This window comes from Chitinophaga sp. ARDCPP14 (assembly GCF_051362515.1).
Lineage (GTDB): Bacteria > Bacteroidota > Bacteroidia > Chitinophagales > Chitinophagaceae > Chitinophaga.
In genome coordinates, this window is the sequence record NZ_JBKIXB010000008.1 from 173,015 (window position 1) to 230,685 (window position 57,671).

The 57,671-nt window shown below is 48.7% G+C and carries 38 protein-coding genes (1 of these 38 cut by a window edge); 24 read left to right on the forward strand and 14 right to left on the reverse strand.

Annotated elements, in window-relative coordinates:
- Positions 1-10 precede the first annotated feature (10 nt).
- Entirely contained in the window at positions 11-484 is a 474-nt protein-coding gene (locus tag ACLHR0_RS21995; protein ID WP_436489522.1) for an RDD family protein, read from the reverse strand.
- A 156-nt stretch (positions 485-640) separates the two neighbouring features.
- On the opposite strand from ACLHR0_RS21995, the gene ACLHR0_RS22000 reads away from it, so the two are divergent.
- From ACLHR0_RS22000 to ACLHR0_RS22015, 4 genes are read left to right on the forward strand one after another with little or no spacing between them, the layout of a single operon-like run.
- Positions 641-1,036: a hypothetical protein gene (locus tag ACLHR0_RS22000; protein WP_436489523.1), complete on the forward strand. Its 396-nt coding sequence runs from the start codon at positions 641-643 to the stop codon at positions 1,034-1,036.
- 13 nt (positions 1,037-1,049) lie between these two features.
- On the forward strand, positions 1,050-1,931 hold the full coding sequence (locus ACLHR0_RS22005; RefSeq protein WP_436489525.1) for an MbnP family protein: 882 nt from the start codon (positions 1,050-1,052) through the stop codon (positions 1,929-1,931).
- A gap of 11 nt (positions 1,932-1,942) precedes the next feature.
- Complete coding sequence (locus ACLHR0_RS22010; protein ID WP_436489527.1) at positions 1,943-2,983, forward strand: cytochrome-c peroxidase; 1,041 nt, start codon at positions 1,943-1,945, stop codon at positions 2,981-2,983.
- 13 nt (positions 2,984-2,996) lie between these two features.
- Positions 2,997-3,923: a transporter gene (locus ACLHR0_RS22015; RefSeq protein WP_436489529.1), complete on the forward strand. Its 927-nt coding sequence runs from the start codon at positions 2,997-2,999 to the stop codon at positions 3,921-3,923.
- On the opposite strand, the gene ACLHR0_RS22020 is transcribed toward ACLHR0_RS22015, so the two are convergent.
- Positions 3,915-5,207 (reverse strand): sensor histidine kinase, encoded by a 1,293-nt coding sequence (locus ACLHR0_RS22020; RefSeq protein WP_436489530.1) that lies wholly within the window; start codon positions 5,205-5,207, stop codon positions 3,915-3,917. The genes ACLHR0_RS22015 and ACLHR0_RS22020 overlap by 9 nt on opposite strands.
- A gap of 35 nt (positions 5,208-5,242) precedes the next feature.
- Positions 5,243-5,917, reverse strand: a complete 675-nt coding sequence (locus tag ACLHR0_RS22025; protein WP_436489532.1) for a response regulator transcription factor — start codon at positions 5,915-5,917, stop codon at positions 5,243-5,245.
- 278 nt (positions 5,918-6,195) lie between these two features.
- Here ACLHR0_RS22025 and ACLHR0_RS22030 point away from each other — a divergent pair, with 278 nt between their 5' ends.
- A complete protein-coding gene (locus ACLHR0_RS22030; protein WP_436489534.1) occupies positions 6,196-8,592 on the forward strand; it encodes a TonB-dependent siderophore receptor in 2,397 nt (798 codons plus the stop codon).
- A 296-nt stretch (positions 8,593-8,888) separates the two neighbouring features.
- A complete protein-coding gene (locus ACLHR0_RS22035) occupies positions 8,889-10,316 on the forward strand; it encodes a hypothetical protein (RefSeq protein ID WP_436489536.1) in 1,428 nt (475 codons plus the stop codon).
- Between the two features lie 5 nt (positions 10,317-10,321).
- Here the strand turns inward: ACLHR0_RS22035 and ACLHR0_RS22040 are convergent, their stop codons facing one another.
- Positions 10,322-11,794 (reverse strand): PLP-dependent aminotransferase family protein, encoded by a 1,473-nt coding sequence (locus tag ACLHR0_RS22040; RefSeq protein ID WP_436489537.1) that lies wholly within the window; start codon positions 11,792-11,794, stop codon positions 10,322-10,324.
- A 66-nt stretch (positions 11,795-11,860) separates the two neighbouring features.
- Here ACLHR0_RS22040 and ACLHR0_RS22045 point away from each other — a divergent pair, with 66 nt between their 5' ends.
- The 4 genes from ACLHR0_RS22045 to ACLHR0_RS22060 all read left to right on the forward strand — a co-directional run bounded on the left by ACLHR0_RS22045 (position 11,861) and on the right by ACLHR0_RS22060 (position 14,367).
- On the forward strand, positions 11,861-12,382 hold the full coding sequence (locus ACLHR0_RS22045; RefSeq protein WP_436489539.1) for an N-acetyltransferase family protein: 522 nt from the start codon (positions 11,861-11,863) through the stop codon (positions 12,380-12,382).
- A gap of 5 nt (positions 12,383-12,387) precedes the next feature.
- Positions 12,388-12,939: a GNAT family N-acetyltransferase gene (locus tag ACLHR0_RS22050; RefSeq protein ID WP_436489541.1), complete on the forward strand. Its 552-nt coding sequence runs from the start codon at positions 12,388-12,390 to the stop codon at positions 12,937-12,939.
- Positions 12,940-12,995: 56 nt separating this feature from the next.
- Entirely contained in the window at positions 12,996-13,523 is a 528-nt protein-coding gene (locus ACLHR0_RS22055) for a hypothetical protein (protein WP_429046965.1), read from the forward strand.
- Positions 13,524-13,593: 70 nt separating this feature from the next.
- Positions 13,594-14,367 (forward strand): hypothetical protein, encoded by a 774-nt coding sequence (locus tag ACLHR0_RS22060; protein ID WP_436489544.1) that lies wholly within the window; start codon positions 13,594-13,596, stop codon positions 14,365-14,367.
- A 382-nt stretch (positions 14,368-14,749) separates the two neighbouring features.
- Here ACLHR0_RS22060 and ACLHR0_RS22065 read toward each other — a convergent pair whose 3' ends face one another.
- Together ACLHR0_RS22065 and ACLHR0_RS22070 are read right to left on the reverse strand one after the other, a co-directional pair.
- Positions 14,750-15,121: a response regulator gene (locus ACLHR0_RS22065; protein ID WP_429065240.1), complete on the reverse strand. Its 372-nt coding sequence runs from the start codon at positions 15,119-15,121 to the stop codon at positions 14,750-14,752.
- A 164-nt stretch (positions 15,122-15,285) separates the two neighbouring features.
- The gene (locus ACLHR0_RS22070) at positions 15,286-15,942 is read right to left on the reverse strand and encodes a 4'-phosphopantetheinyl transferase family protein (protein WP_436489545.1); all 657 of its coding nucleotides are present in this window, start codon (positions 15,940-15,942) and stop codon (positions 15,286-15,288) included.
- A 213-nt stretch (positions 15,943-16,155) separates the two neighbouring features.
- On the opposite strand from ACLHR0_RS22070, the gene ACLHR0_RS22075 reads away from it, so the two are divergent.
- Genes ACLHR0_RS22075 through ACLHR0_RS22085 form a run of 3 tightly spaced genes read left to right on the forward strand, consistent with a single transcriptional unit; the run spans position 16,156 to position 19,003 of the window.
- Positions 16,156-17,013: a COG1470 family protein gene (locus ACLHR0_RS22075; protein ID WP_436489547.1), complete on the forward strand. Its 858-nt coding sequence runs from the start codon at positions 16,156-16,158 to the stop codon at positions 17,011-17,013.
- Between the two features lie 6 nt (positions 17,014-17,019).
- Positions 17,020-18,039, forward strand: coding sequence for an ABC transporter ATP-binding protein (locus ACLHR0_RS22080; protein ID WP_436489549.1), 1,020 nt, complete (start codon positions 17,020-17,022; stop codon positions 18,037-18,039).
- The gene (locus ACLHR0_RS22085; protein WP_429065235.1) at positions 17,981-19,003 is read left to right on the forward strand and encodes an ABC transporter permease; all 1,023 of its coding nucleotides are present in this window, start codon (positions 17,981-17,983) and stop codon (positions 19,001-19,003) included. Before ACLHR0_RS22080 ends, ACLHR0_RS22085 begins: the two co-directional genes overlap by 59 nt.
- A gap of 21 nt (positions 19,004-19,024) precedes the next feature.
- On the opposite strand, the gene ACLHR0_RS22090 is transcribed toward ACLHR0_RS22085, so the two are convergent.
- The 5 genes from ACLHR0_RS22090 to ACLHR0_RS22110 form a co-directional block, all read right to left on the reverse strand.
- On the reverse strand, positions 19,025-20,944 hold the full coding sequence (locus ACLHR0_RS22090) for a sialate O-acetylesterase (RefSeq protein WP_436489551.1): 1,920 nt from the start codon (positions 20,942-20,944) through the stop codon (positions 19,025-19,027).
- 32 nt (positions 20,945-20,976) lie between these two features.
- Positions 20,977-23,508 carry a glycosyl hydrolase 115 family protein gene (locus ACLHR0_RS22095; RefSeq protein WP_436489553.1) on the reverse strand — a complete coding sequence of 844 codons (2,532 nt, stop codon included), beginning with the start codon at positions 23,506-23,508 and terminating at the stop codon, positions 20,977-20,979.
- Positions 23,509-23,521: 13 nt separating this feature from the next.
- The gene (locus tag ACLHR0_RS22100; protein WP_436489554.1) at positions 23,522-24,271 is read right to left on the reverse strand and encodes an SDR family NAD(P)-dependent oxidoreductase; all 750 of its coding nucleotides are present in this window, start codon (positions 24,269-24,271) and stop codon (positions 23,522-23,524) included.
- A 27-nt stretch (positions 24,272-24,298) separates the two neighbouring features.
- A complete protein-coding gene (locus tag ACLHR0_RS22105) occupies positions 24,299-26,449 on the reverse strand; it encodes an alpha-glucuronidase family glycosyl hydrolase (protein ID WP_436489556.1) in 2,151 nt (716 codons plus the stop codon).
- Between the two features lie 155 nt (positions 26,450-26,604).
- Positions 26,605-27,645 (reverse strand): LacI family DNA-binding transcriptional regulator, encoded by a 1,041-nt coding sequence (locus tag ACLHR0_RS22110; RefSeq protein WP_370912897.1) that lies wholly within the window; start codon positions 27,643-27,645, stop codon positions 26,605-26,607.
- A 314-nt stretch (positions 27,646-27,959) separates the two neighbouring features.
- Between ACLHR0_RS22110 and ACLHR0_RS22115 the strand changes: the two genes are divergently transcribed.
- Genes ACLHR0_RS22115 through uxuA form a run of 4 tightly spaced genes read left to right on the forward strand, consistent with a single transcriptional unit; the run spans position 27,960 to position 36,739 of the window.
- Positions 27,960-31,031 (forward strand): SusC/RagA family TonB-linked outer membrane protein, encoded by a 3,072-nt coding sequence (locus ACLHR0_RS22115; RefSeq protein WP_436489558.1) that lies wholly within the window; start codon positions 27,960-27,962, stop codon positions 31,029-31,031.
- 23 nt (positions 31,032-31,054) lie between these two features.
- Positions 31,055-32,743: a RagB/SusD family nutrient uptake outer membrane protein gene (locus ACLHR0_RS22120; RefSeq protein ID WP_436489559.1), complete on the forward strand. Its 1,689-nt coding sequence runs from the start codon at positions 31,055-31,057 to the stop codon at positions 32,741-32,743.
- 30 nt (positions 32,744-32,773) lie between these two features.
- Complete coding sequence (gene galB, locus ACLHR0_RS22125; RefSeq protein ID WP_436489561.1) at positions 32,774-35,536, forward strand: beta-galactosidase GalB; 2,763 nt, start codon at positions 32,774-32,776, stop codon at positions 35,534-35,536.
- Positions 35,537-35,569: 33 nt separating this feature from the next.
- Positions 35,570-36,739 carry a mannonate dehydratase gene (gene uxuA, locus ACLHR0_RS22130; RefSeq protein WP_436489563.1) on the forward strand — a complete coding sequence of 390 codons (1,170 nt, stop codon included), beginning with the start codon at positions 35,570-35,572 and terminating at the stop codon, positions 36,737-36,739.
- A gap of 16 nt (positions 36,740-36,755) precedes the next feature.
- On the opposite strand, the gene ACLHR0_RS22135 is transcribed toward uxuA, so the two are convergent.
- From ACLHR0_RS22135 to ACLHR0_RS22145, 3 genes are read right to left on the reverse strand one after another with little or no spacing between them, the layout of a single operon-like run.
- Positions 36,756-37,766 carry a GntR family transcriptional regulator gene (locus ACLHR0_RS22135; protein WP_436489565.1) on the reverse strand — a complete coding sequence of 337 codons (1,011 nt, stop codon included), beginning with the start codon at positions 37,764-37,766 and terminating at the stop codon, positions 36,756-36,758.
- Between the two features lie 12 nt (positions 37,767-37,778).
- Complete coding sequence (locus tag ACLHR0_RS22140) at positions 37,779-40,520, reverse strand: alpha-d-galacturonidase (RefSeq protein WP_436489567.1); 2,742 nt, start codon at positions 40,518-40,520, stop codon at positions 37,779-37,781.
- 6 nt (positions 40,521-40,526) lie between these two features.
- Complete coding sequence (locus ACLHR0_RS22145; protein ID WP_436489569.1) at positions 40,527-43,151, reverse strand: alpha-L-fucosidase; 2,625 nt, start codon at positions 43,149-43,151, stop codon at positions 40,527-40,529.
- A 449-nt stretch (positions 43,152-43,600) separates the two neighbouring features.
- Here ACLHR0_RS22145 and ACLHR0_RS22150 point away from each other — a divergent pair, with 449 nt between their 5' ends.
- The 7 genes in view from ACLHR0_RS22150 to ACLHR0_RS22180 are tightly spaced (at most 42 nt apart) and all read left to right on the forward strand, a layout consistent with a single transcriptional unit that may run on beyond the window.
- Positions 43,601-46,837 carry a SusC/RagA family TonB-linked outer membrane protein gene (locus ACLHR0_RS22150; RefSeq protein ID WP_436489571.1) on the forward strand — a complete coding sequence of 1,079 codons (3,237 nt, stop codon included), beginning with the start codon at positions 43,601-43,603 and terminating at the stop codon, positions 46,835-46,837.
- 42 nt (positions 46,838-46,879) lie between these two features.
- The gene (locus ACLHR0_RS22155) at positions 46,880-48,892 is read left to right on the forward strand and encodes a RagB/SusD family nutrient uptake outer membrane protein (protein ID WP_436489573.1); all 2,013 of its coding nucleotides are present in this window, start codon (positions 46,880-46,882) and stop codon (positions 48,890-48,892) included.
- A gap of 33 nt (positions 48,893-48,925) precedes the next feature.
- A complete protein-coding gene (locus tag ACLHR0_RS22160) occupies positions 48,926-50,542 on the forward strand; it encodes a polysaccharide lyase (protein WP_436489575.1) in 1,617 nt (538 codons plus the stop codon).
- A 16-nt stretch (positions 50,543-50,558) separates the two neighbouring features.
- Positions 50,559-52,013 carry a pectate lyase gene (locus tag ACLHR0_RS22165; RefSeq protein WP_436489577.1) on the forward strand — a complete coding sequence of 485 codons (1,455 nt, stop codon included), beginning with the start codon at positions 50,559-50,561 and terminating at the stop codon, positions 52,011-52,013.
- Positions 52,014-52,045: 32 nt separating this feature from the next.
- Entirely contained in the window at positions 52,046-52,735 is a 690-nt protein-coding gene (locus ACLHR0_RS22170; protein ID WP_436489579.1) for a DUF3826 domain-containing protein, read from the forward strand.
- A 27-nt stretch (positions 52,736-52,762) separates the two neighbouring features.
- Positions 52,763-55,885, forward strand: a complete 3,123-nt coding sequence (locus tag ACLHR0_RS22175) for a DUF6298 domain-containing protein (RefSeq protein WP_436489581.1) — start codon at positions 52,763-52,765, stop codon at positions 55,883-55,885.
- 13 nt (positions 55,886-55,898) lie between these two features.
- Positions 55,899-57,671 carry the 5' end (the start) of an apiosidase-like domain-containing protein gene (locus tag ACLHR0_RS22180; RefSeq protein WP_436489583.1) on the forward strand. 2,262 nt of this gene lie beyond the right edge of the window, so only the first 1,773 of its 4,035 coding nucleotides appear in the window; it begins with the start codon at positions 55,899-55,901; its stop codon lies off the right edge, out of view.

The following is a 57,671-nucleotide window of genomic DNA, read 5'->3' on the forward strand; positions in this document are numbered from 1 at the left end:
CTTCTGTAAGCTATTTCCCCACCGGTATAATTGATTTCTTTACATCAATTACATAAGTGTCGGTCCACCGGTCGTGCCATGGATGACACCAGCCGCCAAACGCACTGAAAGCATCGAATGGAACCGCACGGCTCAACCCCCTCAGAAAAGCGGTTTTAGCCGATATTTCACTCCCATCTTCATTTACTGCACGGGTGCCCGTGATAAGTTTGCCGAGCGATTTTCCCTTAAATACTGCTTCTATCACACCCATATAAATGCCATACGCCACCATGGCCAGCAACCTGTCGAGATAGTCCATTCCGGGCGAATCCGCAAAATCCAGCAGGTCGGGATAGGCAATCGTAATAGGTATTATTACCACTATCAGGACAATATAAAAGCTGACCAGGTCTATGATGTAATTCGCCAGACGCCGGCCATGACCGGCCATTTCAAGCGTGGCCTCATCCGTAAAGATGGATTCTTGTGTTTGTAATTCCATAGGTTAAAAGGATTTTAATAGTAAATTATAAAATAATCAGGTGGTTTTTATTTTTCCCGGAAAAAAAGTCACTTTATCTAAATCATTGTCCCGTTCATTTTCAGGCAAACACTTATCAAAGAAATAACTTTGCAGGAAATTACAACCACGTAAGCAATGCGGAAACAAATGATAACGGTACTATTAATGCTGATCTGGCTTTGCCAGCTATCAGGCCGTTATGTGGTGATGCTCGGGTTTTATGTAAACCAGGAGTACATCGCGAAAAATTTGTGTATTAACCGCGATCAACCACAACTGCATTGTAACGGTAAATGCCACCTGGCAAAACAACTCCGCGAGGAAGACCGGAAAGAACACGAAAGCCCCTGGAGTAAAACAGATAACAGGAGCGAAATATTTTATGCCTGTCTTCCTGATAATAATATTTTAAAACCGGCATTCACTGCTGTAAATACCAGTTACCCGGTATGTGATCATACAGGTACTCCTGTTGACCGGCCCTCGTCCGTTTTCCGCCCGCCCATCGCCCCGGTTTCGCATATGCTTTAAAGGTCTGCAGCCCATGCAGACAGGGCCTTCTATTGCCCGGATCATTCATTCTTATTTCTTTATAACACCATTTAACATGTACCGTATCAGGCAAATTATACTCACCATCCTGGTGATCAGCAGCGGCATCACCGCCTGCAAAAAAGACGACACCACCCCGGCAGCTAATGAAACCACGAAAGCGACACTATCTATTCAGTTTGATAACATCGCAGGCGATAAAAACCTCCAGTTGAATACCGGTACTTATGTGAATGCGGCAGGAGAATCTTTTAAAGTAGACCGCCTGAAATATTTTATCACCAATATCAAAGTAAGGAATGCAGGCGGACAAGAATACACCGTTCCTAAAGACAGCAGCTATTTCCTGGTATCAGAATCAGAACTCGCCTCGCAGTTTGTAAAAGTGCGTGTACCGGAAGGTGAATATACTTCCCTCAGCTTCATCCTCGGTGTGGACAGCCTCAGCAGCGTAATGGATGTAAGTAAACGCACCGGCGTGCTGGATCCTGCCGGTGGCATGGACGATGGTATGTACTGGGGCTGGAATATGGGCTACATCTTCTTTAAAATGGAAGGCACCTCAGACGCCGCTCCAACAGACCCCAGCGGGCAACACAAATTCCGTTATCATATCGGTGGCTTCGGCGGATACAGCGCGCCTACCTTAAACAATAACAGGACCATTACCATCAATCTCACCGCTGGCGGCACGGCAAAAGTCAGGCAGGGGAGGGAAGCCAATATCCACCTGATGGCAGATGTGCTGAAAATGTTCAACGGCGCTACCACCGTCAGCATCTTATCCAATCCCACCGTGATGTTTGGCGACTTCAGCGCAAAAATAGCGGATAACTGCAGCCATATGTTCCACCACGATCATACGGAAAATTAAAACTAACGGTCATGGCTAAACTTAGTTGGCGTATCCTGCTGATACTCCTTTTATCTGCATGCGGTAAAAATGATGAATTAAAAGATCCCGCCGATACATTTACCGGCTTTCAGCAGCCCGCGGGATTCCCCGCGCCGGTGTATAAGCTGATCAGCAATCCCATTACCAAAGAAGGATTTGAACTGGGTCGCAAACTGTTCTATGAGCCGAGGCTTTCCCGCAACAATACCATTTCATGCGGCAGCTGCCACATACAAACCGCCGCCTTCACGCATCACGGGCATGATGTAAGTCATGGTATCGACGACCGGCTCGGCAGCCGCAATTCACCACCCATCATGAACCTCGCATGGAATACCACCTTCATGTGGGACGGCGGCGTTTTCGACCTCGACCTGCAACCGGTAGCCCCCATCACCAACTTCGTGGAAATGGATGAAACAATGGGCAATGTGCTGGATAAACTACGTCAAACAACGCCCTACCCGGCACTGTTTAAAAAAGTATTCGGCACAGAAGAAATAACTACCGCCCGGATGATGAAAGCACTGTCGCAATTCATGGTAATGGTGGTCAGCGATCAATCGAAATACGATAGCGTAGCCCGTAAGCAGGCCACGTTTACACCGGCAGAACAGCAGGGCTACACCGTGTTTCAGCAGAAATGTAACAGCTGCCACCAGGAACCGCTGTTCACGGATCATTCCTTCCGGAACAATGGCATCGGCACGGGTCCAAACAACGATGAAGGCCGGTACCCGATCACACTAAACCCGGCGGACAAGTATAAGTTTAAAGTGCCCAGCCTGCGTAACCTCGCTTACACTGCTCCTTACATGCACGATGGACGCTTTTATACACTTCAGGGCGTATTAAATCATTATGCAGCGGAAGTGGAGGACGGCCCAACGCTCGATCCGCTGCTGAAAATGAACGCGAAACCCGGCATCACACTCAGCGCAGCAGAGCAGCAATTACTGCTGGTATTCCTCAACACGCTGAACGACCGGAATTTTGTTAAAGACAAACGGTTCTCAGAAGAATCGCAATAAAATGATACGACAGATGAAAAAAATACTATTGCTGCTGCTGATGATCACCACCGGTTGCTACGAAGCCAGGGCCTGTGATATCTGCGGCTGCGGGGTAGGAAGCTACTACATCGGCCTGCTGCCGGATTTTAAAAAGAAGTTTATCGGTATCCGCTACCAGTACAAAACGCTGCGTTCCCACCTGGGTCCCGGTGGCGCCACATCCTATCTTACTACCAACGAAACCTACCAGACAGCGGAACTCTGGGGCGGATGGAATATCGGCAAACGTTTCCGGCTGCTGGGGTTTATACCGGTCAACTTCAACAGCCGCGAAAACCAGGGCGTCACCATGCATAAATCCGGTATCGGAGATATAGCGGTGGTTGGCTATTACCAGCTGCTGGATAAACAGCATACTACCCGTGGCGGCAAACTGCTGGTGCAATCGTTATGGATAGGAGGGGGCATTAAAGTTCCTACGGGGAAATATGAGCCAACTGAACATAAGGAAAATGAAGATACGCCCAATAATTTCCAGCTGGGCACGGCCAGCACCGACTTTACCTTAAATGCCATGTACGATGTGCGGCTAATGGATTTCGGGGTAAATACCAACGTGAGCTACAAAATCAATAGCCGCAATAAATACGATTACCAGTATGGTAATAAATTCACGGCAAACATTCTGGCCTATTATAAAATAAGGGCAGCGGAGAAAGTTACACTGGCGCCCAATGCAGGAGTACTGTATGAAACCGCCGAAAAAGATACGGAAGGAAAAAAGTATGCCGTGGATATTTCAGGGGGGCATTCACTGCTGGCTACAATGGGACTGGAAGCCACCATGGGCGTTGTTTCCGTAGGTGGAAATTTCCAACCCGTTATTTCACAGCAGCTAGCTGATACCCGGATTAAAGCAGGCAACCGCGTAATGGTGCATGTTACTTATTTATTTTGATGATGCCCACGCAATAGTGAACAGGTGTAAGCCATTTTCAAAACGGTAGCTTTCCTGCCAGCCGTGCAGGTGGCAGATCTGGCGCACAATCGCCAGCCCCAGACCCGTGCCGGTGGTATTGGGGGAGGAAGTGCCAAAACGCCGGAAAAGCATTTTCTCCTCCAATGGCATGGCGCCGGTATTGGATATCTCCAGCAGGCCCTCTTTCAGGGTGATGATCACGGTATCTTTCAGGCTACTGTGCCGCACTGCATTCATGATCAGGTTGGTGAGCAGTATTTCCACCAGCACTTTATTACCGGATATTATAACGTCCGGCGTAATATGCGTGACTAGCTGCAATTGCTTGTCGTCCACGAAATCCTCCAGCAATGAAATATGGTTTTCCAGCAGCGCAGATAAGTGGATGGTGGCTTTCCCGGAAAACTGGCTGTTCTCTATTTTCGCCAGCAGTAACAGGTTTTTATTGATGCGTGTTACCTTCGACAACGATTGATGCGCTTCATCGATGAGCGCCGATTGCTCGTCTGTAACAGGTTTGCTCTGGTGCAGCAGGTCCAGTTTGAACTTCACAATGGATAAAGGCGTTTGCAATTCATGTGATGCATTTTGCGTAAACTCTTTTTGTTGTTTGTACACTGCAATATTGCCGGCAATTAATTTCTCCAGGTGATGGTTCAGTGTTTCAAATTCTTCAATCCCGGTTTTTTCAAATTGAATAGCATGTTGCTGATGAAGGTCAAATGACTGGATCTTTTGTAAGCTGTTATAAAAAGGCCGCCACAGTTTTTCAGATATTTTCCGGTTAATAAAAATAAGACCGCCCAGCAGGATGAGGAAGAAAATAAACGTTACACCCCCAATAGCAATAATGGTTTCATAGGATTCCTCCATATTGGATTCCTGCGTAAGCCGGAATACTTTACCATTAATGGTGAAGTAGGTCACCAATCCCTGGAACCTGTCCCAGCCCTTTGCAGGTATATATTTATTTTTACGGTAGATGTTATACGTGGAATCCGGCCGTAATGCGGCAACAGGTTGTAACTGTGTTTCCGGCTGCAGTTTATTCCAGAGGGCCACACTTTCAGCGAGTTCTTTATCAGTAAGAGTAAGCGCCTGCAGGTTTTGCCGCGTGGTAGCGCTTACAATGCGGTTATGTTCTTTCAGTTCATGTTCCCAGATGAAATCTATAATGGCATAGTAGGCGGGAATGCTGCATGCGAGCACCATCCCGGCATATAGCACAAATGCCCTCATCGATTTATTAAGCAACTTATTCATAGCCTTGCAGGATGCTTTAAGGCTGCTAAGATAAACTATACTTCCCACCTGTAACCGGTGCCGTAAATAGTTTTAAGATAATGACCGCACCCGGCCTCCGTTAGTTTCTTTTTCAGATTTTTGATGTGGGCGTAAATGAAATTGTGGTCGTCAAGCATACCGGCAATATCGCCTGAAAGATGCTCCGCCAGCGCATTTTTAGAGATAACCTTATTTTTGTTGCTGATAAAATAGAGTAGCAGGTCAAACTCTTTTTTGGTGAGGATCACCGGCACATTATTAATGAGCACTGTTTTAGCCAGCAGGTTAATGGTGAGTTCATTTTGCCGGATAACATTATTGTTATTAAATTTTCTTCTTCTGATGACGGAAAAAATCCGGGCCGATAGCTCCGGTAAATGAAAGGGTTTTGCCAGGTAATCATCTGCCCCGGTTTTTAATCCCTGAATCTTATCTTCGTAAGAGTCTTTCGCAGAAATGATGATAATGCCCTCATCTTTCTCCCGTTTTTTTATTTCTTCCAGCAGCCTGATACCATCGCCGCCGGGTAACATCAGGTCCAGCAGGATACATTCATAGTCAAACATTTCTATTTTTGCCAATGCCTGCTGATAGGTACCTGCATATTCACATACGTAATTTTCACCTGATAAATAAGAGATAATGCTTTGTGCCAGCTGTATCTCGTCTTCTATAATCAGTAATTTCATGGCACTAAATTAAACTTCAATTCTGAATTAATTCTGAATTAATCCGCTGCCAATAAGGGATTAACGCTATAAAGTAATCCTGGGTGTCTTTCTTAATATATTGTATAACAGTTAGTTATGTGTTGGTTGGCACTTTATTTATCTTTTAGGGAGATGGATAACGGTGGTATCACCGCGTTTAGAGGGGTTAATCACGATGTACAAGGGCCATCGAACTTTTCCCGATCCGTCTGAGCTAATCGACAGGATTGATTTTTCTTTGCACAAAATTAATCTCGTTGAAACATTTATACTTTATTCTCGGCCTCATTTTTATCAACCTTACTGTACTGGCACAAACAGGTGTCATTAAAGGAAAGATCAGCTCCGCCGACGGGCAGCCTGCAGCATTTGTAACAATTGGATTAAAAGATACTAAAAAAGGTACCCTGACCGACGAAGCAGGTCTCTTTACATTGAAGAATGTAAAGCCCGGTAATTACACACTGGTCATCTCTTACACCGGCGCTAAAACACTGAATCAATCGGTAACCATTGGCGCAGATGAAGTAACCGCAGTAAATATCGCACTGGAAGCAACCGCCAGCCAGTTGAACGAAGTAGTGGTAGACGGCACTAAAACAAGAACCATTAATAAAAGACCGGTAAGCATCGGCAAATTACCGGTACCGGTAATGGACCTGCCACAAAGCGTAGCCATCATCGGTCATGAAGTACTGGAGAACCAGCAGGCACAACGCCTCAGCGACGTGGTGAAAAACATCAACGGCGTATACATGGCCTCCATGAGAGCCGGTACCCAGGAAACATTCAACGCCCGCGGATACGGATTTTCCAGCACCAATACCTTCAAGAACGGCGCCCGCGTTAACTCCGGCGCCATGCCAGAAATGAGCTCCCTCGAAAGGGTAGAAGTGCTGAAAGGCAGCGCCGCCATCCTGTATGGCAACGTTTCTCCCGGTGCTGTGATGAACATGGTCACCAAACAACCCAAATTCAATTTCGGTGGTGAAGTAAATCTCCGTGCCGGCAGCTACGGATTACTGAAACCCGCCTTCGATGTATACGGTCCCCTGTCGTCAAAGATAGCCTACCGCGTAAACGGTACCTTCGAAACAGCCGACAGCTACCGCGACCAGGTACACTCCAAACGCTATTATGTAAATCCTTCCTTGTTGTTCAAATTGAGCGACCGCACGGAATTAGTAGTACAGGCAGATTACCTGAAACACGACTTTACCCCCGATTTCGGTACGGGTTCTATCGGCGATACCGCATTGATCAAAGTGCCCCGCAATACTTTTTACGGCGCTCCATGGCAATATGCACATACACAACAAACCACCGCATCTGCCAACATCAAACATAAACTGAACGATAACTGGGCAATAACAGGCAATATCGCTTATTCTAAATATTACCGGGACTATTACTCCATCGAAAGGATCCAGGCAAAAGGCGACAGCACCTGGGCCCGCCCGCTGGGAAGAAATGGTACCAATGAAGATTACTACGCTGTACAGGTGGATTTAACCGGTAACGTAAGAACCGGCGCCATAGAACATACCGTCCTCGCCGGCGTGGACGCCGACAGGTACCTCACAGGCACCTATGGATACACCGTACCATCTATCAACAAAACTACCGGTATCTACGATATCATCAATGTATACGAACCCAATAAGTTCCCATACCGTACCGATATGCCGGTGGACACGCTGAAAACCGTTCTCAATGCACCGGTAAACAGGTTAGGCGCTTACGTACAGGACCTGATCAGCATCTCTGAAAAAATCAAAGTACTGGCAGGCGTGCGGTTCTCTTACCTGCAAACAGAAGCCCCGGTTACCTATAACTTTAAAGGTGGCAAAACAGCCGGTAAATCTAAATACGATCACGCATTTTCACCCCGCTTCGGCCTGGTATATAAGCCAATCGCTTCTACCGCGGTATTCGCCAGCTACTCCACTTCATTTACACCCAACAGCGGCCAGGATATCTATGGCGCAAACCTGAAGCCATCCACCATCGAACAATATGAGCTGGGTGTGAAAAATGATATCCTGAAAGGACGTTTGTCCGTTAACGTTACTGCATACCGCATCCGTAATAATAACTACGCACAAATGGCAGCGTTTTTAAGCGATGGCACCACCGTGAATAGCAACACCAACATTAAAACACTGATCGGCGAAACCCTCAGCCAGGGCGTAGAACTGGATATCGCAGGACATCCTGTAGCCGGTTTGGATCTGGTAGCAGGCTACAGCTATAACAACATGACCATCGAAAAAACAACAGGACTTAACGGCAGTTCCATAGAAGGCGAACGCCTCGTAGGTAACCCCAATCATACCGCCAACGCCAGCGCATTCTATACCTTACAGGAAACAAAACTGAAAGGTCTGAAAGTGGGCATTGGATATTACTACCTCGGTCAGCGCTACGCAGGCTGGAACAACACGGTCAATCAAACACAAAAATATAACCGCCTGATTTCTGTTCCCGGTTTCTCTACCCTCGACCTGAGCGCCGGATACGCTTTCAAACGCTTTGCAGTAATGGGTAAAGTTTCTAACGTTACCAACACCTACAGCTACTACGTACACGAAAACTACAGCATCAATCCAATACCGCCTACGCAGTTTACGGGCACAGTGTCTTACAAATTCTAAACGCGCGGATTTTGTCTTGGCTCAGGATTACGCTGATTTTACTGATTACCTGGATTTTTACTTTTTTGATTTTTTTGATTTTATAAAGGAGTAAGGGAGATAGAAGCGGATATTCGCTTTTATCTCCCTTAATTATTATAAAAAAAATCTAAAAATCTTAAAAAAATCCAAAAGTAAAAATCCAGGTAATCAGTAAAATCAGCGTAATCCTGAGCCAAGACAAAATCCGCGCAAACAATTTCGCGGCTTAGTTGTTCAGTAGGGAACCGTTTTATTCACTCCTCAAGTACAGCATGATGAACAGAGCAATTATCACTTGCATCCTTTTTATATGCATAAGCCAGTTATTGTTTGCCCAGGACGCCAATTATTGGTCTGGAAACTATGGCCCTGGTGGCTTTTTTACGCCCGGTGCTGTTATTGCTAATAATAAAGATAGCGGCGTTCTTTTTTATAATCCCGCATTGCAGGCGCTTACCAAAAAGAAAACCGCTTCTATTTCAGGAACCGTGTACCAGGTGGAGTCCATCAAGATAAAAGATGGCGCAGGTACCGGGAAAAGCCTGCATTCACGTATCACTTCCAGCGTGCCCCAGATGTTATCCGGCATCGTGTCCCTGGGCCACAGGAAACCCGTTTATATCGGCTATGCACTTACACATACTGCGGTGCTGAATTACAATGTATCCCAGCAACAGGATACAAAGCTCAATGTGGTTGACGGCAGCGGGAGCCCCGGACTGGAATATTATCTTGGCCAGTACAATTTTCAGAACCTTACCCGGGAAACCTCTGCCCTTATCAGCACAGGATTTAAATTGTCTGACCGCTGGGCAATCGGTTTTATGGCAGAAGGACAATCCCGTTCCCAGCACTACAGTGAAACCGTTTCCGCCCGGGCACTGATTGGCAGCAATACCTCCAGCACCCTGCCACTGGCCAGTAACGAGGGCGCGTACCAGGTGGATTATCATCACATCGGCTTAAAACTAAAGGCCGGTTTAAGCTATGAAGTAACGAAACATCATTTCGGGTTTTTGTTGTCATCGCCCCTTATTCATATACGTGGACGGGGAACTTTACTGAGCAACATGGCTATTGCCAATGTCCGTTTCCTGGACGAAGATCCCATCAACCTGCTGGCGAACACGCGGCAGACTAACCTGAAAACAACTTATAAAGTACCCGCCAGTGCAGCGTTTGGATATGCATATGACTATCGCAAAGGACAGGTGTATCTAGCGGCGGAATACTTCCTGAAAATAAAAGACTATAATATCCTCACCCCGAGGTCTGAAATTTTTCAAAGACCCGACACCGGGAATAGTAATTCATCCGCCATTGCATTGCTGGAAATGAGGGAAGGCAGAAAGGCCATTTTTAATATGTCCGTTGGCGTTAGTTACCAGCTGAAGCCGCAGTTAACAGGCTATTGCTCCCTCAGAACCGATTTCAACTACGCCAGCAGGGAAAATACCGATGGCTTTTCGCCTAATACGTCTACATGGGATAACTATTACTGCCAGCTGGGGGTAAACATCAAAAGAAGACAGTATAATCTCCGCACAGGCATTTTGTTGGGCTACGGCCATACCGGCAGTTACCAGCAACCTATTAACTTCGATGATCCGAAAGAGTCTAATCTCCTAACAGGTACCATTGGCGCGGTGCCGGCTACACGCGTTACGGCCGCTTTGATGATTGCCTTTATTCATAACCTGTAATACCCTTAGATCAGCCCTTTCAATATGGCCACACTCTTCGTCAATTCCTCGTTTGAAGAAGAGGCAAAGCCAAGCCGCACGGCATTGGCATGATAGTTCCGGTATTGATGAGCTTTACCATCCGAAAGGAATAACCCCTTGCCAAGGGCCCTTTGTGCTAATTTTTCCAGGTCGATCGATGGGTCAAATTCCGTCCACACGGTCATGCCGCCCTCGGGAATGGTGAAGCTTACTACATCACCCAATTCACGGTGTAACAGGCCGCAGAAAAGGTTGCGCCTTTTTTCATATACCGGTAAGGCCTTTCTGAGATATCGTTGCAACGTGCCGTCATTTAAAAGGCCGGCCATGGCGTTGTCTAAAATATGGTCGCCCTGCCGGTCCAGCAGGATACGGACTTTCGCCAGGTGTTCAATAACGTTTTCTGCAGCCACCAGGTACCCCATACGGAAAGCAGGCGAAAAACTTTTGCTGAAAGACCCGCAGTAAATAACCATGCCGTTTTCATCGGCGCTTGCAAGCGGTAATAACGGGCGGTGTTTATAGTGAAAGTCAAAATCATAATCATCTTCAAAAATGATGAAACCATATTCATTGGCCAGCCGCAACAGCTCCAGTCTCCGGTCCAGCCGCAGCGATACTGTGGTGGGATAATGATGATGCGGGGTTACATATACCATTCTGACCTTTCTTTTCTTGCAGATCTTTTTAAGTTCGTCTACCACCAGGCCGTTTTCATCCACGGGTATGGTAATATGTTTCGCGCCGGCGTGAGCAAAGTTAAGTTCCGCTCTATTCCATCCTGGTATGCCTGAAACAATAACATCGCCTTCTTCAATCAGCGCGTTACACACCAGGTTGACTCCCATTAACGTACCCCTTACCGAAAGAACATTTTTGGCTGTCGTCTTTAACCCCCTGGTTTCATTCAGGTAATGGGATAAGGCATCCCTGTAAAAATAGGAGCCGTCCGGGTGACTGTAACTACCGAATTTGTGATAAAGACCGCTTCTTGTCAGCTGGTTCCGGTAGGCCCGGTACAGTTCTTTTATCGGCGCCAATGCCGGGTCAGGAAATCCGTCGTCTAAATGAAGCTCCGCACTCACCAGTGAAATTTCTGCATAAAGTTTCGGCGTAACAGAAAATCCTGCCTTTTTTTGAACTGTCGCTGTACCGCCATGCCGCAGGACATGGGGCGCCGGTTCCGGGATACGCGACGACACAAACGTACCACGCCCTACATAGCTTTCCAGCCAACCCTGCATCTGCAGCTCTTCATAAGCCTTGGATACCGTAATCCTATTGAGGCGCAGCAGGGCGGCAACATCCCTTGAACCCGGCAGCTTTTGCCCTGAACGAAGTTTCCCGTTTTTTATCAGCAATAAAAGGGCATCCGCAAACTGAAGGTAAACGGCCCTGCCGGAAGAAGGGTCGAAACGCAGGCCATCAAAAAACTGTGCTAAAATTGGACTACCCATTTTATTCTAATTGGACTACAAATGTAATCCAATTTATGGGTAATTTTGATCCGGAAAATAGTACATATGGAGAATATCATTATCAGAAAAGTAACGCAGACCGATATGGCGCAATTGCAACAAATCGGCCGGCAAACCTTTTACGAAACATTTTCGGCCGGAAATACCGAAGAAAATATGACTAAATATCTGGAAGAGGGTTTTACGACAGAAAAGCTCACCGCCGAATTGACTAATGAAGGCTCGTCATTTTATTTTGCAGTATTGGATGATAAGGTAATCGGGTATCTAAAACTGAATATCGGGCAATCGCAAACCGAGTTGCAGGACGACAAAGCACTTGAAATTGAACGGATCTATGTGATACAGGAATATCATGGCAAAAAAGTGGGGCAAATGCTTTATGAACAAGCGATGCAAATTGCAGCGCAGGTAAATGCCCACTACGTTTGGTTAGGTGTTTGGGAAGAAAACCAGAGAGCCATCAGCTTTTACACGAAAAATGGTTTTGTGGCGTTTGATAAGCATATTTTCAAACTGGGTGATGATGAACAAACAGATATCATGATGAAGAAAATTTTAAAATAAGACAGATGAATTTTAATATACAACCTACGTTAGAAAACGAAAAAGTAATGATCCTGCCGTTGCAGCAGGAAGATTTCGACGCTTTATACGCCGTGGCATCAGATCCGGAAATATGGGAGCAGCATCCCAATAAAGACCGCTGGAGAAAAGAAGTATTCGAGGTATTCTTTGAAGGGGCCATGCAAAGCAAAGGGGCCTTTAAAATAGTGGATAAAGCCACCGGGAATATTATAGGAAGCACGCGGTTTTATGAACATAATGAGCAGGAAAACAGCATATTTATAGGTTATACGTTTTATGCCAAATCATACTGGGGAACGGGCGTTAACCATTTGGTAAAAGCCACCATGCTGGAGTATATTTTCCAATTTGTTTCATCGGTTTACTTCCATATCGGGGTAAATAATCTCCGTTCACAAATTTCCATTGGCCGTATTGGGGCAAAAAAGATTGCCGAACAGGAAGTGATTTATTTTGGAGAAGCGCCCAGGCTGAATTTTGTGTATGAAATCAGCAGGGAGGCCTGGCAGGGACAAATGAAAACCGCCGCCAGATAACGGGTTCTGCAAATTGGCACTCCGTTTGGAACTATAAGGTTATAAATAACAAGATCATGAAAAAGATATTGATTGTCACTTGTTTAGCTATAGCCGGTTTGTTTTATGGGAATACCGGTTCCGCACAGGTCGGGATAAATGTAAATGTGAATATTGGTAATCAGCCGCTTTGGGGTCCTGTTGGATACGATTATGCAGAATACTATTATCTGCCCGATGTGGATGCCTATTATTACGTGCCTGAACGGCGCTTTATATACCTGAACGGCGGAAGATGGATCTTCGCTCCATCATTGCCCGCCAGCTATCATTACGATTTAAACAGGGGTTATAAAGTGGTGGTGAATGAACCAAGGCCATACCTTCATCCGGATGTGTACCGCAGTAAATACAAAAGGTATAAAGGTAATTATGGCAAACAGCAGATCATTCGTTATAGTAACGACGAAAAATATTACGTGGTAAAAGGACATCCAAAGAATGGAAAATATAAAGAAGGGAAAGGTAACAACGGAAAGGGCAACAATGGGAGAGGCAATAACGGAAAAGGTAACAACGGAAAAGGGCACGGTAAACACGACTAATTTTTCAGCATTATTCCGGCATCCATTGTTGTTGTTTATTTTTTAACTTTTAAAACAACAGTTAACGCCTATGGCAAAACAAACAGGGTTGCTCCGCTTTACCGGTAAGCTGGGCAATATCATTGGTTACCGGAGGAACGGAAATTACTTCGTTCGCACCATGCCGGAAGCAGTAAGGCAAACTGCCGCTACCCGGAAGGCTTCCAGGAACTTTGGCGTTGCCAGCAGGAAAGGAAAACTGATCCGGCGGGCCATCATTCCACAGCTGCATATTCATCACGACGGGTCGCTCGTTAACCGGCTAAACAAAGCCTTGATACAAACAAGCAGTGATAGTCTCCGCGGCCTCGAAGGATTCCGGGTAAACCGCTACACCGGAACGGAACAATTCTTCCCTCATCCACCAGTTGTTTCAAAACAAGGCCAGTTAAAAATATCGGCGCAAAGTTTACCGCCGCAGGGTGAGGCTTCCCACCTGGAAGTTACGGTAACGGCCGTACGTATTTGTTTCCCGGAGCGCCGGATTACCGGCCGTAGCAGCACCACCGTCATGCTCGACTTACACGAGCCTTTCAACGGTTTGGAACTGGAAGCCAATACACCAGGAAAAGGAACCCTGCTGATCATCTTGCAGGTAAGAAGCTTTAATGGAACCATTGCAACGGGTAACCGCCGTTTTTTTGCTGCAGATATAATAGCAGTATTGACACCTGCCGCCACCAAACCCAAGCGCCTGAAGGCTAACAGCATCCCTGATGTAAGAAAGCGATGGTCTCTTCAGCCGGAATCCATCAGCATTAGTTCCAGGCTCCTACATCCGGCGTCTCAACTGCAGCGGGAATGAAGCAACGCCGTTCTCTTCTCAAAAATAATTTTTTACGCAACGAAGGGCCGCTCTTCGCCAGCCCTCATGCGCCTATACATCAAATTGCCTGGTTCCCCATCTGCTTAAACATCACATACCTTCAAATACTCACAGAAACCTGTCATTTAAGCCTCCTTTTCCCCCGCTTTATTGAAAGCATCTCATCAAAAGAACACCTCCTGATCAAGTCCACCTCAACGACACGTTAAAAGTAATCCTCCTCCATGTCTCTCCCTATCCCACAGTATCTCCCATCTATCTCACAATAATCCCCCAAAGTAAAAATCAAGCAAATAAGTATAATCAATGTAATCCTGCTCCAAGACAATTTCCGGGCCGCCAAAGGCGACCCGGTCATCAATTATCTACTCGTAATCTTCGTATTAATGGCACTGTGTACCTTTTCCAGTAACTCACCCCCTGAGAAGGGCTTCCTGATAAAATCGTCACCCGGACATTCTTCCATTAAGGAGTCGATATCTTCTGATGCGGAAATGATCAGTATCGGTATCTCCCTCGTGTCAGCATGTGATTTCAGGTGCTTGCATACTTCCAGTATACTATGGTCCGGTAAGTGACTGTTCAAAATAAACAGATCTGGTTTCTCAAATGACCCTTCCAATAATAATTTAGCATCATTCAAGAAAGAAATCTGGTAATGCTTCTTGAGCAATGATGATACAAGCAATTTTATATCAACATCGCTTTCTGTGATTAGGATCTTCCTGGTCATAGCAATACGATTTGATGTGCCCGTATCTTAAACCAATATCGCACCAAAATCGGGGATTAAACTTGTTACTGATTGTTTATCAATTATTTAAGGGTGATGATAATTTTATGTTTTTGGGTATTTTATGAAGATAATTTTCTACACTCCGAGGTGGAAACCGGGCGTTACCGGTACATGGATACCAGTTCCTGCATGCTCACCGCATGCGTATTAATAGCTATCTCCGTTTCACCGGATGCAACATGGCACACGTAGCCGGGCATGATGGGTACCGCGCTAAGCTGCCACGTGTGTTGATGATAAAAAACCGAATCCTTCATAACGTTAAGCAGGTGCAATGCTTCATTCAAACCTGTGCCGGCGGCTTTTAATACCGCTTCCTTCCGGGTCCAGTAGCGGTAAAAGATTTCCGGTGATGCCGGATCGTTACGGATAGCATCCCATTCTTCCGGGGTGAACTGCTGGTGAAAGTCTTCAACAGATAATAACGTGGGCTTTTCAATGTCAATACCCACATCTCCTTTGCCGGCAACCGCACATACCACGATGTTACCTGCATGGGAAATGTTGAAATCGGGTGCCCCTTTAATGAACGGCCGCCTGTGTACCGTGTATGCGATATCAGCCAGTGAATAACCGGGAAGGGCATATTGCAGCAGATGCTTGCCCAGCAAACCGGCATGGGCATCTTCCCAACGTTTGAACCGGTGTATGCCTGCCCTCATACCTTCCGGCAGGGCGGCCATCAGCCGGTTGAAAGTATCCGCGGGCAGGGGTGTATCATAACAACTGTAATAAACAGAGATAAGGGTCTTCGGCATTTTTTTATCAGGTTAAGAAAAACGCTCGCAGGTGCTGCACCCGCAATCTACTCCGCAATTTTCACATTTTTTTTGCAATTGCATTTAATATTTCTTGTTAAATTGGCCGCCGTTTAGGAAACATCGGATCACTATTCTCCACCGCTGTATGGAGAAGTAAATAGCTATTATTTCATCAGAATATAATTATTATTTATTAATCTTATGTTAGCAATGTCAGCAAGGAACAACCACTATCGCCGGCGGATTACGCTGAATCCGCATTCTCTTTTTTGTTTTCTTCTTGTATCCGTTTTATTCGCTAAACAGGGAATTGCCCAGGGAAACAATCATTCATCACCACCTTTTACGGCAAGACTCATCAACATTGAAGCCGCCACCAACACCACGTTTACCTACAACACCCGGCTTCATAACGGATCTGCCGCATCCCGTGTCTATCAACTTTCTGCAAGCCTGCCCGCCGGGTGGAACTCCTCCTTCAAAGTTGAAGGCGTACAGGTAACATCGCTGAACATCGATTCAGAAAAGACCCAGGACATCACCCTGGAAATTAATCCGGCCATTGAAACAAAACCCGGCAAGTATAATATCCCCGTGCTGGCCATTACCGGAACAGATACCGCGAAGCTGGATCTCGAGGCGGTAGTAAAGGGAAGCTATGCGGTTACACTCACTACGCCATCAGGCAGGTTAAGCGATGAGGTCACCGAAGGAAACCGGAAAGAAATTCACCTGGTGGTGAAGAATACGGGCACTATTACACTCGACAACCTCGACCTCTCCGCACAGGCGCCCCCGCAATGGGAAGCGGCATTTGTTCCCTCCACCATTACCCGCCTGGAACCGGGAAAAGATGCGGAAGTTACCGCTACACTGAGCGTGCCGGATAAAACACTCGCAGGTGATTATGTCACCAACTTCTCTGTTAAAAATACCAATGCCAACGCCAGTGCAGCTTTCCGTATGATGGTGAAAACATCTGCACTTACAGGATGGCTGGGCGTATTGGTGATAGTGGCAGCACTTGGCGCCGTTTATTACCTTATCCGTAAATATGGCAGGAGATAGCAGCTTATGGAACAACCAATTATTGAAATAAATGGGCTGACCAAATACTACGGCTCCCTGAAGGCCGTGGACAACCTCCATCTCACCATTGGGAAGGGCGAAATATTCGGACTGCTCGGACCTAATGGCGCGGGCAAGTCCACCACTATATTAATGCTCCTCGGCCTCACAGAACCCTCCGCAGGCGAGGCGCGCATCTGCGGACTAAACGCCTCCCGGAACCCGATCCCGGTAAAACGGAAAGTAGGGTATATGCCCGATAGTGTTGGGTTCTATAATGAACTCAGCGCATTGGAAAACCTCACCTACATAGGACGGCTCAATGGTATCCCCGAAACGGAAGTAACAGGCGTTGCCCGGAATATGCTGGAGGAGGTAGGTCTCGGTGCAGCCATACACAAGAAAACAGGCGCCTTTTCCCGCGGTATGAAACAGCGGCTTGGCCTGGCGGAAGTACTGATTAAACAACCGGAAGTGATCATCCTCGACGAACCCACGCTGGGTATTGATCCCACAGGTGTGAGGGATTTCCTGGAATTGATCAGGCAATTAAACCAACGCCAGGGCCTCACCATTTTGTTATCGTCACACCACCTGCACCAGGTGCAACAGGTGTGTAACCGTGTAGGCATATTCGTTGGCGGGCACTTACTGGCAGAAGGTAATATTGAAACGCTGGCAGCCAACTTATTTAACACCGCACCCTATATGGTGCAGGTAACTATAAAAACGCCCGTCAACGATGCAGGCGCACTGGAGAAGGAACTCCTGCAAATGCCCGCCGTCGGTAAAGTAACAGCCGATGGAACCCTGGTAGAGATCTCCGGCCAGGAGAATATTACCCCCGACATTGTACGTTTCTTTGTGGGCAAAGGGATTGACGTTACCGGCGTACAGCAGAAAAGCTATGGCCTCGATGAAATCTATCAACAATATTTTGAAAATAATTTAAAGGAAAATACATCCAATGAAAAGTCAGGTGGCTTATTTCAACGGTCTTTTTTCGGCAGGTTCAAAAAGCGTTGAGAAGAAAAACAGCGCAACGAATCCGTTTTTTGTGATGGTGCGCAAGGAAGTGGCCGATCAGATACACAGCTGGCGGTTTATCATTTTAGCCGGACTGATACTGCTTACTTTCCTTGGCTCCATGTATGTGTCCATGACCAATATCAGCAAAGCAGTTTCCAATGCCGGCGACCCCGACAGGTTGTTTTTATACCTGAAGCTGCTCACCACCACGGATGGTACGCTGCCTCCCTTCCACGTATTCGTGGGTTTCCTGGGGCCGTTGCTGGGTATTAGCCTGGGCTTTGATGCTATTAACTCTGAGCAATCCAACGGCACCCTGATCCGCCTGATGGCGCAACCGGTATACCGCGACTCCGTGATCAATGCAAAATTTGTAGCGTCACTGATAGTTGTCAGCACACTTTTCCTGTCATTGAACCTACTGATGATCGGCGGGGGCCTCATTATTACCGGCGTAGGAATTGAGCCCTCAGAGTTTGTGCGTATCCTGTGTTTTGTGGTGTTAAGTGTGATCTATGTATCGTTCTGGCTTAACCTTTCCATCCTGTTGTCGGTAAAGTTCCGTCAAACGGCTACCTCCGCATTAACGGCCATCGCTATCTGGTTGTTCTTTACCGTCTTCTACCAGGTGTTGCTGAATATTATTGTGAAAGCATTCCTGCCGGACCCGGATGTATTAAGCCAGGACCAGTTGCTGGCCTATAACAGGATTATTTTAACCTTCCTGCGCTTTATACCAAGCCAGCTGTATACCGATGCTACTACCACGCTGCTGATGCCTTCTGTACGCAGCCTGGGGCCACTCACCATGGAGCAGATGGCCGGGGCCATTCCTTCGCCGCTGTCCGTGCGGGAAAGCCTGCTGGTGGTATGGCCACAGGTAAGCGGTTTGATTGCCGCCACCGTAGTATGCTTCGCGCTTTCCTATTATCTTTTTATGCGAAGGGAAATACGTACCTGAGCATCTGCTGTATTCCCCGCGTCACTCGTCCGTTCTGAAGGGTGATGCGGGCAACAGCTCCCGGTTATATAAATTAGGGTTCACCGGGTTATCAGACCATGCATAACGGACGTATTTGGGTGCACTGATCTCGTCGCTCCATACTGTCACTTTATTCCCTTCTATTTTCGCATTGGCCGGAACGAATTTCTTATCAGCGCCGGCAATCTCAAAGGTGGATGGCGCCTCGCCGTCATTGGTGATCAGCCCACTGCCGGTATCAGTGAAGCTGATAACGATGCTGTTCTCCCTGGTAACAGCCAATTGGTAAAGCGGACCGCTGAAGGTAATATTTTCTTTGTAAGCCACTTTCATAGCGCCAAAAGCCAGGCGTTCACCTACGGCTTTTTTATTATCAGGATGAACGTCGTTCCACTCGCCCAGGTCAATCGCCACTGCCATCGCGGTATTGGGAACCGACAAGGCCTTAGCTTGTGACTCCCTCATCATCGCCCAACTGCTTTCTGTTGGAAGGTAAGTGTAGTCCATAAATCCCGGGAGCTGCACATAAAGAAAGGGGAGAGGCCCCTGGTTCCATTTAGCTCTCCAGTCGCTGATCAGCGCCGGTAGCAGCTTTGCATACTGCCTGGGCTCACCGGCATTCGTCTCGCCCTGGTACCAGCAAAAACCTTTTATGGTATAATTGATTTCCGGGAACACCATCGCGTTATACAATGCAGCGGGTTGATTTTGCAGGTTGATATTCGGGGTAGCGCTTTCACGTGGTAAGGGCCTGAAAACGGCGCCCACTTTATACTGCCAGTCGCCTTTTAAATCAACAGTATCGGTACCGGAGAAAATGAAGTAAGGCTTATCCGGTACAAACCCTCCTTTGCCGGCGGTATTGGTAACACGCACTACGAACAGGTTTTTGCCTGCTTTCAATACACCGGCCGGTACCTGGTACCGGCGTTGGGGATACAGGTAAGTGGTGCGTCCCACCTGTTTGCCGTTGATGTAAAGTTCATCCGCATCCACAATCCGTCCCAGGAAAACTTTGGCAGGCTTGCCGGCCATCGCAGCAGGGAGCTCTATTTCCCTGCGATACCATACCACGCCATTTAAATCCTTAATGCCCTGGTCTTCCCAGTAGCCGGGAATATTAATCCTGCGCCATCCTTTCGGGATATACGCTTCGTCGTACCATTTACCGGTTCCTGCCAGTCCTGCGTCTGCCGGCGGTTTCACCGTATTTCCCGGTGGCCGTTTGAAGCTGTTGAGATAAGCGGTGTCTTTATTTTTATTCATTGTTGCTGTGGCTGCAGGAAATTCTTTCAGGCCTTCTTCACTCATCCATGCTTCAATCGGCGTTCCACCCACGCTGGCATTAATGATGCCTACAGGTACTTTGTATTTTTCGTAGATCTTTTTTGCGAAGAAATAGGCGACTGCAGAGAATGGCCTGGTATCTTCGCCTATGGCCGGTTTCCAGTAACCGGTGGGCAGGTCGGGGATGGGGCCGGATAAGCCGGTGCCACCCGGTACCAGGAACTGCCTGATCTGGGGGTAGTTCGCTTCGGCAATTTCACGGGCATATATTACGTCATGAACATTGAGCTGATGCGCCATGTTCGACTGGCCACTGCAAAACCATACATCTCCAAACAGGATATCATGCAGGGTAATTTTATTACCCGCAGTAATCTCCATGTTGTAAGGCCCACCGGCTTTAGTGGGCGGCAAATGCACTTCCCAGTTACCATTGGCATCCGCCTTCGCCTGGTATGTTCTGCCATTGAAACGGACCTGCACTTTTCCATGATTAGCAGCCCATCCCCACAACTTTATTTTTTCATCCCTTTGAAGGATCATACTGTCGCGGATAAGCCGGGGCAATTTCAACTGTGCGAACCCGCTGAATACAGCGAGCAGGAATAACTGGAGGAGGATTATCTTTTTCATATCAGGAACTTTAAAACGGGAAAGGGATATCGTTATTTATTAAAAATTGTTTCCGGCGGACCAAGATAGCTTTCTTTCAGATCTCCGAAATCGAGCACCAGTTGCTGCAGTACCACACCGCTGTTGACCATCCAGTATTTCAATGTATGTTTACCGGTGGTGGAGAGGGTATGTTTGCTGGATTGGATGATGATATTGTCAGCTACCCACTTATTCCAGATGCTGGTGTAAGTAATGGCATCTTCCTTATTGATACTGATGATTTGCGGCGCTTCGTCATCAATGGATACCGCATATTGCAAACCATTTTTGTTGCTGTGAAAATTCAATGTGGGAGAGCAATAGGTGTTGATGGTAACTTCCCCTTTGCTGTAAGTATAAAAATCATATTCCACATGCGGCGCATTGCCAACAGGTTGCTGTTCTTTTGCGGTAACCGGAAAAGGCGTGATAGCGGAACCGGTTCTCCCATGATCAGGCAAAATCGTCCACGTAATACCATTTGAATGAATGGCCCTGGTAAAATGATCCGCTGCTATGGAAACGCCTTTTTCTTCTTCCTGGTAAAAAACGTTACCGGTAACACCGCCGGGAATGCTCGCACGCATCAGCTTGTGCATGCCCGGTACTTTTCTTTCCTCCGCTGAATCTGCCGGAAGATATTTCACGGCGGGCATTTTTTGTACCGGTGGTTGCTGCCAGTTGGTATAACCGATATGCGTTTGGTCCATCATATGGTTCCATTTCCGGTTGTTTAATTGATGATAAGCAACGGTGATCAGCGAGTCTTCCAGGTAGCATGCTTTTACCCGGTCGGCATAGGTATTGGCCATTAGCTGTTTATTCTTAATAGCTTCTTTGTTGAGCGCTGTATAGTAATACATCTCATTCAAATTGGCGCATGCCTTCACCGGATGCAGCACTAACTGGAAGTAGGCGTCTTTATATGCAGTGGGTAACAAGCTATCTATGGCGCTGGCTTTTTTCAGCAGTTCGTTGTAATCTTTTACCACCGTTCTCCACTCATCATAGTTAAGACGGTAAGTATTGGCATCCAGCAACTCGGGTTTCCTTCTGGCATTAAATTTTGTATAGGCAGCTATGATAGCTGCGATATCTTTTGCATAGGGTGTTCCAAACTGGGCTGCAGCCCATTGTCCGGTATATTGCTGAAGGTCGCCGGGGCCGGTCTTTTCCGGGTTCCAGGCATAATCCAGGAAGAAGGAGATGGGGAATTCCATTGGTTTGATATCTCCCACATTTACAATCCAGATCTGACGGGCATTAAATTCCCAGGCAAGGTGCATTTGCTCCCATACCCTGGTAATTGAATTGGTGTTAAGCCATTTGTAATTCCTGGGCGCCCCTACATAATCAAAATGATAATAGATGCCATAGCCGCCCTTGCGGCTTCTCTCTCCGGGTTTGGGCAATTTCCGGATGTTGCCCCAGTTGTCGTCGCAAAGCAGCAGCGTTACATCATCCGGTACGTTCATTCCTTTGTCGTAGTAGTCCTGCACTTCTTTGTATAAGGCCCAGAGCTGCGGTGTTTCACTGGCAGGTTTGCCGGTTACATCGCTGATGATTTTTCTTTGATCAGCAACAATCCGTTCCAGCAAAGCCGTCGCTGTTTCTCTCGACATGGGTTCGTCGCCGTCGCCGCGCATGCCCACTGTTACTATCTTTTCATTGGTAGCCCGCTGCAAGCCGGTGCGCCAGAAGGCTTTCAGTTTTACGGCATTGCTGTCGTAATTCCATGGCCCTGTTCCATATCTTCTCCATTCATCGTGCGCCCTCATCAATGGTTCATGGTGGGAGGTGCCCATCACGATGCCATACTTTTCCGCCATCCGGATGTTTAACGAGTCATCATCATAAAACGCATTGCCCCACATGGCCGGCCAGAGGTAATTGCCTTTCAGCCGGAGGATCAGTTCAAATACTTTTTCATAGAAGCGGTGATTAAAGCCGCCAAACTTTTCTTTGCTCCAGTTAGCCAGTGCGGGCGCTTCATCGTTTATAAAGATGCCGCGGTACTTCACTTTGGGTGCATCGCTGATCGTGATATGCTGCTTAACAAACAGCTGCGTTCTTTTTTTTACCGGCACATCTGCCCACCAGTACCAGGGCGATACGCCCAATTGCCGGGATATTTCAAATACGCCGTAAGCGGTTCCCCTGTTGTCGCTTCCCGCAATAATCAAACGGTTGGCAGTACTTTGTATAAGGTACCCTTCCCACTGGTTTTTCAGGGAGATGGGATGGATGTCTCCCGCTGCTGCAAGCGCACGCACCAGCGCGGATCTTTCATTGGAGCCGATAATGATCGCGGGGCCGGCGGGAATGGTCGCTGATATCGGAAGCTTTATGCCGGTGACCATCTCAATATCCTGCTGCAGGCAGCTGGCCGATTGCAACACCGGCTGGCCGTCGTTCGGGTCCACGCAAATCACCGCGCGGGTCAGGGCAAATGCTGCTTTCGATGCATTATCAACAATGATCGATTGCGCATCACAGCAAATAGCCAGCAGGCTTGTTATTAAGAAAGATATTGTCCGTTTCATCGGCTAAGCGTTGTTAAAAACCAATACTGTTTCCGCCATCTACCGGCAATATCACGCCTGTAATAAATTTTGCCGCATCGCTGGCAAGGAACCAGGCCGCCTCGCCGATGTCGGCTGGCTGTCCCATCGTCCCCATCGGTGTTCTGCCAAATACCTTTGCTTTTCTTTCCGGATCGCTGTCCAACGCTTTTGCCGTCATGTCGGAATAAATAAACCCGGGTGCGATGGCATTTACCCGTATGCCTTTGGGCGACAGCTCAACAGCCATTGCCCTGGTCATGCCGTCGATAGCCGTTTTACTGGCAGAATAGGCAATCACTTTTGGGATGCCATACTGGGCAGCCATGGAGCTGATGTTGATGATGCAGCCAGCCTGCTGCTGCAACATGTTTTTGACAACCTCACGGCTCATCGTGAAAACGGCTGTAAGATTGGTAAGGACGACCTGTTGAAACTCTTCATCTGTTACTTCCGTGAAATCCTTTTTCATGTTGGTGCCCGCGTTGTTCACCAGTATATCTATGGGGCCGTACTTGTCAATCACTGTTTGTACAAAACCGGGAACGGCCGAAAGGTCGGTTACGTCACAGTTGATAGCATGACAGTGCGCGCCGAGTTTTTGTTGGGCGGCATCCAGTCTTTCCTGGTTTCTTCCTGCAATCACCACTTCGATTCCCTGTTCCACGAACTTTTCTGCGATGGCCAGGCCAATCCCTGAACCGCCGCCTGTTACAATCGCTAATTTTCTTTTTGTTGATGTCATCTTCTTCGTTGATTTAATATGCTGTGGTTAAATACCCGGTGCAAACGGGAACCGCAGGCTTTTATAGTACTCCAGTGTTTTGCCTGGTTGTTCGTACGACGCCGGTATGGGCATTTTGCTGAAGGTCTGAAAATACAATATACATGCATTTCTCCACCAGATCGCCTCTTCCTGTTGAATTTTCAGCAACATGGTTACCTGTTCAAATCTTTGTGGATCTACAAATGGCTGTAAACTTTTCCAGGTATCCTGCATTTTCCTGGCGCGTTCAGCCCCTTTATAATATTGATAACATAGTTCTTCCCATAGGCTGTTGCCGCTTTTCATCCGGAAATTCCAGGGCACATGATGAAACCACAACAGGTATTTTTCATCGCAGGTTTGCCTGTTTTCCCATTGCGCCCGCGCTGCCGGCTGGTATTGCGCAAGGGCATTGCTGCCGGTAGCAGTACGGTCAAAACCGATGCCCGCGCTATCCGCCTTGTGATAATAAACGGGATTCCATTCCGGGCGCTGCTGGTTATTTACCCAGGGCGCAGGTCCGTAGTGGTGACTGGTACCCATAATATGATGCAGGCCAAGAGGATTGGAATATTGTACAATGATGTCGCGGCTTTCCAGCATCAGGCGGGAGGCGGCTTTCAGGAATGAAGGATTATTGTAGTAGGTCATCCGCAGCCATTCGTCTGCAACCTGTTCGCTGGACAAAGTATGATCCCACGCGAGGCGGCCAAGTGCATACCAGTTGGCCTGCGCAAACGGATGACCGCACCAGTTAATGTCATTGCCAATATTCGCCACACCGGCCATGCCTGTTAAGGAATGATGATCCAGGCTGCCGTCGATTACCTTAGCAACGGTACTGCCTTTGCCCTTAGCGTAGGTGTCGCTCTCCAGCGTTTCCTTAAACAACGGCGCCAGGAATACCAGGCTGGTAGCCTGACCCAGGTATTCCTGCGTTACCTGGAACTCCATCATCAAGGGTGTTTTAGGCATGGCGCCAAACAAAGGATGAAAAGGTTCCCGCGGCATGAAATCAATCGCCCCGTTTTTCACCTGTACCAATACGTTTGACCGGAAGGTACCATCCAGTGGAACAAAATCATCATAGGCCTGCTTATGGCGGTCTAACGGGTTCTCGTGACTGTAAACAAATGCGCGCCAGATAATCACGCCTTTAAAAGGAGCGATGGCATCTGCGAGCATATTGGCGCCGTCGGCATGGGTGCGTTTGTAATCCTGCGGACCGGGTTGTCCTTCGCTGTTGGCCTTCACCAGGAAGCCGCCGAAGTCCGGCACATAGGTATATATTTCTTTTATTTTTTCCTGCCACCAGCGCTTAACTGACGTATCCAGCGGGTCGGCGGTTTTTAGTCCGCCGGTTTCCATAGGCGCGCTGAACCTGGCGGTGAGATATACTTTGATGCCATAAGGCCGGAGCACATCCGCCAATGCTTTTACTTTTTCCAGGTAAGGTTTGGTGAGCACAAGGGCATTCGCATTTACGTTGGTTACTACGGTACCATTAATGCCTATGGATGCATTGGCTCTTGCATAATCGATGTAACGCTGATCAATATAACCAGGCAGCGTATGCCAGTTCCATATAGAAGAACCCGCGTAGCCCCTTTCTACAGTCCGGTCCAGGTTATCCCAATGATTCAGCATCCGGAGCCGGATCTTCGGTGCGGAAATAATATTTAACTGCTGAATGGGTTGCTCCGTTTGCAGCAGGCGCAGGAAATGAAACGTGCCATACAGCACTCCTTTTTCCGAGTTGCCGCTGATGAGGATGCAACGTTTACCGTTCAGTATTTTAGAGATAATAACAAATCCTTCTTCACCGGCCTGTTGCAGCGGTATGGAAATCCCGGCGTTGCTGATCAGGGAAGAGGAGCGGGGAGTGCCAGCAATGATAGCGCCGTTGCGGTTAATGGCAGCGCCGTGAGGGATGGTGGTGTGCAGCAAACCCGACAAGCCTGCCGACAGTTCATTGCTTACAATATCCATTGTAGCGGATGATCTGCCGGTGATGATGGTGGTAATATTTTCGCGGTAGGATTGCAGCAATGTTTTATTTGCAACAGGTGTATATCTCAGCCAGAGATCATATCCGTTTTCTCCTTTTGTGATGAGAAAACAGCAGAGGCATCCTATCAATAACGTGAGTTTTTTCATACCGGCAATAACTATTTTATGTTGCTGATAAAGCTACCGGAATAGCTCATCATCATCGTGGAATAATTCTTTCATAACGGTTCCAAAATAACGCAAATAGCCGCTTTTTACGCACCATTTTCGCAATCGGTTGCGTAAATATCATAAAAAAAAACCTATTCCCGTAATTTTTTCAGGGAGGAAGCCCGGATCACCATTTCCGCGCGGAGTGTAATGGCATCGGTGGTATACAGGTTGCTGATCCCTTTAAGGTGGTTAATTAAATAGGTAGCGGCGGTATCCCCGATGCTGTTGCCGGAATAGTCCATGGTAGTGAGGTTGGGCTCAATCACCCGGCTGATGGGGTCATTATTAAAGCCGGCGAAGGCAATATCCTCCGGGATACGCAGGCCGGCGGCTTTAAGGGCCAGCATGCAATATACGGCGGCCGTGTCGTTGGCGGAAAATACCGCATCCGGGCGCTCGCCGGCGGGCAGGTCCAGGATATACCTGGCGGCGTCTGTCCCCGCCTGTTCTGAAAGCGTGCTGGTTAAGTAAAGCTTTTTGCTGAAGGCGAGGTGGTGATCGTGAAGCGCCTGCTTGTAGCCGTTCAGCCTTTCCTGGTAAACGTTCCGCAATAAATTTCCTCCCAGGTGCATGATCCGTTTGCAGCCTTGTCCGATCAGGTGTTTGGTAATATTATAGGCCGCTTCCTGGTTATTGATGCCAACGGAGGTGCTTTCCTCATGAGGGAACACGCGGTCGAAGAACACGACCGGTATTTTTCGTTTGAAGAAGGGCTCCAGGTGGTTAATGTCCTGTGTATTGGAGGAAAGTGAGATGAGGAGTCCATCCACTCTTTTATTAAACATGGTAGCCGCATTGCGTTTTTCCTTCTCCACATCTTCCAGCGATTGCGCAATAATGAGGTTGTAACCATGCCGGTTGGCGGCATTTTCCATACCGGCCAATGCCGACGACATGAAGTGACTGTTCAGTCGCGGTACCAGTACGCCCAGCGTATGCGTATGCCTGCTTCTTAAACTACTCGCAAATGTATTGGATTGATAACCAAGCGATTTTGCAGCCTCCACGATCTTTTTCCGGGTGTTTTTGCTGATCATGGGATTGTTTTTCAACCCCCTGCTGACCGTGGCGGCAGAAACATTCAGGTATTTGGCTATGTCGTATATCGTTACTTCCCGGTCCTCTGACATTTTAGTACAGCTTGTTTCTCAAAGGAAATGAACTTTTTCTGAATAAAAAAATGCAATCGGTTACGTAAATCTGATTTTTTCTTATATTCGTTTCACAGAACAAACCCTGACCATCAGCCAGCGATCAATTTTTTTACGCAAAACGCCCGTTATGAAACAACTGAATGATCAACCAAAATCAAGAACTGTAGCGCTCATCTTTTTACGGGCGTCCCTGATCACTTTATAGCTTAATAAAAAGGAACAACCACGATAGACAGATTCCATCTCTTCCTTTTCCATTTTTTATAATTGTCTAAACGACATTAATCGTTATGAAAAAAACTGAAAAATTAAAGCACAAACCGGGCATAGTCAGGCTGTCGATCAGCCGCATATTGACAATCGCTCTTTTTACCGCCTGCCTTTTAGCCAGGCCGCCCCTTTCATTGGCACAGGACAAAGCGATCCACGGACGAGTTACCGGCGATGGCGGCGACCCCGTTCTCGGCGCCTCCGTAGCCATAAAAGGCACGAACAAAGGACAAACCACCAATGCCAACGGTGAATTTTCTTTGGTAGCCGCCAAAGGCGCTGTCCTTATTATTTCCAGCATCGGGTACGCCAGCCAGGAAATCCGGGTGGAAGACAACACCACCATAAAAGTGCAACTCACCGCCGCTACAAAAGATATCGGGGAAGTAGTAGTAGTAGGATATGGAACGCAAAGAAAAAAGGACTTAACCGGCGCCGTTGCCAGCGTAAACCTGGAAACACTGCGTGAAGCGCCCAACACCAATATCGGTCAGTACCTGCAGGGAACCGTGCCAGGGTTAAACGTAGGTATCGCTACCGTTGCCGGCGGCACCCCACCCATTTCCATCAGGGGACGGGTAACACTCAACGGTAACCAGAATGTGCTGATCATTCTCGATGGCATTCAATACACCGGCTCCCTTTCTTACATCAACCCAGATGATATCGCTACCATTGATGTATTGAAAGATGCCAGCTCCACCGCGGTTTACGGCGCACAGGCATCTAACGGGGTGATACTGATTACTTCGCGGAAAGGAAAGATCAACCAGAAACCACGCATCGCATTTTCTACTTCCTATACCAACCAGTACCCAACCGTAGGCAACCTGAAACCATACGACCGCGAAGGATATCTTAACTATCTGAAAGAAGCATTTTACGATAAAGCTTACCTGGGTCCGGACTATACAACACCTAACCCCAACTTCAAAATTGAAGATGTAGCAGATAACAGTATCCGCAGCCCGCAAGGCGGACTGCTGCCCAATAACTACGATTGGTTTGGAGAAGGCACCAACACCGGCACCATCGGGGAAACTAACCTCAGCATTTCCGGCGGCGGCGACCGCGTTACCTATTTACTGTCCGGCAGCCTGGTAGAGCAGAAAGGTTTTATCATCAACGATAAGTTTAAAAGAAAATCTATCCGCGCCAACATCGAAACACGGCCTTTATCCTGGTGGAAAGTAGGCCTGCTGTCCTCCGCAGCATTTATCAACCAGGATGGCGCAGAGCCGTCTTTCGGCAGCCTGCAACGTATGACGCCCCTCATCGTTCCATATGATACCTCCGGTAAACTGATACCGTTTCCTATGAATACGCTGGAGCCAAATCCATTCACTACCTATAACGTAGACGACTACGACAGAACAAACTATTACTTCGCCAATATCTACACAGATATAGATTTTCCGTTTTTGAAAGGGCTCAACTACCGGATGAACTTTGGTAATAACTACCGCTTATCAAAACACTTTTTTTCCAGTATATATGACGCCGGACAAACAGGAAGAGCCTACAAAGAATTCCAGGATTATTATGACTATACCTTTGATAATATTCTTACTTATTCCAAAACTTTTGGCAGTCATGATATCACCGCTACGTTATTATATGGCGCCGTAGGAAGAAAGTTCAACAGCACCCTTTCTGAAGCAAGAGGATTTCCGCGGCTGACACTTAGCTACAACAACCTTTCCCAGGGCAATATCCAGCTGGCACAGTCGGATGCATGGGAAGAGAACCTGGCTTACCAGATGGCGCGCGTCAACTATAAATTCCGGGATAAATACCTGCTGACCGCCATCCTGCGCCGCGATGGCTTTTCGGGATTTGCAAAGAATAATAAATATGGCACCTTCCCCGTACTGGCACTCGGCTGGATAGCATCAGAAGAAAATTTCATGAAGGGCGTAACGCCGTTCAACTACCTTAAACTACGCGCTGGTTACGGCGTAACCGGCAACCAAACATCGCGCTATACTTCTATCGCACGGGTAACCACCAGCGCGGCTTATGTGTATGGCGATGGCGGTACCACCGCTTTTGGTCAGCAGGTAGCCTCCTTAGGAAACGATAACCTGAAGTGGGAACGCACAAAGGGAATGAATGTGGGCGTTGACTTCGCCGCCTTCAACAGCAGGCTGAGTGGCAGTTTGGACTATTACCGGAATAATACCTACGATTTGTTGTATAGCGTGGCTATCCCCGGCGTAACCGGCTTTAGCAATATTTACACGAATCTCGGCCAGATCCGTAACGCCGGCTTTGAAGCCGCTTTAAACTACAACGTCATAGACAAAAAGGATTTCAAATGGTCGGCCACCTTTAATTTCTCCGCTAACAATAACAAGATTGTTACCCTTACAGGCGTGGATGCCAACGGAGATGGCAAAGAAGACGACCTGGTATCCAGTTCATTATTTGTGGGTAAATCCATCAGGGCCATATACGACTACAAATTAGATGGGATCTATCAGCTCAATGATACGAGGATTCCAGGCTTCCCGGTAGGCTCAGTCAGGATCGTAGATCAAAACAAAGACAATGATATTACCCAACAGGCCGACAGGGTATTTCTAGGCCGGCAGGAGCCTGCCTATCGTATGAGCTTATTGCAGACTTTTTCCTACAAAGCTTTTACCCTCACCTTATTCCTGAATTCAGTGCAGGGTGGTAAAGATGGATACCTTGGCAATAACAACCCGTCGTTTTTCCGGGAAGACAACAGCATCAGAGTGAATAACCTGCAGGGCATCGACTTCTGGTCGCCCTCCAATCCAACGGGTAAATATCCAAGGAATATCTCCGGCTCCCGTGCGAAAATTGAACCTAACATGTACCAGGACAGAAGCTTTGTAAGACTGCAGGATGTGTCGCTGTCCTATAACCTCGCCACTTCGCTGCTGAAGAAATTCAAGGCACAATCAATCAATCTGTATGTGAGCGGCAAAAACCTTTATACGTGGACCAACTGGGAAGGCTGGGACCCTGAAGCCAACGACAACGACGGTAATCCGATGGGATTGATCATCGGCGGAAGGCCCGTTCTCAGAGGTTTCACCGTAGGTCTGAGTATTGTTTATTAATCCACGTTGTAAAAATATTTTTTATGAAGACATTATATCGGATATCACTCATATTAATGCTTTGTTCACCCGCGACTTCCTGTAAGCATGATTTCCTGGATGAAAAAGCGCTGTCGTTCCTCAGTACTTCCAATGCCTTTAAAACAACGGAAGATTTTGATGCATCAGTAAATAACCTATACGGGTTGGTTAGAAGCGAGTTTTATACCTCCAGCGACTGGCAGCCTATGCATTATCTCTACAGAACGGATCTGGCGGTGGAAGTGGCAGTAGGTAGTAATCCTAATCTTTCTGCAGAATTTGGATCAAACGGGGTACTCACCAATAACCACTGGAGCCAGCTATATAAAATTGTAGCAGAAGCCAACACCATTATCAGCCGCATTCCCGCTTCGCAGCTGTCGGATGCCAACAAAGTAATGTTTGAGGCGAAGGCAAAGTTCTTTCGTGCATTGGGTTACAGAACGCTGGTATATTTATATGGCGGTGTGCCACTGGTACTGAATGAAATAATAGGAGAGAAAACAGATTTTGTAAGGGCCACAAAGCAGGAAGTTTTAACGCAGATAACAGCAGACCTGAAATTTGCGGCTGCCAACCTGCCAGGGATTACGGCGGTGAAAGATGGTGAAGCATCCAACCTCGCTGCGCAGCACCTGCTGGCGGAAGTATGCCTCGCCAACGGTAAGTTCCAGGATGCGGTAACTGCGGCATCTGTAGTGATTGACGATCCCGCCACCGATCTGATGAAAACGCGGTTTGGCTCACGGTCAACCGTTACGCCCGGCGATGTATACTGGGATCTGTTCCAGGCAAAAAATCAGAACAGGAAAACTGCCAATAACACAGAAGCGATCTGGGTAGTGCAGCTTGAAACAGATGTGCAGGGCGGATCTGCGGTGTCTACCGCCATGGCGGGCAATTACCAGCTGGAGCGCGTACACGTGCCGTTGTACCGCGATATGCGGGTGAACGGGGTGGCATTGTTTCAATGGCCTATCGGCGATTATACCGGTGGCAGGGGTGTTGGTTTTTTACAGCCCTCAAAACATTTTGCGGATGAAGTATGGCAAAGTGATTTTAATAACGATATCCGGAATGCCAATCACAATTTCGTAAGAGAAGTGGTGGCTACCAACCCGGCAAGCCCGTTTTTCGGACAAAAAATTTCTACACAAAATCCTCCTCCGGGTGCTAACATCACTTTTCCTTCAAGGGTGTTTTATCCGTATCAGTCGAAGGCAACCACGCCGTTTAATCACCCCGCATCACTCTACGTGAATCCGGGTTCATCTGATCCTATCAAGAAGTATGAGTTGAAAGCCACGGCAGGCGGCACGTTTGCCGACCAGTATATTTTCCGGCTGGCTGAAACCTATTTGCTGAGAGCAGAAGCCTACCTTGGCCTGGGTAATGCCGGCGCCGCCGCAGCAGATATAAATGTAGTGCGCTCACGCGCCAATGCTTCACCTGTACTCGCAGGAGATGTGACGATTGATTATATTCTCGATGAAAGATTAAGAGAGTTAGGAGTAGAAGAAAAAAGAATGCTGACGCTGATGCGCCTGGGTAAACTGTATGACCGGGTGAAAAGGTATAATCCTTTTTACGGAGCGAATATGGAACCACGCTTTAACCTCTGGGCGATTCCACAGGGAGAAATTGAAAGAAACAGAAGTGCTGTACTGGAGCAAAATCCGGGTTACAATTAGTCGTATTTTTAAGAAGATAAACCTGGATACATGCATGTTAATTTATGGCCGGGGATATTCCGGTATGTGTTTCGTAGCACTGTTTATATGCTGTTATTCAGCTCATGGACCGGGAGCAGCTGTAAAAGCGCCCGGTTAGTGCAGGATGCAAACAGCGTACGCCAGGAATCAACGTCGCTCAGAGAGCACATTAGCATCAACAACGACTGGAAATTTTTCCGGTATACCGGGGAGCCGGATAAACTGATCTATGATGTGCGCCCCGGGGTGACCGACCGGAACGATAATGTGGTAGCAGATTCCAGGCCAACTGAATCAGTGGCGGTAAACGCCTCCTCGCAGGTATTAAAGAATTGGATACTGCCTTCCGGCAATGACTTTATTGCCGATCCTGCCAAACAACATCAGCGCCCGCAAGGCAAACCCGGCGCTGATTTTCCGTTTGTGCAAAACAATTTCGATGATCATAACTGGGAGTCTGTACAACTGCCGCACGACTGGGCCATCAAAGGACCGTTTTACAGCGAGCCCGATGCCATCGTCGGCGGTGGAATGGGGAGGCTGCCTGTTCACGGAGTGGCCTGGTATCGCAGGAAACTGGATATCCCTGCTACAGATAAAGGAAAAGTTATTTACCTGGACATCGATGGCGCCATGTCGTATACCATGGTTTGGCTGAATGGCAACCTGGTGGGCGGATGGCCCTACGGCTACAACTCCTTCCGCCTGGATCTCACACCCTATATCAATCCCGGCGGGGATAATCAACTGGCCATACGGCTGGACAATCCCACTAATTCAGCCCGTTGGTACCCCGGCGGAGGCATCTACCGCAATGTGTGGCTCACGAAAGTAAACCCGGTGCAGGTGGCACAATGGGGAACATTTGTTACCACTAAAAATGTTTCTGCCTCATCTGCTACGGTCGATGTGGTGGTTCAGGTCAGCAATAAATCGGACCATGAGCAGCAGATCGAAGTAATCACGGACATCTTCACTGCCGGGGAAAAAATAGCGACCATACCTGCGTCAGCGGTTACCCTGAAAGCCGGCGCCACGCACAAGTCAGCAGGTTCCGTGATACTGCAACATCCACAGCTGTGGGGACCGCCGCCAACGCAAAAGCCCCATCTTTATACAGCGGTTACACATATCATCTCCAATGGCAAGCCGGTCGATGAATATCGCACCGGTTTTGGTATCCGCGCACTTACATTCGATGCGGTAAAAGGCCTCCTGGTAAATGGTGCGCGGGTTCGCATACAGGGCGTTAACCAGCACCACGATCTGGGTGCATTAGGCGCGGCATTTAATGTACGGGCAGCAGAAAGACAGCTGGAAATACTCCGGGAACTTGGCTGCAATGCCATCCGGCTGGCGCATAATCCACCGGCGCAGGAGCTGCTGGATTTAACAGACCGGATGGGATTTTTGGTAATTGATGAGATATTTGATAACTGGGAAAGGAAAAAAACACCGCTGGCTTTCCACCTGATTTTTCCCGACTGGTATGAACCCGATACCAGGGCTTTTATCAGGAGAGACAGGAATCATCCTTCGGTGATTGCCTGGAGCTTTGGGAATGAAGTAGGGGAGCAGTATACAGCGGAACAGGGAGCCGCGATTGCAAAAAAGCTGTATGATATTGTAAAGGAAGAAGATAGTACCAGGCCGGCCACCGCATCTATGAACTATGCAAAGCCGGGTATGCCTTTTCCCGCTGTAATGGATATATTGAGTTTGAATTACCAGGGAGAAGGAATACGCGATGCGCCTGCCTATCAGCAATTGCAGGGCATCCGTACATCACCGCTGTATCCCGCCTTTCAACAGCAATTTCCCGGTAAAATGATCTTCAGCAGTGAAACCGCCTCCGCATTGAGTACCCGGGGCACGTATTTATTTCCGGTTTTCGAGGGGATCAGTGCGCCTGTTGGGGAAGGAACGGGCGGCAGCGGTAAGCTGCAACAGGTAAGCGCCTATGAGCTTTATACGGCTGCATTTGGTGCATCGCCCGATAAAGTATTTGCATCGCAGGATAAGCATCCTTATGTAGCCGGCGAATTTGTATGGTCGGGTTTTGATTACCTTGGAGAACCCACGCCCTATTATTCCGCACGCAGTTCTTATTCCGGCATTGTAGACCTGGCCGGGTTTAAAAAGGACCGCTTTTACCTGTATCAATCCCGGTGGCGACCAGACTATAAAATGGCGCATATCCTGCCGCACTGGACATGGCCGGAGCGCGTGGGCGCCATCACCCCGGTACATGTGTTTACATCGGGAGACGAAGCGGAGCTGTTCCTGGATGGAGTATCCCTGGGCAGAAAGAAGAAAGGTCCTTATACCTATCGCCTCCGCTGGGACAGTGTTGTTTATAAACCCGGCGTACTAAGCGTGGTGGCCTACAAAAACGGCGTCGTATGGGCTGCCGACACGGTAAGAACAGCCGGTGAGGCAGCACAGTTGCAGCTGATCGCCGACCGGGATAATATCCGTACCGACGGAAAAGATCTTTCATTTATCACCCTCCGTGTACTCGACGGCGCAGGTGTACTGGTACCGCGGGCCGGCAACCGGATCCGCTTTGAAGTATCCGGACCAGGCGAAATTGTCGCCACCGATAACGGTGATCCGGCCGACCTGCAATCTTTTTCTTCTACAGAAAGAAAAGCATTTAGCGGGCTGGCCATGGTCATTGTCCGCGCAAAGCCGGGAACAACGGGACCAATAAAAGTAACGGCGCAATCACCCGGCTTAACGCCGGCACAGGTGATATTAAACGCGCCATAGTAGGCAACATTTCTTGAGTAAAATAGCATCGCTATGTTAATGCATGAAACCATGCGCTGGTTTGGACCGCATGATATCGTTAGTTTAAAAGACATCCGGCAATCTGGTTGTGCCGGTGTTGTTACCGCATTGCATCACATCCCGGTGGGAGATGTGTGGCCGGTGGCAGAAATTCAACAGCGGAAATCCCTCATTGAAGCCGAAGGCATGAGCTGGACGGTGGTGGAGAGCCTGCCCGTAAGTGAAGACATAAAACGGCGCAGTGGGCATTACCAGGTTCATATAGAAAATTATAAGAGGAGTTTGCAACACCTTGCCGCCTGCGGTATTCAGGTGATCACCTACAACTTCATGCCGGTGCTGGACTGGGTCCGCACGGATATCAGCTACACGATGCCCGATGGAAGTAAAGCGCTCTACTATGAACGTGCCGCTTTTGTAGCCTTTGATCTTTTTATGCTGAAAAGAAATCAGGCAGAAAAGGATTACAGCGCAGCTGAAATTGAAGCAGCGGAAAGATGGATGCATGCGCATACCGAAGCACAACAAAACGAAGTATTCCGGAATGCGTTGCTGGGGCTGCCGGGCAGCACCGGCCGCTTTTCGCCGGAAGAAATTCTGGCAGCGCTGGAAACATATAAAGATATCGACGCCGCCACATTAAGGGAGCACTTAATGTATTTTTTGAAAGAAGTGGTGCCGGTAGCGGAACAACTGGGGCTGAAGATGGCCATACACCCGGATGATCCGCCTTATGCGGTGTTGGGATTACCCCGCGTGGTCAGTTCAGAAGCTGATTTACTTGACATTGTGAACGCGGTTCCGTCACCCGCAAACGGACTGTGTTACTGTACCGGCTCACTGGGCGTACGGCCCGGTAACGATCTTACCGGGATCATTCAGCGATTGGGCGCGCACATCCACTTTCTTCACCTGCGGAATACCCGGCGAGATGAATCCGGGAACTTTTTTGAGGCAGCTCATTTAGATGGCGATGCTGATATGGTGACTATAGTGCGTGAATTATTACTGCTGATGCAACAGCGGAATATTTCCCTGCCGGTACGGCCTGATCATGGCCACCAGATGCTGGACGATTTGAACAAGACTACCTATCCGGGTTATTCCTGCATAGGGCGATTGAAGGGGCTTGCTGAACTCCGGGGGCTGCAAACCGGTCTAGCCCGTGTGCTCCAGCTGTAATGCGCTGCTTCGTATCTTAAAACGAGGGGCGCTCTATCAGTTTGCAGGGGTTTTTTAAATGCTGTTTCTTTTTATTAAGCACCATGTTAATGATGTTGGTCCCCATCTTTGTAAAATCAGTGGAAATGGTGGCAATACCATTGGCAGCAATTTCTTTAATGGGGATCTCATTATAGGAAATGATGCCAATATCTTTTCCAAGCTTAAAGGATAATGCGGTGATCCGTTTTACAAGATGCACAAGATCCCCGTCGTGTACCAGTATATATAGTTCCCCGGTTGCCAGTGGCTTATTGCCAACATGTGTAACCACCGCTGAGCGGAGACCGGATTCCCGGCAGAACCGCCGGAAGCCATTCTCAATTTGCTTGAGGTTATAGAAGGCAGGTCCCATTACCAGGACCAGCTTGTTGTACTTGCGACGGATCTTTGTTAAGTGCTGCTGCAACACCTGGTAAATATCTTCATGAAAATACTGGCAAACAGAAGGATACCTGGCGCCCCAGTCGCGGTAGCCAAGATCAAGAATATAAACCTTCTGCTGCGGCAGTTGCTTTAATGAAGCGGCAATGTCTTTATCTTTAATAGGCATAATAATGTACGCCGTGTATTTGCCGTTACTTTGCGCCAGCAGTGTATTAAACAATGCCACGTTGTTATGGTGGAAGTAAATATTCACTGTGCCTTTGCCGGCTATCGTGTTTTTAATGCTTTCATATATTTCTTCTTTATAGGCCGTCAGGCTGTTGAACAATACAAAGATGTTGTGCCTCGATTGTGTATTTGTGCTGGCTACAAAGAATCCTTTATACTGCACTGCTGATACCAGTCCTGCCTGTTTCAGGCTGCGGAAGGCCTGCATAACGGTTTTAGGGGCAATGCCGGTGTTGTCGCTCACCTGGTTTACAGAAGGGAGCCTGTCACCGATCTTTAACTGGTTGTTGTCGATAGCATTGATAATAGATTGTATGATCTGTTGATATTTGGGGGCCTCGGAAGTGTGATCGAGTGAAATAATTGACTTCATATGTTGCGATGTTTATTCTTCAAATAACCAATCCAGGCGCTGAACGCTGTCTGCCGCGGCACCGGCGCTGATCTCCTGTTTGCCATCCATAAAGCCCAACACCAGGCAGGCGCCTTTCCCCAATATAAGGGTATGCTTCCCTGCATCAAAATAATACGTGTGCAGGTTCACCGGTGGAAGGGAAGGGATGGTTAAGGCATGCGCCATCCTGATGGCGGCTTGCCCGTGATCGTCGGCGCTGGCATCTGTTTCCAGGTCAGGTGGCCTCAGGTAGTTTTTTTCTTTCGTATCAAAATATCCTATTACTGCTTTTACCGGTTGTGTATTACTGAATTGAAGCGTGGTGCCTTTTTCCTGTTGCTGCTGCATGGAAAACGGTAATGCCTGTAAGCCGGTTAATGCCTCGTCGGCGGTTTGTATGCGAGCGTCTTTGTCTGTAAACGGCCGTTGTTGCGCCACCGGCTGATAGTACCCGTTAACAGGTTGTAAGAAGTTGACCTGCACCGGGTGCAACCGGGTAATTATCGTGTGCCCGTTAGCGTTATCACCATGTTGTGATATATTTTTGAGTGAATCAAGATGTTGTTTGAAGTTGCGTAATTCTGCTTCGTAATATGGCAGGAGCTCTACCCATGTTTTATTTTTTCCGTTATCACCGCCAACAGGCACTTTTCTTTGCTGGGTTTGCATGCTGTTGGCATAGAGATAAGTATCTTTTGTAAGATCTGCCAGCTCTTTATAGTGTACCACGCTTTGTTGCAGAAAGGGCAGGGCTTTCTGCAGGTCGTTGTTATCATGCGAGTACCGGTACCGCAATACATATAAGGCCGCCTGTACTTTCGCATTAAAGTAACGGGCCAGCGCCTGGTAGCAGTACATATCATTTTTTATGCGCGCAAATTCCGCGGAGTTTTGCTGCACCGTGGCTGCTGCTTTATCAATAGCCGCCACGGCACGGTCGCCGTGTTGGATAATTTCCGTAATAACCTGCACAGGTGTTTCTCCGGTATGGGACTGATGTTGCCATTCTTTTTCCGCATAGGTAGTCAGCGTTTCTCCTGCAGGACCGTCGGAGTCATACAGGTCGGCCCATACACGCCACCTCGAAGGATTCACGAGCTGGCTCATCAGCATACCCAGTGTAAGCGTTTGCCGGTTACCGTTAGTAATGCCAAAACGCCGCAGGAGCTTGGGGGCTATTTCCCCCGCTTGTTCATAGGCTTCCAGTATATTCTTACCGGATTCCCGGCCGCCGAATTGCGCATCCAGTAAGCCGCTCCAGTAGCGATTTTCCTCCTCCCGGTTGCGGTGGCAGTTCCAGGCATACCGCGCCCATGCCTGGTACCAGAGCCAGTCGCGATCTACCTGCAATAAACGCGGCGTTGCCTTATCCGCGGTATATGGCCAGTCCCAGTAAGACGCCTGCGGATACAGGTGCAGGCCGTTGGCCCCGTGGATGCTATGCATGGCCTGCACGCATTTTTGAATGAACGCGGTGGCGCCATACCGGAAAGGTTCCAGGTTGGCGAGGATATGTACATTGTCGATGTCAACAGTCAACCGGCTAAGATCCCGGTGCATGGCGGCCCATGGTCCCCGCGGGGTATAGGTGGTTAATGCTTCGCCGTTGTATTTATTTTCGGTATAGAGGTTAGGATATAACGGAAGGGCTGCCTGCATTACCTGTTGCGGATTGGTGTCATGTCCGCGCAGCACAATCGGCGGGAGGGTGGTTTTACCTAATGCGCGTAACCCATCCTTTACACCGGGGATAATGGTTTCCGTAAACCATTTCACGTCATCTTCATCACTCATGGCTTCTCCCAATGTTACCAGCAACCCTACGTTGGGATACTCCGCTACAAAGGCGGCAATGGACTTACGGGTGTAATCTGAAATAAGCGGTGTTACCGGCCGTTTGCGGTCCTGTGTAACAAGACCATGCTTTTCTGCAAAAGGTTTGGACAGGATAATATTGTAAAACATCTGGATCACCCATATGCCGCGTTTATCGGCTTCCGTTGTCAGGAAATGATACATGTCCCTGTTCTTCCGGAAGGTGGCGCTGTCTACTTCCACCGCATAGGGATAATCTTTCAGGCGCACCAATGATGCAAACGGATGACCGTTCCACAGGTAGAGGGAATTCATGCGGTTGGCGGCGAGCATGTCCAGGTATTGAATCCACAATGCCTTATCATAAAACCACGGAAATTCCTGTGGCGTATAGGGATATTCATATACATTCCTGCCAGGCAGGTAGGTGGCTTTTTGTATACCTATGCAGGTGCCGCGCAATACCATTTCCGGTTGGTCGGTGATGTTTAGCGCGGTGGGTAACGCCCCCGCAGCGCGGATCCTGCCGGCCATTTCGAGGCAGCCATATAAGGTGCCGCTGTTGTCGGCGCCTGCAATCAGCGTATGTTGCTTACCGGTAGTGATCACAAAACCTTCTTTACCGGGTGTGTTGTTAAGGGAGAATTTAAACTGGCGTATAGCCGTTTGGGTAAGTGTATCAACAAGTGCGCCTATTACTATCGTGGATGCACCCGTAGGCAGGTTGCGCTGCGTGCTGGTTTGTACATGGTACCCGGCTGCCTGAAGGGCTTTGCTTAATTGTTCCATGCCGTATTGCACCCTGGCGGCAGGGTGGGGGCCGGTTACCAGCCATATGGATTTGTCACGGCCTGCCTGGCCGGAGGCATATAACGGTAACAGGCCCACGAAAAAGAGAATGCTGAGAAGTCGCTTCATACCTGTTTAGTTCGTAGTGCTGATATTATTTCCTATTTCTTCCAGTGCCTGGCGGTTCAGTTTTACGCGAACCATACCGATGGGATGAAAACGTTTATCATTATTAATGGCGGCGTATAGTATGGTATAGTCGTCGTTTCCTTCCGGTATCAGGCAAAGCGGTGTTCTCATGATATCCCACCACTTTTTTACTTTGGCCTGGATCGGTAAGTAACGTGCAGCGGTCCAGTGAAGGCCGTCTTTGGAAAGCGTATAGCCCATCATGTTAGGAAGGTGTAATCCGAACCCTTCCGGGCCGCCGTCAAAAATAGCGATGTATAGTCCGTTGGGCAGTTTGCTTACAAGCGGGTTTTCAACAAACCAGGGATGAATGGAAGTCACAGGATTTATGCTGCTGTCCATGCGGGTCCACGGCCCTTCCAGGGTAGAAGACCGGGCGAGGCCGATGAACCAGCCTTTGCCTGATTTTGCGGGATAGTCTTCCTGCCTGGCGTAAGGATAAGCGCCTGCATAAAACGAGAACCATTCCTTCCCAACAGGATATGGAAAAAAGGAAGCTACGCCCTGGCGGCCTTCCCAGAGTTGTGTATCCAGGCCGGGTTCCATCACGATGCCTTTATCCGTATAAGGTCCGCCAATGCCCTCAATGCCTTTTTTTACCGATTCTGCACGCCAGATCCTTCCAAAGGAATGATTCGGCTCAATATCTTTATGCACAGTATAGGCAAGGTAATATCCATACCAGCGTTGATGTGTTTCGCTGTATACAGGGATAAACGACCACAGTGCAGCGCGGCGGTCATTTATAGGATTATCGTCTGCTGTCAGCGCATATTGCCCGCTGGCCTGGTAAAGTGTTTTTTGCCGTTTCCAGTGTACGGCGTCCGTGCTGGTCCAGTGCCCGATGCGTGTTTTCACCCGGTCGTAGTACGGCGGCATACCTGCCTGTCCTGCTCTTTCGGTAGGAAACAAATGATAGGTGCCGTTCACCTTCACACAGGCGCCTCCTTCAAAACCGCCCTGGATGCCGGTTGTACCGGGCATGCCTTCATTGATCACCGGGGTATCGGGACCGTCTATAATATCAAACAGTGGTGTTTCAGTTTTAAAAAAAGGGGAACCTGCCTGTGCATGGTTCCCCTGCGATTGGGACATTTGTTGCCCGTTCTCGTTCACGTTATGATTAGAGTCTTTAAGTACAATCCTGAAAACATAGGCGATGTCGGAAGGTATCCTGGTTTTCGCAGGAATCGTGAGTGCCAGTCCCTGTTCCTCGATGCGGAAAGGACAATTCTCCAGCGATTTTAATCCCAGCAGTTGAAGGGATTGTATGCCGCCGCCCATACTGGCGTTGTTCAGCGCCTTCAGGTGCACCGTCTTGTTATCGCCCGGCCAGTCCAGGAAAACAGCATACAGCGTATCTCCTTTACGCGTGTAGTGTACCCGTTGACCCTCTCCGGTGGTTTCTCCGTACACACTGAAAGGACGGGTGCCATAAATTGCTTCGCCATTGGCCCACATCCATTTGCCTACCCGGAACATTACTTCCTGCTGGTTTTGCGGAATGCGGCCGTCGGATGTTGGAGATAAGTTCAGCAGCAGTTGCCCGTTCTTGCTCACCACTTCAATGATCTTATGCACTATTTCTTTTGGGGAGCGGATCTCCATTCCTGCTGTATATCCCCACGACAGGGCAAAGCCGGTGCCAATGGAATAATCGCACAGCCAGGGTTGGGCGATGATGTGGTCTGGATTGCTGTTTTCATGGTCCACCATCCCGATGCCTTCCGGTATATCATTTCCTTTGTAGGTCATTGTCACCTCCTGTCCGCGTTGCCCGGCATCATTAAAGTAATGCGCCAGGTATCCTTTGATGAATTGCTCCGGGATATTTTCCAGCCAGGAGTCAAAATACATGATGTCGGGATGATATTTATCCACTACTTCATTACACTTTCCCTGCCACATCTTCAGCCATGCCTCATGCGGCATGGGCGTGCCATATAGTTTGGCATATTTTGGATCTGCCGCAGCCCATCCGGGTTTGGGCTTTACATAACCATAGTTCAGTTCATGATGCAATGACACGAAAAACTTCATGCCTCTTTTACGGATGGCTTTTTCCAGTTCACCTACCACATCGCGGTGGGGGCCCATTTGTTTGGCGTTAAAAGGTGTCAGTTGGCTGTCCCACATGGCAAACCCGTCGTGATGCTCACCTACAGGCCCGGCAAACCGCGCCCCGCTTTTTACAAACAGGTCGGCCCATTCATCTGCATTGAAATATTCCCCTTTGAACATCGGGATAAAATCATGATAACCAAATTTTGACAGTGGTCCATATAATGCGATATGCCGCTGATACGTGCCCAGTTTGGAATAACCCGAATCGGCATGCATATGCGAATAGTAATGTTCATTATTATATGCAGGAACGGTGTACACTCCCCAATGGCAGTAAATACCAAATTTCGCATCACGGATCCATTCCGGCACTTCTTTATGTTGCTGAAGTGAATTCCACTCAGGTTGATAAACAATATTTTTTTGAGCAGATGATAACTGGTAAAATAAGATGATCAATAGCAGTAATAACCCCTGCCGGTATTTAAACAGCATTGTATTCTTCATAACCTGGATTTAATGAAACAGCAGTCAGGATTGTAAGAGGAAGACCAGGTTGATAATAAAAATATAAATAGTGAATGTGACGGGTAAACTTTTTTTAATCACCTCAACTTTTACCAAGATAGTGTTTTTTATGAACTATGGTATACTATGGTATACTTTTTTCCAAAATAGATTCCCGGCAACGATGCCGGCAACGATTGCGTAAAAAAAAACGGGTGATATACCTTTTTTAAGTAAATATTTTTCTAGCTTGATCCCAGGATATACTCCTCAAGAATTCCGGGAGTAATTATCAGAGGGGAACAGCGTCTCTGATTGTAAAGGAAAGACCATAAAAATTCCTTTGTTATGAAAAATAAAAATTCCATTCCTGTCTGCAATGTTATTATTGTCTGATAGACACTAATCTATTCTGTCAACTCTTATTGTCCATCTAAATCATTCAATCAATGATTAATCAGCTACTTCCTGGTAAGCCATTTACCACAGGGGCGATCCTATTACTGCTATTCTTTTATATATGTGCCTGTATCCCTGCTGTATCTGCGCAAGCGCCAGCCCCTATCACCGTAAGAGGAAAAGTATTATCAGATAAAGGAGAAGAAATTCCCGGCGTCACCGTCCGCGTTAAAGGCGTTTCAAAAGGCTCCATCACCAATGCTGATGGCAATTACACCATCCAGGTGCCCAACGGCAAATCGGTGCTGGTGTTTTCTTTTATCAGCCACGCCCCGGTAGAAGTAGCGGTGAACGACCGCCAGGTGGTGAACGTCACCATGAAAAACGGCACCACAGATCTCTCCGAAACAGTAGTAGTAGGTTACGGCACACAAACAAAAGGACACTTAACCGGCGCCATCACTACTATCAAAGCCAAAGAGGTGGAAGACCTACCGGTAGGCAATCTTGGCGCCGCACTGCGAAGCCGCGTGCTCGGCCTATCCGTCAGTGGAGGTACCGCACGGCCGGGCTCACAGGCCACATTAACGATCAGGAATCCTGCCACTTTCGCGAAAGATGGTGGCTCCACAGACCCGCTGTATGTAATCGACGGCGTGATCCAGGTGACCGGCGACGGTAAAAATGATGCGGAACAATTCAATAACCTCGACCCCTCCGAAGTGGAAAGCATCAGTGTCCTGAAAGATGGCTCCGCAGCGATTTATGGCTCCAGGGCGGCAAACGGCGTAGTGCTGGTAACTACCAAACGCGGCCGCGCAGGCGCGCCCCGGATCAGCTACAGCGGCTCCTATGGTATCAACGATGAAAGCTACCGCACCAAAATGCTCAGCGCCTACGGCTATGCACAGTATATCAATATCATGAACGGACCCTATGGTGAAAATAAAGACACCACAGATCAGAACGCGTTTTTCTCCGCCGATGAACTGGAACATTTTAAAACAATTAACCACGACTGGCTCGATCCCGTGTGGCAAAGTTCTTCCAACACGCGCCATACACTGAACATCAGCGGCGGCACGGAGAAATCCACTTTTTTTGCCAGCGGATCCTATTATTCACAGAATGGAAATTTAAGCAGTCTCGATTATAAAAAATGGACCTTCCGCGCAGGCGGGGATATCACGGTTGCATCTGGACTGAAGGTAGGATTGCAGGTATCCGGCAACTGGTCGGACCAGGTAAGGACCTATAACAAAATAGGCAACGAAAACGAGGAAAACGACTACCGCAACCTGCTCCTCGCGCCCCGCTATATCCCGTCTTACGTAGATGGCTACCCGGTAAAAATACCAGGCAGTGATAAACTCTCCGGCTATCATTTTTACGAAATTGAAAGATTGAAGAATCTCTCAGAAACAAAAGATAAAACACTCGCGGTAAATGCATACGCGGAATATGAACTCCCTTTTCTGCAAGGATTAAAGGCCAGGGTGAACTATGCGCGCTACTTTACCGGGACAAACGCTTCACAGATAGGCACCACCTATAAGCTCTATGACTTCAACCGTACCGGTACAAACGCACATATCTATGATGACGGGGCCACGGTGAAATTACCCGGCGCAACATACGAAAATGGTAACCGGCTTTATTACTCCAATTCAAACGGAGAATCAGAACAGGTGAACTTCACGCTCAACTATGCCCGCGCATTCGGCAAACATAATATCAGCGGCCTGTTCTCTGTTGAAAAAGGAGAAGCCTATGTAAAACAGGAAGATGTATGGAAAGAAAAGCCCATAGCCGGTACCAATGGCCAGTTTGGCAGCGCTTTCGGCGCCATCGATGGCAGAACATCAGGAGCAGAATCCGGTACACTGGGTTATATAGGCCGCGTTAATTACAGCTATGCAGACAAGTACCTGGCAGAATTCCTGTTCCGCACAGATGCTTCCACCCATTTCGCACCCGAAAATTACTGGGGGTCATTTTATTCTTTGTCAGCCGGCTGGGTAATCTCCAATGAATCTTTCTTTAAATCTTCTATAGTTAATTATCTCAAATTAAGATACTCCGCCGGCCTGTTGGGTAAAGATGATACAAAGGCATGGCAATGGCGGCAGCGCTACAGCTTCCAGGGCGGGAAAGGAGCCGTGTTTGGCGGTAATGCAGATGTAACAACAGGTATGAAGATGGAAGCCTCGCCTAACAGGAATGCTACCTGGAGTAATGAGTTCAAAAATAATCTTGGTATAGACGCGCGTTTCCTGCAAAACCGCCTCTCCCTTACCATGGAAGGATTCTATAACAAGGGAACGGATTTATTGATGGAAAGAACCGCTACGGCGCCTCTCACCGTAGGCGGAAGTGTGGCGGCAGAAAACTGGGGCAAGATGGACTTCTTCGGCTATGAAGTAAGCCTGGGCTGGAACGACAGGATCAGTAAAGATTTTAGTTATGGTGTGGATGCGCGTTTTTCCTGGTATGATAACAAATGGAAACAGGGAAATTTCGCCGCCACAGATGCTTACTATCCCTGGAATAAACAACAGGGACAATCGGATGATAACGGCATGTGGGGATACGATTACCAGGGCATGTTCAAAACCCAGGGAGATATTGATGCTTATGTAAAACAATATAACATTACTTCCGTGTTTGGCACAGAAGCAAAAGATCTGAAGCCTGGTATGTTATACTACCGCGATGTAAGAGGAGCGCTGAAAACAGATGGCACCTTTGGAGGACCGGATGGTGTCATTGATGAAAATGACCAGATCCGGCTGGCGAAAAAAGCCAATAACCACTACGGCTTTGGCTTCACTTTTAAAGCCAATTATAAAGGCATCGGCTTCGATTGCGTAATCGGTGGCTCTTTCGGTGGCTGGGCAGAAATTGACGGTGATTCCAGGGAGAAGATGGATAATGCCATCGACCGGAACTTCCAGAGCAGACCGGCTTACTGGGAAGATATCTACGATCCGGAAATAAATCCCAATGGAAAATATCCAAATCCAAACTGGGAAAGTATTAGTCTCGACCGCGCTTCCACCTTCTGGAAAGTAAGCGCTTTCAGGATGGGAATGAGAAGCGTGAACCTGAATTACAGCCTGCCTCCGCGCGTTATTAAGGCATTGCGCATCAATAACGCCCGTTTTATCTTGTCGATGCTGAACCCGGTACAGTTCTTCAATCCGTTCGACTATAAAGCAGCGGAAGGCGCTTATGATGTTTTTCCAAACCTGAGAACTTATTCTTTAGGTGTTAATCTGACACTCTGATTCGTTTACGAATTGATCTATAACGTTATGATAAATAAAATCATGAAATATAGTAAAACATTAATCGCCACCGCCTTCGTGTTGTCGGCGCTGGCAGCCTGTAAAAAAGACTTCCTCGAAGAGAAGCGTGATCTGGGTGGTGTAAATGAACAGGTATTCCAGGATTCTACACTGGCCCAGGCTTATGTGGACTACATATACGGTATGTTCCTGCCTGCGGGGAATGCGCAGTCGCTCGCCTGGAACCTCGCTACCAACAACAACCAGTTTACGCAAACAACAGAGGAATTGCCAGGTGAAACCAACTGGAACAAATTATGGCCGGCTGTTTCTTACCTGAATGCGCACGCACTGCCTTATTTCGGCGTGCCGCTTGCGTCAGGCGTTAACAACAACACCTGGACCAGGATGAAGCAGATCAACCTGTTCCTCGACCAGGTAGATCAATACGGCCTGCCATTGTATACCCGGAACAAACTAAAGGGACAATTATATTTCTGGCGCGCCTGGCAGTACTTCGACCTTGTAAGACTTTATGGCGGCGTTCCGCTGGTGTTGCACGCGCAGGACCCCATTGTAGGTGCAGGAGAAAACCTCCAGATCCCCCGCAGCGCCACCTCGGCATGTATTGACCAGATCTCTGCAGATTTAGATTCTGCCATGGCCATGCTGCCGGGCAAATGGCCCTCCGGCGCCGATTGGGGAAGAATTACCAGTGGCGCAGCAGCAGCCATGAAGGGCCGTGTACTGCTTACCTGGGCAAGCCCGCAGTTTAACCGTAACAACGACAAGGCCCGTTGGAAAAAATCGTATGATGCCAATCTCGCTGCGAAGTTGTTACTGGAAGCCAACGGATTTGGCTTATACAAAACAGGCAACCTGCCCGATGGCACTGCCTGGGAAAACATGTTCCTGGCAGAAGCCAACAACCCCGAAGCCGTACTCGTGTTTGGATTTAATAACGTGATCTCCGACCAGGTGCAGAAATGGAACGGATGGGAAAATGCAGCCAGGCCCAAAGAGATATTTGGCGATGGTTCCCTGAGTCCTACCAAACAAATGCTGGACGCTTTCCCAATGAAAGATGGTAAAATGCCGGGACAATCCTCCTACACTTACGAGGCTAAAAAGTTTTATAAAAACAGGGATCCCCGTTTTTATAAAACATTCGCTTATAACGGAAGCATGTGGCCATTCAAGGAAAATTCAAAGTACAGGCTGTGGACTTACCGCTGGTTTGCCAATGCCTCGGCTGCAACACCGGCTTCCACCACGGAGCAGCGCGGCACTAACAGCAGCGGCGTGTATATCCGTAAAGCAACTACGGGTAACGCCAGCAATGCAGTGGGCAACTTTAAAACCAGCGGCACCGATTTTATAGAACTGCGCTTCGCAGAAGTAATCCTTAACCTGGCGGAAAGCGCCATCGGCATGGATAACATCGGCGAAGGACTGGATTATGTTAAAACGATCAGGGAAAGAGCAGGCGTGGAAAACCTCGATGGCGCCTATGGCTTAAGCGGTATCGCTGGCGCTGATCCGGCTTTTGCGGCTGTACTGAACGAAAGGAAAATTGAACTGGCCTACGAAGGAAAACGTTTCTGGGACCTGCGGCGCTGGTTGCTGTTTAATAATGATAATGGCACCTGTGCCCGTTTGGGCGTTCCGCCTTTAAATGGCACCCGCAGAACAGGCATTTTTATCTATGTAAAAAATACCGATGGTACAAAATATACCGGCGCCAACAACCAGGACCCGCTTTATACACCGCAACACGGCGGCAGCGGCAAAGTGCTGGCAGATCGTGAACCGGCCGCTTTCCCGCCGGGCATCAACAACCAGGATGAGTATGTAGATTACCTGTATGATAATTATTTTGAGGTGATAGAGAAAGATGACCTGGACCCGACTAAGAACGACTGGAAGTTTACCTGGTATAATCAATATTATTTCTTCGGATTAAATCAAACGATTCTTAACAATGCACCATACCTGGAACAAACCAAGGACTGGGATGGCTTTACAGGTCCGGGTTCTTTCGACCCGCTTAAATAAAGGAAATCAGCTTTAACAACAACCATAACAACAATGAAGAACAGAAAAGTATTTTTGCTGGCAGTAGCAGCAATTTGTGTATCGGTACAGGCGGCACAAGCCCAGTACCCCACCATACCAAAGCGCATACAGGACTCCAGCGAGGCAGCACTGAAAGAAGCGCAACGGCTCTCGGACGAAGCCTGGGCAAAAGCATTACCCATTATTCAAAAAGATGCGGTAAACGGTAAACCTTACATTCCCTGGGCTACCCGCCCTTATGATCTGCCGCAGGCAGATATTCCAGCCTTTCCCGGCGCTATGGGCGGTGGCGCTTATTCCTTTGGCGGCAGGGGAGGAAAAGTATACGTGGTAACCAGCCTGGAAGACCGTGGCCCCGGCACTTTACGGGATGCCTGTGAACAGGGAGGCGCACGTATCGTAGTGTTCAACGTAGCGGGTATTATCCGTCTGAAAAGTCCCCTTATTATACGGGCGCCTTACATCACCATCGCGGGGCAAACTGCGCCTGGCGACGGTGTATGTGTGGCCGGTGAATCTGTTTGGATCAACACGCATGATGTAGTGCTGCGCTACATGCGTTTCCGCCGCGGGGAAACCTACGTTGGCCGCAGAGACGACGCACTGGGCGGTAATCCTGTCGGCAATATCATCATCGACCATTGCTCTACCAGCTGGGGACTCGATGAAAATATTTCTATCTACCGTCACATGTACAATGCAGGAGACGGATCACAGGATCAGAAACTGGCGACCGTGAATGTAACCATCCAGAATACGATCTCCGCTGAAGCGCTGGATACCTATAACCATTCTTTTGGCAGCACATTGGGCGGGGAAAACGCCACCTTCATGCGCAACCTGTGGGCCTGCAATACCGGGCGCAATCCCTCCATCGGATGGAATGGCGTGTTTAACTTCGTGAATAACGTTGTCTTCAACTGGCGTCACCGTTCTGCAGATGGATCCGACTACCGCGGCATGTTCAACATGATCAATAACTATTATAAACCTGGCCCTATCACACCAAAAGATGAACCGGTAGGTCACCGTATCCTGAAACCTGAATCCGGCCGCAGTAAGCTCGGCTATCATGTATACGGCAGGGCTTATGTGCATGGCAATATCATGGAAGGCTACGATAAAGTAACAAAAGACAATTGGGACGGCGGCGTACAGGTGGAAGATGAAGCAAATGCAGGACCCTACCGCGACAGCATGCGGGTGAACAAACCTTTCCCGATGCCATCGTTCCCGATGATGTCTGCAAAGGAAGCATTTGACTATGTATTGAAAAATGCAGGCGCCACCCTTCCTAAACGCGATGCCGTGGATACCCGCATTGTAGAACAGGTGCGTACGGGCAAGATCCAGTATAAAACTAATTCCGCTACCGACGTGGGCAGCGAGTTCCTGAAACGCCGGCTCGATAAAGAATCCTATAAAGAAGGAATCATTTCGGATATCAGCCAGGTAGGCGGATACCCTGTGTATAAAGGCACACCGTATAAAGACAGTGATCAGGATGGTATGCCGGATGAGTGGGAGAAGAAGCACGGATTAAATCCCAATGACGCATCAGACGCATCCAGGCTGGCTAACAACGGCAACGGGTACACGAATATTGAACAGTTCCTGAATCACTCATAATTATAAAACCTCCTGAATGGGCCTTAAAGCACTTTCTTCCAGAACATACGTCTCTGCATTCTCCCTGCTGATGTTCATCACCTGTGCTAAAATACAGCACGGGTTTGATGAACACGGCGGAACAGAAAACACGGAAGCATTACCCGCTTTTCCGGGTGCGGAAGGCTATGGTAAATACGCCACCGGTGGGAGAGGCGGTAAAGTAGTGGAAGTTACCAATCTGAATGATGCAGGACCCGGCAGCTTCCGCCAGGCATTCCTGGAATATCCCGATGATCCCATCACCATTGTGTTTCGCGTGGGTGGCATCATTGAGCTGCATTCCGCCATTAAAGTACAGCGTTCCAACATTACCGTAGCGGGGCAAACAGCACCTGGAAACGGCATCTGCCTGAAAGGTCATTCGCTCATCATGAATGGTGCACGGGCTTTGAGCAAAGGAGGTAACCACGGCAATATTATTATCCGTTACCTGCGCTCCAGACCCGGTGCAACGCTGTCCACCGGCGTTTACGGCTTTGATATGGAAAACTGCCACAACGTGATCATTGACCATTGCTCTTTCAGTTGGGCCAATGAAGAATGCGCCGCGTTATACGATACAAAATATACCACGGTGCAATGGTGCATCGTGAGCGAAGGACTTTACAATGCCGGCCATGCAAAAGGCGTGCGCTCCTATGGCGGCGTATGGGGAGGGCAGTATGCGTCTTATCACCATAACCTTATCGCGCATCAGAACAGCCGCACCGTAAGGTTTAACGGCGCCCGTGCGCACGATACAACCGCACTGGTGGACTATCGCAATAATGTGATCTACAATTGGGGCAGTGCAGGCGCCTGTTATGGCGGGGAAGTGGAAATACCCGGAGGAAAGTCCACCGTAAACATCATCAATAATTATTACAAACCAGGTCCCGCTACTGCGGCCACCCGCAAATTTGTGGAGGCCAGTTATACCGCGGCTAAAGCGCTGGGCATCGGAAAATGGTATGTAGCCGGTAATATCATGGAAGGCAGTACCGGTATGACCGCGGATAACTGGCTGGGAACAGACCTCGCAAAGATCCCTGAAGCAAACAGGGGGGAAGCCCGGTCAGCGGCGCCTTTCCCGGTTACAGCCGTGTTGCCGCTGCAAAGTGCAAAGGACGCCTATAACGCGGTGCTCGCGAAGGCAGGCGCCACACGTCCCCAACGGGATGCAGTGGATGCGCGCATCGTAAAGGAAACACGCACTGCTACTGCCAGTGGCGCAGGTTCATCAGGGAAGCCCGGCATTATTGACCTGCCGGCTGCCGTGGGCGGCTGGCCTGCCTACACAGGTGCAGAGGCGCCGGCAGATACTGATCATGATGGCATGCCGGATGAATGGGAAAAGAAGAACGGCTCAGATCCGGGTAACCCGGACGACAGGAATGTCGTAAATAAAAAAGGATACACCAGGTTGGAAATGTATCTGAACAGCTTGTAAATAATACACGTGATATTTTAACTTGTGGAACCATGATCAATACTTTGGAGAATTTTATTAAGAAGAGATACCTGCTGTTGTTTGGAGTCCTTCTTTTTTGCCAGGTAGCTGTATTTGCGAGGCAGGCTAACACGCCCGACGACACAGCTTATATCCGCACCACCAATCAGCGGGCGGATAAAATTGTAGCCACCCTGGGCGTTGCTAATGCAGATAGCGCCCTGCTCGTACGGGACGTGATCGCGCAGCAATACCGTTATTTAAATGAAGTCCAGGCAAAGCACGACCAGGAAGTAAAGTTGGCTAAAGAACAATTTGCCAATGACAAACCGGCTTTAACGACACAACTGAAAGGAATAGAAGATGCCACTAACCAGCAACTGAATAAAGGGCATACGGGGTATTTGGAAAAGCTGTCGGCTTACCTGACCCCGCAACAGGTAAACCAGGTAAAGGACGGCATGACCTATGGCGTGCTGCCGCTTACCTACCGCGTGTATAATGATATGCTGCCCAATCTCACCACTGAGCAAAAAGCGCAGATCATGGCGTGGCTGGTGGAAGCGCGTGAGCATGCGATGGATGCGGGATCATCAGAGAAGAAACATCAATGGTTTGGTAAATACAAAGGAAGGATCAACAATTATCTTTCTGCTGCCGGCATCAATATGAAGCAGGCGGAAGAGGAATGGAAAAAAAGAAGTGCAGCTAAAGCTAAATAGTTGCGGCTGGCAGATCAAAACGACCGAATGAATAAGCGCCCGATAATTAGTTTTTGTTTAATAGCAATAAGCGCCGTTACTACCGTTTACGCGCAAAAGAAATCCAAACCGGTACCGCCGGTGGCACTGAATGCCACTGGCAAACTGGTATATAGCCCCGATGCACAGGGCAACCGGATACCGGATTTTTCTTATTGCGGTTATATGGCAGGAGAGCAGCCCATTCCCGATGTTCCGGTTCGTATAGTAGTGCCTGTTATAACTGGAGATGCCACTGCGGCTATACAAAATGCGTTGGATGAAGTGGCCGTGTTGCCGCCGGATAACCGCGGCATACGCGGCGCTGTGCAACTGCAGAAGGGCAACTACCACCTTTCGGGTGGCCTTGTAATTCGTGCATCCGGCGTAGTGCTGCGTGGCAGCGGTATGGGTAATGATGGCACCGTGTTAACAGGAGAGGGCCGCGACCGGCAAACGCTGATCCGTATTGCGGGACAGCCCGGCCGGGTAACGGAAGCGCCGGTTAAAATTACGGATGCCTATGTGCCGGTAAATGCCCGTACTGTACAGGTAGCATCGGTACAAGGCTTCAAAGCCGGCGATAAGGTGCTGGTACAACGGCCGTCCACACGGGAATGGATAAACGAACTTGGCATGGAACACCAGGGCGGCGGCATTACTACGCTGGGCTGGAAACTGGGGCAGCGTGATATTGCCTGGGACCGGACGATTGTTGGTATAAACGGCAAGGCTATTACCCTGGATGCGCCGCTCACTACTGCATTGGATACCGCCTATGGAGGCGGTACCGTGGCAGCATATCAGTGGCCCGGCCGCATCAGCCAGACCGGTGTGGAACACCTGCGTTGCCGCTCCGCATACGACACCCTTTACCCCAAAGATGAAGCCCACCGGTGGATGGCGATCACGCTGGAGAATGTCTGTGATGCATGGGTGCGGCAGGTAACCTTTGAGCATTTCGCCGGTTCGGCAGTGGCCGTGCTGGAAACAGGCAAACGCATTACCGTGGAAGATTGTAAATCACTGGCGCCGGTATCTGAAATAGGCGGGCAACGCCGCTATACTTTTTTTACTTCCGGTCAGCAAACGCTTTTCCAGCGCAACTACGCGGAGTATGGTTACCATGATTTCGCGGTTGGCTTTTGCGCGCCAGGGCCTAATGCCTTCGTGCAATGCGAAGCGCACCTGCCTTTCAGTTTCAGCGGCACGATCGATAGCTGGGCTTCCGGTGTGCTCTTCGATATCGTGAACATCGACGGGCAGGCCATCCGCTTTGGCAACCTCGGACAGGATGCACAGGGCGCCGGCTGGAGCGCTGCCAACAGCGTATTATGGCAATGCAGCGCCGCCCGGATAGATTGTTACCGCCCGCCAACAGCCAGTAATTGGGCCTTTGGCTCCTGGGCACAGTTTGCTGGCGACGGCTATTGGGAGTCATCCAATGAACATATCACCCCACGAAGTTTATACTATGCACAACTGGCAGAACGGATAGGCGCCGATGTGTTAAAACGGGCGCAGCTGCTGCCAGTGGAATCCGAAGCCTCCAGCAGCCCGGCAGCAGAACAGGCGGCGGAACTCACTGCACGCGCTGTACAACCCGCGGTGGTACTATCAGACTGGATAGATCAATCTGCCGTACGGAATCCTATTCCTGTAAAAATCACCGGCGTTAAAACAGCCAACGGTACCGGTTATACGAAACCGGCTTCTCCTGCACCACCCATGCACATCGCAAACGGCTGGCTGGTGCGCGGCAACAGGCTATTGACCGGCAGGCACTACGAAGTACCCTGGTGGCGTGGCAACACACGGCCCGATGGTATCCGGGAAGCCATGCCGGCGATCACCCGGTTTGTTCCCGGCCGCACCGGTAAAGGATTAACTGACGACCTGCAGGAAGTAGCCGCATGGATGACAAACGAACACTTTGTATCGCTGGAGCATAACTATGGTCTCTGGTACGATCGCCGCCGCGACGATCATGAACGCATCCGCCGTATGGATGGCGAAGTATGGGCTCCTTTCTATGAACTTCCTTTCGCGCGCAGCGGACAGGGAAGCGCATGGGATGGACTAAGCCGCTATGATCTCACCAGGTATAACGACTGGTATTGGAGCCGCCTTAAACAATTTGCAGACCTGGCAGATGAAAAAGGACTGGTACTCGTTCACCAGCAGTATTTTCAGCACAACATCATTGAAGCCGGTGCACACTGGGCGGATTTTCCCTGGCGCACCGCTAACAATATCAATCATACCGGCTTCCCGGAACCACCGCCCTATGCGGGCGACAAGCGCATTTTTATGGCGGCGCAATTCTATGATATTACAGATCCTGTACGCCGCAAACTGCACACCGCTTATATCCGCAAGTGCCTCGACAACTTCGCGGATAACAATGGTGTGATCCATTTGATAGGAGCGGAGTTTACCGGTCCGGTTACCTTTGTAGAGTTCTGGATAGATACCATCCTGGAGTGGGAAAAAGAAACAGGTAAAAAAGTACTTATTGGCCTGAGCACCACCAAAGATGTACAGGACGCTATATTAGCCGATCCGGTGCGCTCAGCTGCTATAACGGTGATAGATATACGCCAGTGGCATTATCAGCCGGATGGCAGTTTGTACGCACCCAAGGGCGGACAGAACCTGGCGCCCCGTCAACATGCCCGCCTGCTGAAACCAAAGAAAAGCAGCTTCGAACAGGTTTACAGGGCGGTGCATGAATGCCGCGAACGCTATGCCGGCAAAGCTGTGGTGTATGCAGGCAGCGCATATGAGGAGCAGTCGTGGGCCGCTTTCATGGCTGGCGGCTCCCTCGCGGGCATTCCCGCCATAGCCGCTGGTGGCTTTCTGGAAGCCGCAGCCACTATGCAACCCATAGTACTCCCCGGTTCCCCGCAGGGACAATGGGCGCTGGGTAATAACGGCAATGCCTATATTATTTATACCAATAACAATGCTCCGGTACAGCTTGATCTGAGCAAAGCCGGTGCGTGCAGTGTTTATTGGATTAGTCCAACAGACGGACATCTGCTTAAAAAAGAAAAACAGAAAGGTGGTAAACAGGTCAGCCTCGCCAGCCCGCAACCGGGACCGGTTGTAATCTGGATCGATCGTAAATAAATAAACAAACTGGATGCATAAGATCGCTATTATATTTTTTATTACGTTGCTCTCGGTTACCAATGCCATACATGCACAAACAGGTCGCATTACCAAACTGGGCATCTCTTCCAACGGCAGGTATTTTACCACCGGTGGGAATGCGCCCTTCTTCTGGCTGGGCGATACCGGTTGGTTATTGTTTAATAAATTAACCAGGGAAGAGGCGGAAAAATACCTGGAAGACCGCCGTAAGAAAGGATTCAATGTCATACAGGTAATGGTGGTACATAATCTTGAGCAGGTAAATGCTTATGGTGATTCCGCTTTGATCAATAAAAATATAGCCACCCCGCATACCACAACAGGCAACGCTTTCACAGATACTGCACAGTATGATTACTGGGATCATGTGGACTATATCGTTGGTAAAGCAGCGGAGAAGGGCTTGTATATGGCGCTGGTGCCGGTTTGGGGCTCCAATGTAAAAGCCGGACAGGTAAGCGACCAACAGGCACGCATATACGCTGCGTGGCTGGCAGCCAGGTACAAAAACAAACCCAACATCATCTGGTTGAATGGCGGAGATATTAAAGGCAGCGATGGCATGGAGGTATGGAATGCTATCGGCGCCACGCTCCACGCACAGGATCCCGGTCATCTGCTCACCTTTCATCCGCGTGGCCGCACACAATCATCCCGCTGGTTTCACCAGGCTTCCTGGCTGCAGTTCAATATGTTCCAGTCGGGGCATCGCCGTTATGATCAGGACACCAGCGCAGGCGACCTCCACTACGGGGAAGATAACTGGAAATACATTGAAGCCGACTACCGCCAAACACCCGCCAAACCTACGCTTGATGGCGAGCCATCATATGAAGGGATTCCACAGGGATTACATGATTCCCTCGAAGCAAGATGGAACGACAAGGATGTACGGCGCTATGGATACTGGTCGGTGTTTGCCGGCGCAGCAGGTTATACCTACGGTGATAATGCCGTGATGCAGATGCATGCTTCCAAGGATAAAAAAGGAAGCTACGGCGTAACAGATGTTTGGTCCGATGCGATCAATGCACCCGGCGCACAGCAAATGGTACATCTGAAAAATTTATTGTTGTCAAGGCCTTACTTTGAACGGGTGCCCGATCCATCACTCATAGCAGGCGACGCCGGTGATAAGTATAACCGCGTGATGGCTACCCGCGGAAAACAATATGCTTTCATTTATACTTATAACGGCCGCAACTTCCGGGTGAACATGGGCAAAATTGCCGGCGACACCGTGAAGGCGTCCTGGTATGATCCCCGCAACGGCCAGGTAACACTTATTGGCAAATTCCCCAACAAAGGCATCGCCAGCTTTGATCCGCCAGGCACACAACAGGATGGTAACGACTGGGTATTAATACTGGACACGTATGTTCCCGGAAAAAAAGTATACCTGTTCACTTCTTTCCGGGAACCGGCTACCGATGGATTACGTTTGCTATACAGCTATGATGGCTATCACTGGATGAGCCTGGGCCGCTCTTTCCTGCAACCGCAAGTGGGAGAAAAAAAGCTGATGCGCGATCCTTCTATAGTGCAGGGGCCGGATGGTACTTTTCATCTCGTATGGACCAGCGGCTGGAAAAATGAAAAAGGTTTTGGTTACGCCAGTTCGAAAGACCTGGTACACTGGTCGGAGCAACGCGCTATTGATGTGATGACACACGAACCCACTACCGTGAATGTTTGGGCGCCCGAACTGTTTTATGACAAAGAGCAGCAACAATTCGTTATTATCTGGGCATCTACGATCCCG

Bases quoted from the DNA above. Each gene is read 5' to 3' on its own strand.
- ACLHR0_RS21995 (WP_436489522.1), bottom strand. From the start codon at position 484: ATGGAATTACAAACACAAGAATCCATCTTTACGGATGAGGCCACGCTT.
- ACLHR0_RS22000 (WP_436489523.1), top strand. From the start codon at position 641: ATGCGGAAACAAATGATAACGGTACTATTAATGCTGATCTGGCTTTGC.
- ACLHR0_RS22005 (WP_436489525.1), top strand. From the start codon at position 1,050: ATGCAGACAGGGCCTTCTATTGCCCGGATCATTCATTCTTATTTCTTT.
- ACLHR0_RS22010 (WP_436489527.1), top strand. From the start codon at position 1,943: ATGGCTAAACTTAGTTGGCGTATCCTGCTGATACTCCTTTTATCTGCA.
- ACLHR0_RS22015 (WP_436489529.1), top strand. From the start codon at position 2,997: ATGAAAAAAATACTATTGCTGCTGCTGATGATCACCACCGGTTGCTAC.
- ACLHR0_RS22020 (WP_436489530.1), bottom strand. From the start codon at position 5,207: ATGAATAAGTTGCTTAATAAATCGATGAGGGCATTTGTGCTATATGCC.
- ACLHR0_RS22025 (WP_436489532.1), bottom strand. From the start codon at position 5,917: ATGAAATTACTGATTATAGAAGACGAGATACAGCTGGCACAAAGCATT.
- ACLHR0_RS22035 (WP_436489536.1), top strand. From the start codon at position 8,889: ATGAACAGAGCAATTATCACTTGCATCCTTTTTATATGCATAAGCCAG.
- ACLHR0_RS22040 (WP_436489537.1), bottom strand. From the start codon at position 11,794: ATGGGTAGTCCAATTTTAGCACAGTTTTTTGATGGCCTGCGTTTCGAC.
- ACLHR0_RS22045 (WP_436489539.1), top strand. From the start codon at position 11,861: ATGGAGAATATCATTATCAGAAAAGTAACGCAGACCGATATGGCGCAA.
- ACLHR0_RS22050 (WP_436489541.1), top strand. From the start codon at position 12,388: ATGAATTTTAATATACAACCTACGTTAGAAAACGAAAAAGTAATGATC.
- ACLHR0_RS22055 (WP_429046965.1), top strand. From the start codon at position 12,996: ATGAAAAAGATATTGATTGTCACTTGTTTAGCTATAGCCGGTTTGTTT.
- ACLHR0_RS22060 (WP_436489544.1), top strand. From the start codon at position 13,594: ATGGCAAAACAAACAGGGTTGCTCCGCTTTACCGGTAAGCTGGGCAAT.
- ACLHR0_RS22065 (WP_429065240.1), bottom strand. From the start codon at position 15,121: ATGACCAGGAAGATCCTAATCACAGAAAGCGATGTTGATATAAAATTG.
- ACLHR0_RS22070 (WP_436489545.1), bottom strand. From the start codon at position 15,942: ATGCCGAAGACCCTTATCTCTGTTTATTACAGTTGTTATGATACACCC.
- ACLHR0_RS22075 (WP_436489547.1), top strand. From the start codon at position 16,156: ATGTCAGCAAGGAACAACCACTATCGCCGGCGGATTACGCTGAATCCG.
- ACLHR0_RS22080 (WP_436489549.1), top strand. From the start codon at position 17,020: ATGGAACAACCAATTATTGAAATAAATGGGCTGACCAAATACTACGGC.
- ACLHR0_RS22085 (WP_429065235.1), top strand. From the start codon at position 17,981: ATGAAAAGTCAGGTGGCTTATTTCAACGGTCTTTTTTCGGCAGGTTCA.
- ACLHR0_RS22090 (WP_436489551.1), bottom strand. From the start codon at position 20,944: ATGAAAAAGATAATCCTCCTCCAGTTATTCCTGCTCGCTGTATTCAGC.
- ACLHR0_RS22095 (WP_436489553.1), bottom strand. From the start codon at position 23,508: ATGAAACGGACAATATCTTTCTTAATAACAAGCCTGCTGGCTATTTGC.
- ACLHR0_RS22100 (WP_436489554.1), bottom strand. From the start codon at position 24,271: ATGACATCAACAAAAAGAAAATTAGCGATTGTAACAGGCGGCGGTTCA.
- ACLHR0_RS22105 (WP_436489556.1), bottom strand. From the start codon at position 26,449: ATGAAAAAACTCACGTTATTGATAGGATGCCTCTGCTGTTTTCTCATC.
- ACLHR0_RS22110 (WP_370912897.1), bottom strand. From the start codon at position 27,645: ATGTCAGAGGACCGGGAAGTAACGATATACGACATAGCCAAATACCTG.
- ACLHR0_RS22115 (WP_436489558.1), top strand. From the start codon at position 27,960: ATGAAAAAAACTGAAAAATTAAAGCACAAACCGGGCATAGTCAGGCTG.
- ACLHR0_RS22120 (WP_436489559.1), top strand. From the start codon at position 31,055: ATGAAGACATTATATCGGATATCACTCATATTAATGCTTTGTTCACCC.
- galB (WP_436489561.1), top strand. From the start codon at position 32,774: ATGCATGTTAATTTATGGCCGGGGATATTCCGGTATGTGTTTCGTAGC.
- uxuA (WP_436489563.1), top strand. From the start codon at position 35,570: ATGTTAATGCATGAAACCATGCGCTGGTTTGGACCGCATGATATCGTT.
- ACLHR0_RS22135 (WP_436489565.1), bottom strand. From the start codon at position 37,766: ATGAAGTCAATTATTTCACTCGATCACACTTCCGAGGCCCCCAAATAT.
- ACLHR0_RS22140 (WP_436489567.1), bottom strand. From the start codon at position 40,520: ATGAAGCGACTTCTCAGCATTCTCTTTTTCGTGGGCCTGTTACCGTTA.
- ACLHR0_RS22145 (WP_436489569.1), bottom strand. From the start codon at position 43,151: ATGAAGAATACAATGCTGTTTAAATACCGGCAGGGGTTATTACTGCTA.
- ACLHR0_RS22150 (WP_436489571.1), top strand. From the start codon at position 43,601: ATGATTAATCAGCTACTTCCTGGTAAGCCATTTACCACAGGGGCGATC.
- ACLHR0_RS22155 (WP_436489573.1), top strand. From the start codon at position 46,880: ATGAAATATAGTAAAACATTAATCGCCACCGCCTTCGTGTTGTCGGCG.
- ACLHR0_RS22160 (WP_436489575.1), top strand. From the start codon at position 48,926: ATGAAGAACAGAAAAGTATTTTTGCTGGCAGTAGCAGCAATTTGTGTA.
- ACLHR0_RS22165 (WP_436489577.1), top strand. From the start codon at position 50,559: ATGGGCCTTAAAGCACTTTCTTCCAGAACATACGTCTCTGCATTCTCC.
- ACLHR0_RS22170 (WP_436489579.1), top strand. From the start codon at position 52,046: ATGATCAATACTTTGGAGAATTTTATTAAGAAGAGATACCTGCTGTTG.
- ACLHR0_RS22175 (WP_436489581.1), top strand. From the start codon at position 52,763: ATGAATAAGCGCCCGATAATTAGTTTTTGTTTAATAGCAATAAGCGCC.